The 57,671-nt window shown below is 32.2% G+C and carries 56 protein-coding genes and 1 rRNA gene (1 of these 57 running past the window's edge); 15 read left to right on the forward strand and 42 right to left on the reverse strand.

Going from position 1 to position 57,671, the window contains the following annotated elements; translation table 11 throughout:
• Positions 1–76 (reverse strand): 16S ribosomal RNA (locus LQ622_RS10980); the annotation flags it as partial.
• A 485-nt stretch (positions 77–561) separates the two neighbouring features.
• Between LQ622_RS10980 and LQ622_RS10985 the strand changes: the two genes are divergently transcribed.
• Positions 562–1,002 carry a YgzB family protein gene (locus LQ622_RS10985; RefSeq protein ID WP_037590543.1) on the forward strand — a complete coding sequence of 147 codons (441 nt, stop codon included), beginning with the start codon at positions 562–564 and terminating at the stop codon, positions 1,000–1,002.
• A gap of 25 nt (positions 1,003–1,027) precedes the next feature.
• On the opposite strand, the gene perR is transcribed toward LQ622_RS10985, so the two are convergent.
• From perR to bcp, 3 genes are all read right to left on the reverse strand, one after another.
• Positions 1,028–1,480 (reverse strand): peroxide-responsive transcriptional repressor PerR, encoded by a 453-nt coding sequence (gene perR, locus LQ622_RS10990; protein ID WP_025907200.1) that lies wholly within the window; start codon positions 1,478–1,480, stop codon positions 1,028–1,030.
• Positions 1,481–1,558: 78 nt separating this feature from the next.
• Positions 1,559–2,512 carry a phosphoglycerate dehydrogenase gene (locus LQ622_RS10995; RefSeq protein WP_239762582.1) on the reverse strand — a complete coding sequence of 318 codons (954 nt, stop codon included), beginning with the start codon at positions 2,510–2,512 and terminating at the stop codon, positions 1,559–1,561.
• A gap of 5 nt (positions 2,513–2,517) precedes the next feature.
• Entirely contained in the window at positions 2,518–2,976 is a 459-nt protein-coding gene (gene bcp / locus LQ622_RS11000; protein ID WP_037590541.1) for a thioredoxin-dependent thiol peroxidase, read from the reverse strand.
• 84 nt (positions 2,977–3,060) lie between these two features.
• Here bcp and LQ622_RS11005 point away from each other — a divergent pair, with 84 nt between their 5' ends.
• On the forward strand, positions 3,061–4,347 hold the full coding sequence (locus tag LQ622_RS11005; protein ID WP_037590540.1) for a glutamate-1-semialdehyde 2,1-aminomutase: 1,287 nt from the start codon (positions 3,061–3,063) through the stop codon (positions 4,345–4,347).
• Between the two features lie 95 nt (positions 4,348–4,442).
• Positions 4,443–5,537 (forward strand): FUSC family protein, encoded by a 1,095-nt coding sequence (locus tag LQ622_RS11010; RefSeq protein WP_037590539.1) that lies wholly within the window; start codon positions 4,443–4,445, stop codon positions 5,535–5,537.
• 36 nt (positions 5,538–5,573) lie between these two features.
• On the opposite strand, the gene LQ622_RS11015 is transcribed toward LQ622_RS11010, so the two are convergent.
• From LQ622_RS11015 to mutY, 4 genes are all read right to left on the reverse strand, one after another.
• Complete coding sequence (locus tag LQ622_RS11015) at positions 5,574–7,160, reverse strand: FMN-binding glutamate synthase family protein (RefSeq protein WP_239762580.1); 1,587 nt, start codon at positions 7,158–7,160, stop codon at positions 5,574–5,576.
• Between the two features lie 66 nt (positions 7,161–7,226).
• Positions 7,227–8,966 (reverse strand): ABC transporter ATP-binding protein, encoded by a 1,740-nt coding sequence (locus LQ622_RS11020; protein ID WP_037590537.1) that lies wholly within the window; start codon positions 8,964–8,966, stop codon positions 7,227–7,229.
• A 67-nt stretch (positions 8,967–9,033) separates the two neighbouring features.
• Positions 9,034–9,582: a nucleoside tri-diphosphate phosphatase gene (gene ntdP, locus LQ622_RS11025; RefSeq protein WP_025907189.1), complete on the reverse strand. Its 549-nt coding sequence runs from the start codon at positions 9,580–9,582 to the stop codon at positions 9,034–9,036.
• 79 nt (positions 9,583–9,661) lie between these two features.
• The gene (gene mutY, locus LQ622_RS11030) at positions 9,662–10,693 is read right to left on the reverse strand and encodes an A/G-specific adenine glycosylase (RefSeq protein ID WP_204188924.1); all 1,032 of its coding nucleotides are present in this window, start codon (positions 10,691–10,693) and stop codon (positions 9,662–9,664) included.
• Between the two features lie 93 nt (positions 10,694–10,786).
• Here mutY and LQ622_RS11035 point away from each other — a divergent pair, with 93 nt between their 5' ends.
• Positions 10,787–11,761: a metal-dependent hydrolase gene (locus LQ622_RS11035; RefSeq protein WP_025907185.1), complete on the forward strand. Its 975-nt coding sequence runs from the start codon at positions 10,787–10,789 to the stop codon at positions 11,759–11,761.
• A gap of 48 nt (positions 11,762–11,809) precedes the next feature.
• Here LQ622_RS11035 and LQ622_RS11040 read toward each other — a convergent pair whose 3' ends face one another.
• The 5 genes from LQ622_RS11040 to sgtB all read right to left on the reverse strand — a co-directional run bounded on the left by LQ622_RS11040 (position 11,810) and on the right by sgtB (position 16,161).
• On the reverse strand, positions 11,810–12,580 hold the full coding sequence (locus LQ622_RS11040; RefSeq protein ID WP_058611102.1) for an ABC transporter permease: 771 nt from the start codon (positions 12,578–12,580) through the stop codon (positions 11,810–11,812).
• Between the two features lie 9 nt (positions 12,581–12,589).
• Positions 12,590–14,137 (reverse strand): ABC transporter ATP-binding protein, encoded by a 1,548-nt coding sequence (locus LQ622_RS11045; protein WP_025905624.1) that lies wholly within the window; start codon positions 14,135–14,137, stop codon positions 12,590–12,592.
• A gap of 12 nt (positions 14,138–14,149) precedes the next feature.
• The gene (locus LQ622_RS11050) at positions 14,150–14,467 is read right to left on the reverse strand and encodes a YfhH family protein (protein ID WP_025905625.1); all 318 of its coding nucleotides are present in this window, start codon (positions 14,465–14,467) and stop codon (positions 14,150–14,152) included.
• Entirely contained in the window at positions 14,460–15,263 is an 804-nt protein-coding gene (recX, locus tag LQ622_RS11055) for a recombination regulator RecX (protein WP_159315343.1), read from the reverse strand. The genes LQ622_RS11050 and recX overlap by 8 nt, the downstream gene beginning before the upstream one ends.
• An 82-nt stretch (positions 15,264–15,345) precedes the next feature.
• Positions 15,346–16,161, reverse strand: coding sequence for a monofunctional peptidoglycan glycosyltransferase SgtB (gene sgtB / locus LQ622_RS11060; protein ID WP_025905627.1), 816 nt, complete (start codon positions 16,159–16,161; stop codon positions 15,346–15,348).
• 161 nt (positions 16,162–16,322) lie between these two features.
• On the opposite strand from sgtB, the gene LQ622_RS11065 reads away from it, so the two are divergent.
• Positions 16,323–18,056, forward strand: coding sequence for a pyruvate oxidase (locus LQ622_RS11065; protein WP_239762578.1), 1,734 nt, complete (start codon positions 16,323–16,325; stop codon positions 18,054–18,056).
• A gap of 423 nt (positions 18,057–18,479) precedes the next feature.
• Here the strand turns inward: LQ622_RS11065 and LQ622_RS11070 are convergent, their stop codons facing one another.
• From LQ622_RS11070 to LQ622_RS11085, 4 genes are all read right to left on the reverse strand, one after another.
• Positions 18,480–19,364 (reverse strand): nuclease-related domain-containing protein, encoded by an 885-nt coding sequence (locus LQ622_RS11070; protein WP_204188922.1) that lies wholly within the window; start codon positions 19,362–19,364, stop codon positions 18,480–18,482.
• A gap of 91 nt (positions 19,365–19,455) precedes the next feature.
• Entirely contained in the window at positions 19,456–19,971 is a 516-nt protein-coding gene (locus tag LQ622_RS11075) for a type 1 glutamine amidotransferase domain-containing protein (RefSeq protein WP_025905630.1), read from the reverse strand.
• Between the two features lie 65 nt (positions 19,972–20,036).
• On the reverse strand, positions 20,037–21,398 hold the full coding sequence (gene rlmD / locus LQ622_RS11080) for a 23S rRNA (uracil(1939)-C(5))-methyltransferase RlmD (protein ID WP_159315345.1): 1,362 nt from the start codon (positions 21,396–21,398) through the stop codon (positions 20,037–20,039).
• Between the two features lie 12 nt (positions 21,399–21,410).
• Entirely contained in the window at positions 21,411–21,572 is a 162-nt protein-coding gene (locus tag LQ622_RS11085; RefSeq protein WP_049320382.1) for an SE1561 family protein, read from the reverse strand.
• Positions 21,573–21,708: 136 nt separating this feature from the next.
• Here LQ622_RS11085 and yfkAB point away from each other — a divergent pair, with 136 nt between their 5' ends.
• Positions 21,709–22,836, forward strand: a complete 1,128-nt coding sequence (gene yfkAB, locus LQ622_RS11090; RefSeq protein ID WP_239762576.1) for a radical SAM/CxCxxxxC motif protein YfkAB — start codon at positions 21,709–21,711, stop codon at positions 22,834–22,836.
• A 49-nt stretch (positions 22,837–22,885) separates the two neighbouring features.
• Here the strand turns inward: yfkAB and LQ622_RS11095 are convergent, their stop codons facing one another.
• The 4 genes from LQ622_RS11095 to LQ622_RS11110 form a co-directional block, all read right to left on the reverse strand.
• The gene (locus tag LQ622_RS11095; RefSeq protein ID WP_037590456.1) at positions 22,886–23,398 is read right to left on the reverse strand and encodes an acyl-CoA thioesterase; all 513 of its coding nucleotides are present in this window, start codon (positions 23,396–23,398) and stop codon (positions 22,886–22,888) included.
• A 72-nt stretch (positions 23,399–23,470) separates the two neighbouring features.
• Entirely contained in the window at positions 23,471–23,650 is a 180-nt protein-coding gene (locus LQ622_RS11100; protein ID WP_037590455.1) for a hypothetical protein, read from the reverse strand.
• A 77-nt stretch (positions 23,651–23,727) separates the two neighbouring features.
• The gene (locus tag LQ622_RS11105; RefSeq protein WP_126477098.1) at positions 23,728–24,957 is read right to left on the reverse strand and encodes an aminopeptidase; all 1,230 of its coding nucleotides are present in this window, start codon (positions 24,955–24,957) and stop codon (positions 23,728–23,730) included.
• Positions 24,958–24,975: 18 nt separating this feature from the next.
• Positions 24,976–25,179, reverse strand: a complete 204-nt coding sequence (locus LQ622_RS11110) for a DUF1128 family protein (RefSeq protein WP_025905159.1) — start codon at positions 25,177–25,179, stop codon at positions 24,976–24,978.
• A 137-nt stretch (positions 25,180–25,316) separates the two neighbouring features.
• Here LQ622_RS11110 and LQ622_RS11115 point away from each other — a divergent pair, with 137 nt between their 5' ends.
• The 4 genes from LQ622_RS11115 (at position 25,317) to LQ622_RS11130 (ending at position 27,838) form a co-directional block, all read left to right on the forward strand.
• Positions 25,317–25,682 (forward strand): PH domain-containing protein, encoded by a 366-nt coding sequence (locus LQ622_RS11115; RefSeq protein ID WP_025905158.1) that lies wholly within the window; start codon positions 25,317–25,319, stop codon positions 25,680–25,682.
• A 163-nt stretch (positions 25,683–25,845) separates the two neighbouring features.
• Positions 25,846–26,145, forward strand: coding sequence for a YtxH domain-containing protein (locus LQ622_RS11120; RefSeq protein WP_025905157.1), 300 nt, complete (start codon positions 25,846–25,848; stop codon positions 26,143–26,145).
• Between the two features lie 72 nt (positions 26,146–26,217).
• Complete coding sequence (locus tag LQ622_RS11125; protein ID WP_025905156.1) at positions 26,218–27,285, forward strand: YihY/virulence factor BrkB family protein; 1,068 nt, start codon at positions 26,218–26,220, stop codon at positions 27,283–27,285.
• Positions 27,269–27,838: a beta-class carbonic anhydrase gene (locus LQ622_RS11130; RefSeq protein ID WP_037590452.1), complete on the forward strand. Its 570-nt coding sequence runs from the start codon at positions 27,269–27,271 to the stop codon at positions 27,836–27,838. Before LQ622_RS11125 ends, LQ622_RS11130 begins: the two co-directional genes overlap by 17 nt.
• Positions 27,839–27,877: 39 nt before the next feature.
• Here LQ622_RS11130 and LQ622_RS11135 read toward each other — a convergent pair whose 3' ends face one another.
• From LQ622_RS11135 to map, 5 genes are all read right to left on the reverse strand, one after another.
• Positions 27,878–28,507, reverse strand: coding sequence for a response regulator transcription factor (locus LQ622_RS11135; RefSeq protein WP_025905154.1), 630 nt, complete (start codon positions 28,505–28,507; stop codon positions 27,878–27,880).
• Positions 28,497–29,540, reverse strand: a complete 1,044-nt coding sequence (locus LQ622_RS11140) for a sensor histidine kinase (RefSeq protein ID WP_037590451.1) — start codon at positions 29,538–29,540, stop codon at positions 28,497–28,499. The genes LQ622_RS11135 and LQ622_RS11140 overlap by 11 nt, the downstream gene beginning before the upstream one ends.
• The gene (gene liaF / locus LQ622_RS11145; RefSeq protein ID WP_204188920.1) at positions 29,537–30,247 is read right to left on the reverse strand and encodes a cell wall-active antibiotics response protein LiaF; all 711 of its coding nucleotides are present in this window, start codon (positions 30,245–30,247) and stop codon (positions 29,537–29,539) included. The genes LQ622_RS11140 and liaF overlap by 4 nt, the downstream gene beginning before the upstream one ends.
• Before the next feature lie 15 nt (positions 30,248–30,262).
• On the reverse strand, positions 30,263–30,673 hold the full coding sequence (locus tag LQ622_RS11150; protein ID WP_235906914.1) for a hypothetical protein: 411 nt from the start codon (positions 30,671–30,673) through the stop codon (positions 30,263–30,265).
• 145 nt (positions 30,674–30,818) lie between these two features.
• On the reverse strand, positions 30,819–31,574 hold the full coding sequence (gene map, locus LQ622_RS11155) for a type I methionyl aminopeptidase (RefSeq protein ID WP_025905150.1): 756 nt from the start codon (positions 31,572–31,574) through the stop codon (positions 30,819–30,821).
• 97 nt (positions 31,575–31,671) lie between these two features.
• On the opposite strand from map, the gene LQ622_RS11160 reads away from it, so the two are divergent.
• Entirely contained in the window at positions 31,672–32,667 is a 996-nt protein-coding gene (locus tag LQ622_RS11160) for an FUSC family protein (RefSeq protein WP_191835831.1), read from the forward strand.
• A gap of 58 nt (positions 32,668–32,725) precedes the next feature.
• On the opposite strand, the gene gatD is transcribed toward LQ622_RS11160, so the two are convergent.
• A complete protein-coding gene (gatD, locus tag LQ622_RS11165) occupies positions 32,726–33,448 on the reverse strand; it encodes a lipid II isoglutaminyl synthase subunit GatD (protein WP_037590448.1) in 723 nt (240 codons plus the stop codon).
• Complete coding sequence (gene murT / locus LQ622_RS11170; protein ID WP_204173704.1) at positions 33,448–34,758, reverse strand: lipid II isoglutaminyl synthase subunit MurT; 1,311 nt, start codon at positions 34,756–34,758, stop codon at positions 33,448–33,450. Before murT ends, gatD begins: the two co-directional genes overlap by 1 nt.
• A 146-nt stretch (positions 34,759–34,904) precedes the next feature.
• On the opposite strand from murT, the gene LQ622_RS11175 reads away from it, so the two are divergent.
• Together LQ622_RS11175 and LQ622_RS11180 are read left to right on the forward strand one after the other, a co-directional pair.
• Positions 34,905–35,411, forward strand: a complete 507-nt coding sequence (locus LQ622_RS11175) for a ferritin (RefSeq protein WP_025905146.1) — start codon at positions 34,905–34,907, stop codon at positions 35,409–35,411.
• Between the two features lie 142 nt (positions 35,412–35,553).
• The gene (locus tag LQ622_RS11180; RefSeq protein WP_126477100.1) at positions 35,554–36,108 is read left to right on the forward strand and encodes a 3'-5' exonuclease; all 555 of its coding nucleotides are present in this window, start codon (positions 35,554–35,556) and stop codon (positions 36,106–36,108) included.
• 52 nt (positions 36,109–36,160) lie between these two features.
• Here the strand turns inward: LQ622_RS11180 and LQ622_RS11185 are convergent, their stop codons facing one another.
• The 10 genes from LQ622_RS11185 to gatC form a co-directional block, all read right to left on the reverse strand.
• Positions 36,161–36,376, reverse strand: coding sequence for a hypothetical protein (locus LQ622_RS11185; RefSeq protein ID WP_048540669.1), 216 nt, complete (start codon positions 36,374–36,376; stop codon positions 36,161–36,163).
• Positions 36,377–36,494: 118 nt separating this feature from the next.
• A complete protein-coding gene (dinB, locus tag LQ622_RS11190) occupies positions 36,495–37,562 on the reverse strand; it encodes a DNA polymerase IV (RefSeq protein WP_126477101.1) in 1,068 nt (355 codons plus the stop codon).
• A 69-nt stretch (positions 37,563–37,631) separates the two neighbouring features.
• The gene (locus LQ622_RS11195; RefSeq protein ID WP_058591878.1) at positions 37,632–38,177 is read right to left on the reverse strand and encodes a DUF3267 domain-containing protein; all 546 of its coding nucleotides are present in this window, start codon (positions 38,175–38,177) and stop codon (positions 37,632–37,634) included.
• 95 nt (positions 38,178–38,272) lie between these two features.
• The gene (locus tag LQ622_RS11200) at positions 38,273–39,397 is read right to left on the reverse strand and encodes a PQQ-dependent sugar dehydrogenase (protein WP_239762574.1); all 1,125 of its coding nucleotides are present in this window, start codon (positions 39,395–39,397) and stop codon (positions 38,273–38,275) included.
• Between the two features lie 236 nt (positions 39,398–39,633).
• A complete protein-coding gene (rlmD, locus tag LQ622_RS11205; protein WP_239775126.1) occupies positions 39,634–41,007 on the reverse strand; it encodes a 23S rRNA (uracil(1939)-C(5))-methyltransferase RlmD in 1,374 nt (457 codons plus the stop codon).
• Positions 41,008–41,067: 60 nt separating this feature from the next.
• On the reverse strand, positions 41,068–42,033 hold the full coding sequence (locus tag LQ622_RS11210; RefSeq protein WP_025905139.1) for a diacylglycerol kinase: 966 nt from the start codon (positions 42,031–42,033) through the stop codon (positions 41,068–41,070).
• A gap of 71 nt (positions 42,034–42,104) precedes the next feature.
• On the reverse strand, positions 42,105–43,556 hold the full coding sequence (locus LQ622_RS11215; RefSeq protein ID WP_239775127.1) for a helicase HerA-like domain-containing protein: 1,452 nt from the start codon (positions 43,554–43,556) through the stop codon (positions 42,105–42,107).
• A 668-nt stretch (positions 43,557–44,224) separates the two neighbouring features.
• On the reverse strand, positions 44,225–45,652 hold the full coding sequence (gatB, locus tag LQ622_RS11220; RefSeq protein WP_037590579.1) for an Asp-tRNA(Asn)/Glu-tRNA(Gln) amidotransferase subunit GatB: 1,428 nt from the start codon (positions 45,650–45,652) through the stop codon (positions 44,225–44,227).
• Between the two features lie 6 nt (positions 45,653–45,658).
• Positions 45,659–47,125, reverse strand: a complete 1,467-nt coding sequence (gene gatA / locus LQ622_RS11225; RefSeq protein ID WP_239762570.1) for an Asp-tRNA(Asn)/Glu-tRNA(Gln) amidotransferase subunit GatA — start codon at positions 47,123–47,125, stop codon at positions 45,659–45,661.
• 3 nt (positions 47,126–47,128) lie between these two features.
• Positions 47,129–47,428 (reverse strand): Asp-tRNA(Asn)/Glu-tRNA(Gln) amidotransferase subunit GatC, encoded by a 300-nt coding sequence (gene gatC / locus LQ622_RS11230; RefSeq protein ID WP_025905135.1) that lies wholly within the window; start codon positions 47,426–47,428, stop codon positions 47,129–47,131.
• 165 nt (positions 47,429–47,593) lie between these two features.
• Between gatC and putP (LQ622_RS11235) the strand changes: the two genes are divergently transcribed.
• Together putP (LQ622_RS11235) and putP (LQ622_RS11240) are read left to right on the forward strand one after the other, a co-directional pair.
• Positions 47,594–49,123 carry a sodium/proline symporter PutP gene (gene putP, locus LQ622_RS11235; protein ID WP_204168129.1) on the forward strand — a complete coding sequence of 510 codons (1,530 nt, stop codon included), beginning with the start codon at positions 47,594–47,596 and terminating at the stop codon, positions 49,121–49,123.
• 241 nt (positions 49,124–49,364) lie between these two features.
• Complete coding sequence (gene putP, locus LQ622_RS11240; protein ID WP_275589919.1) at positions 49,365–50,897, forward strand: sodium/proline symporter PutP; 1,533 nt, start codon at positions 49,365–49,367, stop codon at positions 50,895–50,897.
• A gap of 740 nt (positions 50,898–51,637) precedes the next feature.
• On the opposite strand, the gene LQ622_RS11245 is transcribed toward putP (LQ622_RS11240), so the two are convergent.
• The 4 genes in view from LQ622_RS11245 to pcrB are tightly spaced (at most 12 nt apart) and all read right to left on the reverse strand, a layout consistent with a single transcriptional unit that may run on beyond the window.
• Positions 51,638–52,825 (reverse strand): CamS family sex pheromone protein, encoded by a 1,188-nt coding sequence (locus LQ622_RS11245; protein WP_037590584.1) that lies wholly within the window; start codon positions 52,823–52,825, stop codon positions 51,638–51,640.
• Positions 52,826–52,836: 11 nt separating this feature from the next.
• A complete protein-coding gene (ligA, locus tag LQ622_RS11250; protein WP_037590586.1) occupies positions 52,837–54,840 on the reverse strand; it encodes an NAD-dependent DNA ligase LigA in 2,004 nt (667 codons plus the stop codon).
• Positions 54,841–54,843: 3 nt separating this feature from the next.
• Positions 54,844–57,024 (reverse strand): DNA helicase PcrA, encoded by a 2,181-nt coding sequence (gene pcrA / locus LQ622_RS11255; RefSeq protein ID WP_049320401.1) that lies wholly within the window; start codon positions 57,022–57,024, stop codon positions 54,844–54,846.
• A 12-nt stretch (positions 57,025–57,036) separates the two neighbouring features.
• Positions 57,037–57,671: the 3' portion of a heptaprenylglyceryl phosphate synthase gene (pcrB, locus tag LQ622_RS11260; RefSeq protein ID WP_159315351.1), read on the reverse strand. 49 nt of this gene lie beyond the right edge of the window; 635 of the gene's 684 nt are visible here — the last part of the coding sequence; the start codon falls outside the window, past its right edge — the gene reads right to left on this strand; it ends in the stop codon at positions 57,037–57,039.

Below are 57,671 nucleotides of genomic sequence, written 5' to 3' on the forward strand. Positions count from 1 at the left end.
CATCTGTTCGCTCGACTTGCATGTATTAGGCACGCCGCCAGCGTTCATCCTGAGCCAGGATCAAACTCTCCATAAAAGAAGTAAGCTTGATAAGCTCATTTTTAATTGGTTAAACCAATCACTCTGAAGTACTTTCAGTACTCAATTATTGGAATTAACGTTGACATATTGTCATTCAGTTTTCAATGTTCATTTTAATCACTACAAGAAATAATTATACTAGTTATTAAATATCAAGTCAAGTATTATTTTTAAAAAATAATAATTTGTTTTGTCCGGTTTGACTCAGCTTTTCAAGTGGTCGTTTCCGTTTCAATCAACTTGCATAATTTATATTACATTGTTATTTAGTTAATTTCAAGCGTTAAATTTACACTTTATTAACCTTTTTAACAATCGTTTTATTTTGCGATGTCTGTCTGTTTTGACGACTTTTATATAATATCAAGATATATACTATACGTCAACGATTTATATAAACAAAATTGTGTATTATTTCGCTTTATTAGGGACTATATATTTTAATAGAAATTATGCTATACTTTATCAGTATTAATAAGTATGGAGGGAATAGATTTGAAGCTATTTCGCAAAAAACCTACTAGTAAAATAAATAGAATTAGATCTTTTGCATTAGGATTAATCTTCTTAGGTATGATTGTTATGTACATAGGTGTATTCTTCTTTTACTATTTTAAGAGCCAAATTGTATTTAGTATATTCTTAGTATTAGGAATGTTAGCTCTTGGTCTTTCATTTATAGTTTACTTTTGGATTGGCATGTTGAGTTCTCGGACTATACAAGTGCAATGTCCAAACTGTGATCATTATACAAAAATGTTAGGACGAGCAGATATTTGTGCTAATTGTAATCAACCTCTTACATTAGATAAGAATTTAGAGGGTAAAGCCTTTAATCAAGATTATAATAATAAGCGCAAATCTAAGAAACTAGAAGAGCAGCAAACTGAAGAACATACTGAAGAAAAGAAAAAAAGCTAAAGGCATCCGCCTTTAGCTTTTTGTTTTATTTATTCTTGTTTTGACATTCTGGACAAACACCATATATTTCCATTCTGTGGTGCGTTACTGAAAAACTAGTGACATGTTGTGCCAATTGTTCTACTTCATCTAATCGTGGATAATGAAAATCAGATATCTTACCACATTGATCACAGATAATATGATAGTGATTATGTGTTTCAAAATCAAAACGACTTGATGCGTCACCGTATGTTAATTCTTTAACAAGCCCAGTTTCTTTAAAAACTTTTAAGTTATTATAAACTGTAGCAACACTCATATTTGGAAATTGTGGTGAAAGTGACTGATAAATTTCATCAGCAGTAGGATGACTATCTGTTTCGATTAAATATTGAAGTATCGATTGACGTTGTGGTGTAATTCTAACACCAGTACTTCTTAAAGTACCAATTGCATCGTCTAACATATGTTCAACATTCTCAATATTTTGTTGCATCCTTACACCCACCTTCTAATTTATAATGATTATTATTTATAATATATCCCTTTTAGTAGCATTTTGTCAAACAATTAATCAGTATCCCGCTTCTGAGTTAACAATGTTTATTAACTTATCTAGTTCATCATTTTCAATATGTTTAAGATTTTCAATTAGAATATCTGTACTTCTCTTTAAATTGTTAAGATCATTACCTGTAATATGAGCTGTGATAAACACATTATCTAAATCATATAGTCTAGAGTTTTCAGGTAATGGTTCCTCTTCAAATACATCTAAAGATGCATATCTAATTTCTTTATTATCCAAGGCTTCATATAAGACACTTTCTGATACGACAGTACCTCTACCTACATTTATAAAATGTGTATCTTCATTCATAAGTTTAAAGTCTTCTTTCTGTAATAAATGTATCGTATCTTCTGTTTCAGGTAATACATTCACAACAAAGTCAGCTTTATGATATACATGACATCTTTCTTCTATAGAATAAACTTCATCAAACCCAGGAACATCATGTCCAGTTGTATTTATACCAATAACCTTCATATTAAATGATTTAGCAACTTCAGCAGTTCTTTGCGGAATCTTGCCTGTACCTAAAAATAGAATAGTCTTTTCATTTATTGAATCAGGTTTAAGCTTATGATTAAATTCACGTTTCTTTTGAGACTCATATGAAGTACTAAATAGTTTAATATCATTTAGAATATATGCAAAAATAAATTCAGCGATTTGAATGGCATGTACCCCTCTTGCATTAGTCAATTTAATTCCTCTATCTTGAATGTAACCTAGAGGTAATTGATTCACCCCTGTAGCAAACCATGCGATTAGTTTGATATTCTTACATTTATCTAAAAATGAAGGATTCACTTCTCCATGATAACTAACTAATACATCAACATCTTCTAAATCTTCATCACGTGCTTCATTCGGATGTTTATAAAATTTAAAATCTACATTAGGAAATGTTTCTTTTAGTCTCTCTTCTTGTTCTTTTAGCCTCATTAAAGTAACGACTTTCATTTATATCATTCCTTTATAAAGTTTTTTAAGTCTTCAATTTGAGTTTTAACTTTTACTTTGTCAATTTTATGTATGACAGTACCTTCTTCATCTAACACAAAAGTCGTTCTAACGATCCCCATTGATTCTTTACCAAATGATTTCTTCAATTGATATACGCCTACTTCTTCAGAAAGCTTATAATCTTCATCTACTAGTAAATCAAAATTCAAATTATGTTTATTAGAAAAATTAGCATGTTTCTTTTCACTATCTCCACTAATACCATAAACTTTCGTATTTAATTCATTAAAATCTTCTAAATTATCTCTAAAATCACATGCTTCTGTCGTACATGTCGGTGTATTATCTCTAGGGTAAAAATAAACAACGACTTTAGATCCCTTTAAGTCCTCATTACTAATTAATTCACCATTTTGATTTTTCAACTTGAAATCCGGAAATTTTTCACCAATTTGTATCATATTTTACACTCCTTATAAACGATAGATGTTTAATTTTATGATACGATATAAATGAAAATAATTAAATTAAAAGAGGTTGATAATATGGAATTTACAAAAAGTGAGTACTTACAAACACTTTCAAATGAATATATTCTTGGTGGTGTCAATTCACCATCTCGTTCATATAAAGCTGTAGGTGGTGGCGCCCCTGTAGTTATGCAAAAAGGTAAAGGTGCGTATTTTTACGATGTTGATGGCAATAAATATATAGACTATCTACAAGCATATGGACCAATCATAGCTGGACATGCACATCCACATATAACGGAAGCCATTAAAGCTGCAGCTGAAGATGGTGTATTATTCGGTACACCTACTGAATATGAAATTACGTTTGCTAAAAAACTACGTAACGCTATTCCATCATTAGAAAAAATCAGATTTGTAAACTCAGGTACTGAAGCTGTTATGACAACTATTAGAGTTGCACGTGCATATACTAAGCGAGATAAAATCATTAAATTCGCTGGATGTTATCACGGACATTCTGACTTAGTGCTTGTTGCTGCAGGAAGTGGTCCATCTCAACTTGGCACACCTGATTCTGCTGGTGTACCGAAAAGTGTAGCGCAAGAAGTTATTACAGTTCCGTTTAATGATATAGATTCATTTAAAGAAGCTATGGAACATTGGGGCGATCAAGTTGCTGGTGTTTTAGTAGAACCAATCGTTGGAAACTTTGGTATGGTTGAACCTAAAGAAGGCTTTTTAGAAGCTGTAAATGAAGTAACACATCAATACGGTGGTTTAGTGATTTATGATGAAGTTATTACAGCATTTAGATTCCATTACGGAGCTGCACAAGATTTATTAGGCGTTTATCCTGACTTAACTGCATTTGGTAAAGTTATTGGTGGCGGCTTACCAATCGGTGCATACGGCGGACGTCAAGAAATCATGGAACATGTTGCGCCACTTGGTCCAGCATACCAAGCAGGTACAATGGCGGGTAACCCACTTTCTATGAGAGCTGGAATTGCTTTGTTGGAAATATTGGAACAACCTGGTGTTTACGATCAATTGGATCAATTAGGTCAACAATTAGAAGAAGGTTTATTGGAATTAATTAAAAAACATAACGTTAAAGCAACAGTTAATCGAATCAAAGGTGCTTTAACACTTTACTTTACAGACGAAAAAGTTGAAAATTATGTTCAAGCTGAAAATACTGACGGCGAACAGTTCGCAAAATTCTTTAAGTTAATGTTAAATCAAGGTATTAATTTAGCACCTTCTAAATATGAAGCATGGTTCTTAACGACTGAACATACTGAAGAAGACATAAATCAAACATTAAATGCAGTTGATTACGCTTTCTCTCAATTATAAACTTGAAAAGTTAGCCAAAACGTTGTATAACCAATATATACTAGGCTTGTGATATTTGTTACAACCCTGTTTTAAAAACAAAAAGGAATGGTTTTATGAAATTTGGGGCAAGAATATTTAAAACTGGTATCGCGATTGTCCTAGCAATATTTATAGCTAATTTACTGCCAGGACCAGCAATGATAACATCAATAGCTGGTGTTGCTGCAATGGTCGCCATGCAACCAAGTGTCTATCGTTCGTTCAAAACGATTGTAGAACAATTTCAAGGTAATGTGATTGGTGCGATTACAGCTGTTACCATATTCTCTATATTTGGTAACAATGTTGTATTTATCGGTTTAACAGCGATTATCATTATTTCAATACTTTACAAATTTAATCTACAACATGTTTCTAACTTAGCAGTTGTTACAGCTTTAATCATACTTGGACATCATGAAGGAGATTTCTATATCTCTGCATTCTATCGTTTCGTCTTAGTTATGATTGGTGTATTAAGTGCTTTCCTTGTTAACTTTACGTTTTTACCACCGAAATTCGAAACTAAAATGTATTATAACTCACTTAATATTTCTACAGATATCTTTAAATGGTTTAGATTAGTGTTAAATGGTACAACTGAATTTCACTACGTAAAGCAAGATTTAGAAACAATCAGAACACGTATCGTAAAGCTTGAACAATTTTATTTATATTATAAAGAAGAAAGAGCCTACACAAAGAAACAAGCTTTTAGTCAAATGCGTAAGAAGATTCTTTTCAAAGAGATTATTGCATCAACACGTAGAGCATACGAAGTTTTAAGAAAAATGAATCGTTACGAAAACGATATTCATAACTTAAATGATGATCTCAAAGTACAAATGAAGTTTGAACTGGATGAACTGATGGCGCAGCATGAACAAATATTAGTAAGGATATCACAAAAAGCTAAACACGAAATTGATCAAGTTCCAGATTATTTAGTAGAACCTTATAAAGAAGATTTAATGGAAATATTCATTAAAGATATTATGGAAAATCCTGATCAAGAAGATTACTATATTGAGAACGTCATGCAAGTTATTTCAGCTATGTTAGATTATAAAGCGACTATTTTACATTTAGACAAATTATCTTCTAGTTATTTCAAATACCATCCAGAAGATAGCGACATTCAAATTGAAGATGAAGATTTTGATTTATAAAAAAAGACCTGAACAGATAACTGTTCAGGTCTTTTTTTAATTCTCTTTATATATTGATTTTTTATATTGATTAACATTCATGACATTTCCATTAGCACTTCTATATAATAAATGGTTTTCATTTATTTGGTTAGGACTTCTCACACCTACTGCTGCTGCTAAATTAAATAACCCTTCATGTAAACTCACAATATAATTTGAAACTCTGTATTCTTTTTCTGATACAACTAAAGCAGATTCCTTTTTTGGATCTGTAGTAGCTACACCTACTGGGCAATTATTTGTATGACATTGTTGAGCCATAATACAACCTACATTAATCATTAAACTTCTTGCTACATTAACGAGATCTGCACCTAACGCTAAAGCAATAGCAATTTGATCAGGCGTGATAAGTTTTCCAGATGCAAATACTTTCACTTTATCTCTTATTTTAAATTTTTTAAGTTCTACATCTAATATTGGTAATGCAGAAAATAATGGCAAACCAACAGTATCTACAAGTTCTTGATAAGTCGCACCTGTTCCACCTTCTCCACCATCGACAGTAATAAAATCAGGAATAATGTTTGATGATACCATTTCATGTATTAATTTCTTTAAATCATTTATGTTTCCGACAACTATTTTTATGCCAACTGGTTTGTCAGATAGTTCTCTTAACTTCTGAACAAATTGTAACAACTCTTTATTATTATGAAGAAACTCAAATCTATTAGGTGAGTTAACTGTTTCAAAAGGCGTTACATTTCTAATTTCAGCAATTTCTTCTGTTACTTTTGCTCCTTCAATATGTCCACCTCTCGTTTTGGCACCTTGCGCTAACTTTAATTCAAATGCCTTAACTTGTTTCATATTGGCTTTTTCAATAAATTCTTTCTCATCGAAATTACCTTCTTTATCTCGAACACCAAATAAACCTGGTCCTATTTGAAAGATGATATCACATTCTCCACTTAAATGATGATCACTTAATCCTCCTTCTCCTGTATTCATCCATGAACCGCTTCTGCCTAATCCTTTTGACAATGCAGTAATCGCATTTTTACCTAGTGCACCATAACTCATTCCTGATTGTCCAACCAATCTATTAACGATAAATGGATGTTTTAAGTCACCACCTATAATAATTTGGTTGTCTGTTGTTAATTTATATGGATCAACATCTTTTTGTTTTTGTTCTTCTTTACGATCAAAAAGTCCTTCATTAGAAATTTCATAAATGAAAGTAGACATTTGTTCATCTTGGTTAATTTCTAATTCGTCATGGTCTACTGGAAACATTGTATTTTGTAAATAAAATCCTGGCTCTTCAAATTTTCTCAACGACCCAAAGCTTTCGATTCTATTTTTATATTTACCTGGCATGACGATATTTAAATATTGCTTTCTTGAAAATGGTTTTCCAGCATTGTCATTTAATATTAAGTACTGTCTAAGTTCTGGTCCTATACTTTCTAAAAAGTATCTCACTCTACCAAGTACAGGGTAATTTCTTAATACACTATGATGCTTTTGCCTTTTATCTATAACATACAAAGAAATACAGGCAATAATACCACCAATAATGATGACAAAGAATAAAATATTCACAATCAATTGTAGTATGCTTAAAAAAGTCATAAAAATTCCCCCTCAGTCTATCTCTATTAAATTAATAATAGCATAGAATGAGGGGGTGTTGTAATTTTACCCGAACGATTGAATATTATATAAGTTGTAATAACTACCTTGTGCTGCCATTAATTCTTTGTGTGAACCAACTTCTTCAATTTGTCCATTTTGAATAACAACTATTTTATCCGCATGTGTAATCGTTGATAATCTATGTGCAACGATTAAAGTCGTTCTTTCAGTACTTAATATTTCAAGTGCATCTTGAATAATTTTTTCACTTTCTAAATCAAGTGCACTCGTCGCTTCATCAAGTACTAATACAGGAGGGTTATTCAAGAATATTCTTGCAATAGAAACTCTTTGTTTTTGTCCACCTGATAATTTCACACCACGTTCGCCGACCTCTGTATCATAACCATTTGGCAATGACATAATAAAGTCATGTGCATTTGCTTTTTTACTAGCCTCTATAACTTCTTCATCAGATGCATCTGGTTTACCTAATAAAATATTTTCTTTAATAGAATCAGAGAATAAAATATTATCTTGTTCAACCATACCAACTTGATTTCTGAGGCTTTCGGTTGTGAAATCTTTAACGTTATGATTATCAATACTGATGCTACCTTTCGTCACATCATAGAATCTTGGCAGTAAACTAATAAGTGTCGATTTACCGCCACCACTCATACCTACAAATGCGACGGTTTCACCTTTATTAATATCTAAGTTAATATGTTTGAGCACTTCATCTTCATAATCATTATATTTAAATGATACGTCATCAAACGTAATGTGCCCTTCTTTAATGACAATGTCTTGTGCGTCATCTTCATTTTTGACATCATATTTTTCATCAAACAAATGAAATACTCTGTCCATTGAAGCGATACTTTGCGTTAAAGTTGTAGATGATGAAACCAATCTTCTTAAAGGTCCGTATAACTGTTCAAGATATGCTACAAATGCTGCTAATGTCCCAACAGTTAAATTCCCTTGAATAACAAGAAAACCACCGATACCTACTACTAATAATGGACCAATATCTGTAACTGTATTAATAACTGCAAATGATTTGGCATTCCATTTCGTATGATCAGTTGCTTTAGTTAAGAAGTTTTGGTTCCTTTTATCAAATCGTTTTTCTTCATTTTTTTCTATAGCAAAACTTTTTATAACAGACATCCCTGAAACACGTTCATGAAGAAATCCTTGAAGTTCTGCTAAACTTTGCGATCTTCTTCTCGTTAAACTACGTAATTTTCCGAAGAAGTAATAAATACTAAATATAAATACTGGGAAAATCGCAATTGCCGTAAATGTTAATTTAATATCTAGAACAAACATAATACTTAATGCGATGACGATAGTCACTAAATCTAACCAAACGTTCATAAGTCCTGTAAGGATAAAGTCTTTAGTTTGTTCAACGTCATTGATCACTCTCGATATAACTTCCCCTGCTTTATTATTAGCATAAAATCTTGAGCTTAATGCCTGTAAATGTGTGTATAATTTTTTACGAATATCATACAGAATTTTATTAGATGTCCATTGTGCTAAATATTGTCTGAAGTATTCTATAGGTGGTCTTAGTACAACAAATATGAATCCCATAATTAACATTGCATATGTTAATTTTTCTGTTTTTTGTCCAATTGATAGTGCACCATTATTAATGACATCATCGATTACATATTTAATCAGTAATGGAAGTAATAACGGGATACCAAATTTTAAAATTCCAATGATAATCGTACCTACAATATGCCACTTGTATGGTTTTACAAATTGTAAATACCTTTTAATCATTATTGTTCCCCCAATCTTAGTCCAAACGAAACAGCCTAGCTTTAGCTAGGCTGTGATATTTTCATTCTCAAGAATTACGTCTATCAATTGAATGAAATCTTTCTTGCCAAACTTTAATAAAGTCTGGCGCAAATGGTCCTTTCTTGCGTTCAATCCATTGTTGTAGAATATCAACATTTCTTCTAAGTATTACATCAATGTCTTTAGGATAATTCATTTGTTTCATATGTTGTTTATACTCATCTTCATCCAACAAATGATATTTGCCGCTTGGATAAACTTTAATGTCTAAATCATAATCGATATATTTAATCGCTTCTTCATCACAAACAAATGGTGATGATAAATTACAATAATAATAAACACCGTCTTCGCGGAACATACAAATGACGTTAAACCAATATTCTGAATGGAAATAAACAATCGCTGGTTCCCTTGTTACCCAAGTTCTACCATCACTTTCTGTTACGAGTGTACGATTATTCCCACCGATAATAACATGACTCGTACCTTTAAGAATTGTTGTTTCAGACCACACACGATGTATATTACCATCATGTTTATAACTTTGTATTTTAATTACTTGGCCTTCTTTTGGTATGGATTCTTTGACCATGTTCCACACCACCTTTTAAATATTTACCAAGTTATTATATCATATTTAAATAAATAAGCTAAAATTATGTTTCTTATCATTATCCATTGAGTTGATTAAAAATCTTACTCATAGATGTTGAAAATGATAACTGTTCTTTTTCTTCTTTTTTAATCCATTTATATGGGTAATCAAAATCACTTTTTTGAGTATGCGCACGGTATACATTCATATTCCATGTCATATGTGTAAAAACATGCTTAGTTGTATATTCAGGTGTTTGATCAATATCTATAACTGCATCTAAAGTTTCTTCAATGCTGTGTATACTTTCATCAGCCTCAAACATTGGAAACTCCCACATGCCATTTAATAATTTCGTATCTCTTTGGCGTACTAATATTTCTCCAGAACGATTCGTGATATATAATACGTTAAAATCAATTGTCTTTTTCTTTATTTTTTTCTTTTTAACCGGTAATTCATCCACTGTACCATTAGCAAATGCATAACAATATTTTTGAACAGGGCACATAATACACAAAGTCTTTTTAGGTGTACAAATGGTTGCTCCTAATTCCATCATTGCTTGATTAAAATCTCCAGAATGTTCTTCTACAAATGGCTGTAATTCATCTTCATATAATTTTTTCGTCTTCGGTGCAGCTATATCACTGTCATTACCAGTCAATCTACTCCACACTCTTAACACATTGCCATCAACTGCTGGTATCGGATGATTATGCACGATACTCATAACTGCTGCATTTGTATATGGGCCAACACCTTTTAACTTTTTAAAATCATCAGGGTTATCTGGTACTACTCCGTTATAACTGTGGTGAACTTCTTTAACCGCTTCTTGAAAATTTCTAACCCTAGAATAATAACCTAAACCCTCCCAATATTTAAGTACATCTTCTTCGTTTGCTTCACTCAAACTTTCTATAGTTGGAAAACGCTCAATAAATGCTTTGTAATATGGTCGAACAGTATTAACCTGTGTTTGTTGCAACATTACTTCACTTAACCAAATATAATATGGATTTGATGTTTCTCTCCACGGCATTTGTCGTTTATTTTTATGAAACCAATTAAGCAAATCGTCTTTAAATTGTTTCGTTTCTATCATTTATGACACTACTTTCTTGTGAATTGCTTTCAGATTACTATGCATATGCTATATAATATATATCATATAGATTAAAGTAAAGTGGTGATTTTTATGGATACTGGTACACACGTTGTTATGGGTGTTGCGTTAACTGGTCTTGCAACATTAGATCCACATGTTACACCTACATTTGCTGCAGTGGCAACTGGTATAATGGTCGGATCACAAATACCTGATATTGATACAGTATTAAAATTAAAAAATAATGCGATATATGTTAAAAACCATAGAGGTATCACTCATTCTATACCTTTTACATTATTATGGCCTTTAATATTAACGTTTCTAATATTCGTTATCTTTCCAGGAGTAGATGTCTTGCATATTTGGTTATGGACGCAATTTGCCGTATTCTTTCATGTTTTTGTAGATATTTTTAATTCATATGGTACACAGGCGCTTAGACCGATATCTAATAAATGGATTCAATTAAGTATTATTAATACGTTTGACCCCATTATTTTTGTAGCACACTTAGTTGCCATACTGTTCTGGACACTCGGTGTTAATGCTGGCATTGCTTTTGGTACATTATACTTCTTGTTAATATTCTATTATATTGTGCGATTCATATTACAAAAAGCGATAAAAGACCAAGCTTTAAAACAAATACAACAAGAAGATAATCCTGTTAAAATATTTGTTGCACCGACAATACGATTTATGGAATGGCGAATTGCCATTCAAACTGAAACACATGATTATGTTGGACGTAGTTATGGTCGTAACGTAGCATTTAATGATGTATTCAAAAGACAAGCATTCCCGAATGACCATATAATGGCTTATGCTAAATATGATGAGAATTTAAGATCTTTCTTAAGTTTCAGTTCTATTTATCGATGGGAAGTTACAAGAATAGATAAAAAAACAACAGAACTAAGATTTATTGATTTAAGATATTTGAAGAATGGTCATTACCCATTTGTAGCTATACTACATTTAGATGATGATATGAAAGTGACAAACTCATATATCGGTTGGGTATTTACCGAAGAAAAATTAATGAAAAAACTTGAAGCTTAGAAATACAATTAAGGCTGAGACGATTAAATCATCTCAGCCTTAATTTTTTTATTTAAAGTATTCAGTTTTATAAGCTTTATTAATATTGATCCAAGCTAAATAGATAAATGCTACTTCAAAATAGAACAGAATATGATATGGCAAATTCGTAACGGATGCGTTACCTAACACCATTGATTGTTGGAACCCATTAATAATATAGAATAATGGATTGAGTTTTAAGACATTGACCCAAACTGCATACATATTATTAGGTACATACAATATCGGTACGACAAATAATAATACAATCAATAATCCGAAAACGATAAACCTTGCAGAATATACATATTTACCAAACACGCCGATAATAGATGCTACTGGTACAAGTAATATGTATGCCATCACTAAATAATAGAAAAATCCTAAATGATTAATTTCGATTAAATTTGATGTCGAAAATGTTGAAACTATACCAGTAAGTGTTACAACAATCAAGAACATAATCATCGTTAAAAATACTTGTGAAGAAGCACCAACATAGTACGGTACTGATAATCTATTATAAAGTGCTCCTTGCTTTCTGACTGTCTTTTCAGAATTGAAAAGTGATAAAAAGACCCACATGTAAGCGAAAAAGCCAATCAATTTATAATAAGACGTTGATTGTTGTACATCTATCGCATCAGTAATCCATAACTTCAAATATGTGAAGATCAATAATACTAACATGATAGCAAAAGCAGATACATAATATTTATAATGAGTTTTAACTTCATAGAAGCAATATTTAAGCATATGTGGAAAATGTTTAATATGTTGTTCAAATAATTCGTTCATATTGACCTCCTATAATTGAATAAAAATCCATTTGTTTTCTGCTAAGTCTGCTATCATAAAGCCATCTCTTGATTTAACTACCCAAGTGTCACTTGAAATATTATATTTCTTAACTAATTTAGCTTTGTTTTTCATATCAAATGTAAAACCAGTTAGTTGATTATCACTGTCGAAAACCATATGTACTTTTTGGCCTTCCATTTGTTCATTAAATCGGTTTGCTTTATCAGCTGTAATGGTCTCAGAAACTTTCTTATGTGATTTATGCATAAAGCTGTTATAAAAATCTATATAATTTAAATAACTATCATCAACATAATCTTCTAAATCTGACCAATCAACGTCTTCATATAGTCCTGCCGGATTGAAAAAGTACAAGTTATTCTTCTTAGAGATATAAGTCTTGTCATCTACTTCAAGTCTATAATTAGATTGATTTTCACCTGTTACATCTACAAAACTATACTGAGGTAATTTCAACTTTGAGCCTTTGGATGAAGGTGTGAGTTCTGTATCATGTTTCAGCGATAGGACATAAGCTGACTTATCTATGTATTTTGGTTCACTATTTGTTGTGATGACCTGTTTTGATGTAACTTCTTTTTCTGTAGGCGAGCTACCCACACCTATAAACATAAATAGCGCTGCTAATGTAGCACCAAAGATAAATGTTAAGCCATAAAATATCATTTTCTCAATAGATTTCGGCACTCTACCGTATTGATATTTACGCATTCTTTTATAACCTTCGCCGTGCGCTATAGGAAGTTCTTGTTGAGCCATCTTCCATTTAAGATCGTAAAGTTCTTTTTGGTCTTTATCTTGAATTTGGTTATATTTCTTATGATATTCTCGGTAATGACCTAATACTTCTTTAACGGTACCTTCTTTTCTAACTTGACCATAAGTTAGCCAGATAAGATAGTTACTCATTTTCTCAATTGAGTGTATATGGTCATCAATAACAACAGCTGCACGATCGTATTCTTTTTGTTCATTTAAAAATTCATGGAACTTCTTCTGAAATGATTCGTCTAAGTATTGAATGATGTTCGTAAAAATTGCAACGGTAGGTCTCATATATTTGGCTATACTAACTAACAACTGCGCATATTCTGCTTCATTAATATCTTGGCACGTCTTTGAAGCTTTATCCGATAATTTGGCAAAGCTTAATATTTGTCTTTGAATCGTCGTAATGTCTCTAATCTCTACACCGGATAAACTCAAAGTACGAATAATCATTTCATTTAATGTTTGATGATCATCAGCTTTATGTCTAACATCCGCTAAAAATGTTTGTGCATGATTTGTTACTTTACCTAAATTAGGTGCAACTTCTTTAATCATTAATTTACTGATCATTTCTTTACCAGACTGATCATCGCCGATAATGCCCAGCACTTCGCCTCTATAAAGATGCACGGTAACATTTTTAAGTACAATGTCTTTATTAAGGTGCTTTAACTTAAATAATGATTTGAATTTATTCTGTTCTTTACTTATATAATAATATTTAGTTGCGTTAACAACTCTCAGTAATATTTGCTGTGTCATTCTGCACCACCATTATAGTTGTAGAAGACTTACAGGAATGCCTTCTTCAATTTTTGATCCTTTTAATCTAAATCCCCAAGCAAATACACCATTAATGCGTTCTACTTTAAAGTAACTAGGTGTGTCACCTATTAAGCCATATACTTTACCGACTTCTATTTTTGAAGTGTCGACAAGGTAACTTTCTGCTATGAGCGCTTTTCTCTTATATACTTCATATTCATTTAGTATACCCATCATTTCTGATTTTCTCATCTTTTCGCGATATTCAGCAATTGCGTTTTTAAGTTCATATTCTGTCATTTCAACAAATTTTTTATCATTATTCATCTACAATACCACTTTCTACTAATTTGTCATTAATCATTTCAAATGTATACCCTTTTCTTACGAGTGCTTGAATAACATGTGACTTAAGTTCATATCCATTATATTTCTTTTGATATTTATTATATACCTTTTCCAAATCTTTCATCAAAATATTTTCAACATCATCAGATGTCGGTTCAATATTCAAATCTGTTAGATGTTCATTGATTAATGAAAAAGCATAGCCTCTTTGTTGAAGTGTTTGGACAATCGTTTGCTTTAAACGGTTTGGAGGTTGTTTCTTTTTTTGCATAATCTTTTTTGCGATATTCGGAATGCGATCTTCCGCCATTTCCATTTCAAACTTTTCTTTGAATTCGTATACTAAATCTTGTTCTATACCTTTTTCTTTAGCTACTCTTTCAAAATGGTCAGGACCTTTATCCGTTGTTTTTAAAATGGTGTTTTTTAAACTTTCAATATAATCTTTATGGTCTATGTATTTATTAGATTGACAATACTCTATCACTCTATCAATTAAGTCAGTGCCATATTCTTTGTCTGTTAAATATTTTTCCACTTCATATTTCGTACGCTTTTTATGTGATAAATAGACAATCGCTTGATTAAGTGCCTGTCTATATTGATCGTAGTCCTTAATTTCTTGTAACTTACTTTTTGTAATTTCTAAATCTTTTCTTAAATTAAAGTAGATGTATGTTGCTTGATCAATACCCATTTCAAATTCATTATTAATAAATAAATTTAAACGTTCTTTGTTTTTCTTTTGTACTTCAAGTTTAGTTATTTTAAGCATTTTACATCCCTCCACACATATATATAGGATACAATAAAACACACTGAGTTTAAAAGTTTAATCTCTTAACTCAGTGTGTTTATTATTGATTTAATTCATTTATAGCTTCAGTATACTCTGATTCAGTAATATAATTCTGTTGTTTCATTTTTTCAAGCGTTGTTTTGATACGTGTCATATAACTATCACTAATATTATTAATATCAAAATTGGATGGTGCATTTACGACACTAGCTAAAATTGCACTTTGTAATACCGTTACTTGAGGAAGGTTTGGATTATTTTTATCGACTGTCGCACCGAAGTAATAATTTGCCGCTTCTTCAATCGTATAATTATTTTGACCAAAATAGATATTATTGACATAATAACTCAAAATATCATTCTTACTATATTTATCTTCAACACGTTTCGCCACAAACATCTCTTTCACTTTTCTTGTGAGTTGCGTTTCATTCGTATAGAAATAGTTTTTAACGACTTGTTGCGTAATCGTACTTCCACCTTGCGTTAGTTCACCATTTTTCAAACTTACAGCAAGCGCACGTGATACACCTCTTAAGTCAATTCCATCATGATCATAAAATCGTTTATCTTCAACTGCTACAAAAGCATTTTTAGTATAATCAGGCATATCTTCAACTTGAACATAAGATTGTTTATCTTCAATTTTTACTAAATCATCAACATCAGATGTTCTTGACCACATATACATAACTGCTAAATAAAATACAATCGCTAGTATAATAAGTATTGTTACAAGACCAAATAGCTTTGAAATTCTTTTTCTCTTTCTCGGCTGTACAGGTTCTTGATAATAATGTTGATATCTTCTATATTGAACTTCTTCTGAATTAGGTTGTGGTATTTCATTCTTCTTATTCTTAAATAGCCCCATCTGTATTCTCCCTTATTCATATTTCTTACATCATTATAGCTTGTAATAATGAATTTAAACACTTCTTTTTACTGAAAAACAACAAAATCAGTCCTGAGTCTTATTTATAAGTATAACTTTTAGCGTATTTGGGTATAGATAACGATAAGGAGGAATTTTATATGGCAAAAATTAAAGCAAACAAAGCACTCGTACAAGTCTTAAAGAATTGGCAAATTGACCACGTATATGGCATACCTGGTGATTCAATAGATAAAGTCGTAGATGCACTTAAAACAGAAGAAGATAATATTAAATTCTATGATGTAAGACACGAAGAAGTTGCAACTTTAGCTGCTAGTAGTTATGCCAAATTAACAGGCAAGATAGCAGTGGCATTAAGTATTGGTGGTCCGGGCGCAATACATATGTTAAATGGTATGTATGACGCTAAAATGGATAATGTCCCTATGCTCGTTTTAGCAGGTCAAACAGATTCGAAATTATTGGGCACGAAATTCTTCCAAGAAGTTAATTTAACAGCCCTTTTCGAAGATGTAGCTGTTTATAATAAACAATTAGAATCAGCTGAAAATGTACATGAAATTGTAGATGAAGCTATCAAAACTGCATATGCTAAAAAAGGCGTTGCAGTATTAACGATTCCAAGTGATGTTCTAGGTGAGAAAATTGAAGACAATGTCCCTAGAGAAACTTATAAATTTGAAAATGCAGTAACTTACGCTAAAGATGAAGATGTTAAAAAAGCTGTAGAACTTATAAATAAAAGTGAAAAACCAGTCGTCCTAACTGGTGTTGGTGCTAAAGATGCTAAGGAAGAATTACTTAACTTCTTAGATCATATCGATGCACCTGGTTTAATTACATTACCAGCAAAAGGTATCATACCGGATAAACATCCTAATTTCATGGGTAACTTAGGTAAAATTGGTACTAAACCAGCATTTGAAGCGTCTAAAGATGCTGATTTATTAATTTTAGTTGGTACGAATTATCCTTATGTAGATTATTTACCTGATAAAGATATACCATGTATACAAATTGATATTAATCAAACAAATATCGGCAAACGTTTTAATGTTGATGTCGGCTTAATAGGCGATACAAAAAATGTATTAGCTGCTTTAACAGAAGCGTCTGAAAAAGTTACCGGCCGTAAATTCTTAAAAGCATGCCAAGAAAATATGAAAGCATGGAACAGATGGTTAGAAGAAGATAGAAATAATGACAGTAAGCCAATCAGACCAGAATTACTAATGTCTGAAATAGAAAAAATTTCAACAGATGACACAGTATTTTCAGTTGACGTCGGAACTTCAACAGTATGGAGTACAAGATATTTACAACTCGGTCACAACCATAAATTTATCACGTCATCTTGGTTAGGTACGATGGGCTGTGCATTACCAGGAGCGATAGCAAGTAAAGTCGCAAATCCAGATAAGCAAGCAATTGCTATTACAGGTGACGGAGGATTTGCGATGGTTATGCAAGACTTCGTTACAGCAGTACAATATAAACTACCAATTATCGTTGTCGTACTGAATAACCAAGAATTAGCATTCATAAAATATGAACAACAAGCAGCTGGTGAGTTAGAATACGCTATTGATTTAGGCGATATCGACTTTGCTAAATTTGCAGATAGCTGTGGCGGTATAGGCTACAATGTCGTAGATGTAGAAGATATCGCCCCTACACTTGAAAAAGCTAAAAATGCGAATAAACCTGTAGTTGTTAACGTAAAAGTAGATCCAGATGCTGCTCCATTACCAGGTAAAATTATATGGGACGAAGCAAAAGGATATGCAAAATTCGAAATTAGAACAGCATTAGAAGAAAACAGACTCGAAAAAATGCCACCACTCAAAACACTAATAAGAAGATTCTTCTAATAAAAATAAAGAAGCAGTGAAGTTTATGAAGAACTTCACTGCTTTTTCTGTTGGGTTAAATTTAAGTATTTTCAATAAAAATTTTAAAATAGCGCGCTGAGATGTGGAATTTTGTAGATTGTGATGGAGGTTGTTAACGGATGTTAGGGACATTTTTTGAAATTGTATTAATTAGAACTCTGAACTTCCACTATTCTGAATTCTGGTAATTAGAACGCTGTAACTTCCACTATTCTGAATTCTGGTAATTAGAACACTGTAACTTCCATTATTTCGAATTCTAGTAATTAGAATACTCTTACTACCACTATTCGGAATTCTGGTAATTAGAATGCTGTAACTTCCACTATTCTGAATTCTGGTAATTAGAATGCTCTTACTACCATTATTCGGAATTCTGGTAATTAGCTAACTCATCTAATTCTAAATATAGTATTTCTTATACCTTTTACCTATACTTTTAAAGTTTTGTTCACATACTCTTCGAATTGTAGTAATACTATTCCCTCCTAACCACCATACTGCTTCGGTGATAGTGAATGGCTCTTGTTTTAAATAATACAGTTCTTGCAAATTATATTCATAAAGATACTTTTTATCCATGACGGACTCACAATATTGGCATGTACATTTCTGTTTGTCTTGTTCATTTTTTACTGTGAACATGCGATTACATCTAGGGCATTTAATACCTGGATTGATTTGTTCAAACGGTATTGTCACACCTTTACTGTATTGTGCATCAAATGAATTTCTTACTGACAATAGTTTCTGTTTAATTCTTATATTTTCTGATTGATTTTGATTTTTAAAAAGTTGGGTAATGGAGCCTAATTCTGAGGGTAAGATAACTTGATCTTTTAGTAGGTTTCTATTTTTGAAGTTAAAGTAAGGATTGGTAAAGACTAATTTTGAAATGACGGGTTTACCAATTTCTAAATAGTGACATAGTTTATTGAATTCATTTCTAGCTCGTTCCATTTGTATGAACGGTGAGGTAAATGTACTTCCAAAATTATTTTTTAACAACGTGTCTTCTAAATAATAAATGCCTTTATAATTCTTTATCTCGAATAAATATATTGCATAATCATCGATGACGATTGTATCTATTTGAACTTGACTATTGTAAGTAAATTGAAAGTCATTCAAATATACGATATCCGTATCACAATTTAAAATAGCACTAAAATAGTTTTCGCCATCGTTTCCACTTGATTTATTTTGAATTGATTTCAAAATATTTTCGGTTAATTCAGCGCGCCCTATTAATGACTGAAAATACTTTGTATCATACTTACTTTCCATAAACCACGCTCCTTACATATTATAAAAAAATTATATAATAGCCTGCACAAAAAAACCACTCACTATAAAAGTGAGTGGCTCATCAAAGCATCTATTGAAGCAATGCAAGTGATTCACGGTTAAAGTCTTCTAAGTCGTCTGGAGTTCGACTTGTGACGATGCCATTGTCAACGACTACAGATTCGTCAACGACTTTTGCACCTGCATTTTGTAAGTCTTTTCTAACTGACAAGAAACTAGTAACAGTTCTGCCATTTAATAAATCTGTATCAATTAATAATTGAGGTCCGTGGCAAATTGCAAATGAAGGTTTTTCATTTTGTACGAAATGTTTAACAAATTCGCCAAAACGTCCTTGTTCATCTCCACGTAATAAATCTGGTGAAAATCCGCCAGGAATTAAGACTGCATCATAATCTGCAGCATTTGCTTCATCAATACCAACTTCTACTGTAACTTTTTCGCCTTTTTTACCAGTGATTTCTTTACCTTTTTCTTCACCAATAATAACAACTTCATGTCCAGCATCAGTTAATGCTTTTTGTGGACTTGTTAATTCAACGTCCTCGAATAAATCTGTTACAACTGCTGCTACTTTTTTACTCATAATATCAATCTCTTCCTTTCATAGTATGTCTAATATTTATATACCACTTTTGAAAGGTTTTAAACTTATTTTGCAACTAATTTTGCTACGACTTCTACTTGTGCTGTTTGTGGAAACATATCAATAGGTTGCATGCTTACGACTTTGTATTTTTTAGATAAGTGTGCTAAATCTTTAGCTAAAGTTGATGGATTACAACTTGTATACACAAATGTTTTTGGATGAACGGATTTAATAAGTTCAACAGCTTTAATACCTAATCCTGTTCTTGGCGGATCAACTGTTATCACGTCTGGTTTAAAACCTTCTTTAATCCATTTATCCATAACTTTATATGCATCACCAACTTCATAGTGTACATTATGACGATTATTGAGTTCAGCATTTTTCTTGGCGTCATCAATACCTTCTTTAATGATATCCATACCTCTTACTTCTTTCGCATTTTTAGAAAGCCAAATACCAATTGTACCTGTTCCACAAAATGCATCTACAACTGATTCATTACCTGTTAAATTCGCTTGAGCTTCAATTTCACCGTACATTTTTGTAGCTTGTTCCGGATTTAATTGGAAAAATGAATCTGGCGATAAATCATAATAGTATTGACCAAGCGTTTCTGTAATTTGTTGTTTACCACTTACATGAATCGTTTGATTGCCAAGTACTCGTGATGTCTTCTCTTTATTAATATTGATGGATAAACTTTCCACGAAAGACAAATTCATGATTTGATCAATAAGAGACTGATTATACTTCAATTGATCATCCGTACAAACTAACGTAACTTGTATTTGTTGACTATGCTTTGCTACTCTCGTAACAATATATCTTAGCCCTTGTTCTTTATTTGGATTTCTACATACTTTAACTTGTAAATTTGTCAAAATATTTCTCAATTCATTCGTAACTTGAATCGTACGTTTATCTTGAACTGGACATTTTTTAATATCAATTAATTGATGACTGTCTTTTTCATAAAGGCCTGCAATGAGTTGATTTCCTTTCTTCTGAACAGGAAATTGATTTTTATTACGGTATCCCCAAGGATTATCCATACCGATTGTAGGTTTTACAATTTTTGTTGGGATATTTTTCGCATATTTAGTTAACGCATCTTTTACAATTTGTGATTTGAATAAAAGTTGCGCATCATAATTTAAATGTTGCAGTTGGCATCCACCACAAATATCATAAACTTTACATTTAGGTTTAACCCTTTCTTTACTACGTTCACGGATTTTGACTACTTTCGCTTCGATAAAATTTGGTTTCGCTTTTACAACTTGGACAAGTCCAACCTCTCCCGGCAATAAACCTTCTACAAATGTTATCTTCTTCTTATAATAGCCAATACCTTCACCATTAATACCTAATCGTTTGATCGTTAAAGGAAACTTCTGTCCTACTTTTACTGAAACATTCATCTATGATCACCATTAATCATGCATAGCTTGAACTTTTTTCTCAAGTTCATCAAGCAAAGCAATCCATTCATCTACATCAGATACTTCCATATCTTCAGGATTCATTGCTTCCATTTCATCTAAAAAGTCTGATAACCTTTGTTTGATTTCATTAAGTGATGTTTTTTTACTCATTTTAATACTCCTTTATTTTTAATAATATTATTATGAATGATAACAAGTATAAAAACAATCATAAATCAGTATTGGAAAATTTGATAACAAGTGTTACGCTCATAGATAGGAAAAAAATCAGAAAGAAGGATATATCATGATATACGACTTGAAAAGTCCTATTTCAGTAAAAAACGACCCGTGGGAAGCCTATAACGATATAGATGAACATGGTTCATTACAACTGAGTAATATAGAATTTACAACGACTACACTCTGTAACATGCGTTGTGCACATTGTGCAGTAGGTTATACGTTGCAATTACGAGACCCTGACACGTTACCGATGGATTTAATTTTAAAGAGACTTGATGAAGTTCCTCACTTAAAAACTATCTCTATTACTGGCGGAGAACCAATGTTCAGTAAAAAATCAATTCGAGAAACTGTCGTTCCTTTATTAAAATATGCACACAAAAGAGGCATTTACACGCAAATGAATTCTAATTTAACGTTACCACTTGATCGTTATTTAGAAATTGCTGAGTATATAGATGTTATGCATATCTCACACAACTGGGGAACAATCGATGAATTCAGTGAAGTTGGTTTCCATGTGATGGACAAGAAACCACCTTTAAAAGCAAGATATCGTCTATACGAACAAATGGTTCAAAACTCTGCCACACTATCAGAACAAGGTATGTTTGTATCTGCTGAAACGATGTTAAATAAAAGTACGAAACCTTATTTACAAAAAATCCATAATGAAATTGTTCATGATATGAAATGTAGTCGTCATGAAATACATCCTATGTACCCTTCTGACTTTGCGAGTCAGTTAAATATTATGAGTTTAGATGAAATGAAAGATACTATTCATGAAATTTTAGACTTTAGAGATGAAGATACTTGGATGTTATTTGGAACGTTACCTTTTTACCCTTGTTTCATGAATGAATCAGACCAAAACTTATTATCTAGATTAAAATCATCTAAAAATGTAAGTTTAAGAAATGATCCAGATGGAAGAAGCAGATTAAACGTAAATGTATTTTCTGGAGATGTGATTGTTACAGACTTCGGCGATGAAACGGGATCTATCGCAAATATTAAACAAGATAAACTTGAAGATGTATATCAAACATGGATGAATTCATCTTTAGCAAAATCACTTAACTGTCACTGTCCTAAAGTGAGATGTTTAGGTCCAAATCTACTCGTAAAAGATATGTACTATAAAGATGTTGACTTTAAAGCAAACGAATTAAGAATGAATCAATAATATAATAAAGGGCTAGGATAACGATTGTTGTCCTAGCCCTTTATTTAAATTAGATATATAGTTTTGTAGACATGAAGTCTAATGTTTTCTTGCTTTCTTTTCTTCTTTCTTGGCGTAGTTTCACTCTATCTTGCGCACTTTCATAGAACCATTTTTCATCATCTGTTTCAGGATAGATTGCTGGAACTTCTGCTTTGTTCCCTTCTTTATCTAAAGCAACAAATGTTAAAAAGCTATACGCTGCTAAATGTTTCTTTTGATTAATATTGTCTTCACTAATGACTTTTACACAGATCTCCATAGATGATTTACCTGCATAAGTGACAAATGAAACTAACGATATCACTTCACCCGTTCCGATTGGTTGTAAGAAATCTACTGAATCTGTAGATGCTGTTACAACTGAATTCCCACTATGTCTCATCGCTGCGATTGCTGCGATTTCATCAATTTCCGCCATTAATTTACCACCGAACATCGTATTGTGGTGATTTGTGTCCTCTGGAAATATTTGAATGGATTTTACACTTCTTGATTCTTTCATTGGTTTCTTCGTTTTCATATTATAACCCCGTTCGATATTTGCTATTTTTATTGAAAAAAATAGCCAGGTTTCCCTGGCTATACATTGTTATTAATGATAATGTTCCTCATCATCAAAGACTTTCTTCTCTAGTGCTTCTTCAGCAGTATCAATTCGTACAGACTCTCTACTATCGAATGTTTGAACAAGATACATCATTAATGCGCCGCCAAATGCAAAAATTGCGAACACAAATGCGATCATTACACTCCATTCCATTGGTGTACTCATGATATCCCCTCCTTTGAATGGCTATAAAGACTTTATTTATCTTTATTATACATGATGTATTCTTAAATGGCTATCTTTTAAAATGCCCAATTACCATCTCTAAATACTGGTTCTTTCTCACCATTTTCTAAAATGCCATCAATTGATAAATCTTTGCTACCAATCATAAAGTCAACATGTGTTGTTGAATCATTCAAACCATTTTCAGCTAACTGTTCAGCTGACATATCTTTCCCGCCTTCAATACAAAATGCATAAGCTGAACCTAATGCAATGTGACAAGAAGCATTTTCATCAAATAATGTATTATAGAATAACGTGTTCATGTTAGAAATTGGTGAATCAACAGGTACTAATGCTACCTCACCAAGTCGTTTTGAACCTTCATCTGTTTCTAGAATCGATTTCAAAATTTCTTCACCAACACCGGCTTTGTAGTCTACTACTTCACCATCTTTAAATGTTAAAGTAAAGTCATCAATAATATTACCTGAATAGCTTAAAGGTAATGTATTACTTACTGTTCCGTTAACACCATTTTTATGAGGTGCAGTAAATACTTCTTCAGTAGGCATATTCGCTACAAAGCTGTTGCCTTTTGAGTTTACAGAACTTGCACCAGACCAATATTGACCGTTTGGTAATTCAATTGTTAAGTCAGTACCTTCTGATTTGTAATGTAATGCTTTATATTTTTTGTTATTTAAATAATCCGCTTTTTCATGTAATAAGTGATCATGTTCTTCCCAAGCTTTCACTGGGTCTTCTTGATCAACTCGTACTGTTTTTAAAATTGTTTCAAGCAATTTATTGACCGCTTCATCATCACTTAATTCAGGGAACATCATTTTAGCCCAACCAACTGATGGATATGAAGCAACACACCAACTCATGCGATCACTTTGAACGGCAACCATATAGTCTTTAAATGCTTTCCCGTTTGCTGCCATAGATTTGCGGATCTTGTTAGGATCAGCATCTTTTAAACTATCTGGACTAGATGAAACAATTGATAAGAACGCTGCTTTTCTATCTAAATAATCCATTTTTTCATCAATATCATATTGTTTAACATTCTCAAAAAATGATTCAGGTTCATATTGATATTTAAGCTGTGCAATTCTATCATCTTTGTAACTAACTTTTACATCTTCTGCCCCTATTTTGTATGCTTCCTCAACAACTAAATGTACAAATTCACTTGCATCAATTGAAGCTTGAATATATACAGGTTCTTTTTCCTGAACATTCAAACCAACTTTCACTAATAACTCTGCATATTTTTGAAGCTGTTTTTCATAACCCATTTGTTTAACCACCTTTGTTTATTTTCTAAGGTCACCTAAAGCTTGTGTAATAGCTGTCATTTCACTAGCTGAAATGTTTTTTCTAGACATGACCATAGTATGTATTTCTTTCAATTCTTCTTTCTTTTCTTCAGGTATTGCATCTTTATTCAATACACTTGTATTTACTAATCGTAGCTTGCCTTTTAAATCATCTACCATTTGTTCTATTGATTCTGTCATATTTTTTATCATCCTTTCAAAATTTAGTTTAGCAAAAAGTAATTATAATTAAAACTATCAAACTTATATATTCACTTTACAATTTATATGAATATTTTATACAATAAACATGAATTATAAGGTGAGGAGTGATTCTAGTGGCTGTTCAAGATATACTTTCATGGACGCTTTTCGAACAAGTTGCAGTACCAGATAATATTTCGCAATATCTCGTTGATGGCGAAGAAGCTTATAGTGCTTTTAAGACATTCAGAGATACTGCCGTATTTACAAATAAACGAATTATCATTCGTGATATGCAAGGTATCACCGGTAAGAAAATAGAAACTTACTCTATACCTTATAACATTATACTAATGTGGTCTACTGAGAATGCTGGTAAACTACTTGATTTAAACGGTGAAATCACATTATGGACAAGAGCTGGCCATTTTAAAATTAAAATAGGCAGAAATTTAGATATTATGCCTTTTGAAAAGCTATTGTCTAATGCACTATTATAAACTACAATTGTGTTTATATCTCTAAATTTATGGGAATAAACAACATTAGTGATATTTATAACATATATTAACGCCTATATTATCTAATTTGAGATTCATATGTGATATGATATGTAGGTCAATGTTAATTTAAAGTTATATTCTTGAAAGGGGAAAAAACATTATGCAAAACAAATTAGTTCCTGCTATTTTAATAGGTGGTACAATTGGCGCAATTATTGCATTAGCTGATAAAAATACTCGCCAATCGTTATCAAACCAAGTGCAAAACATTAAAGAAGGCAACACTTCAAGAGAACCTTCTAAATTAGATCAAATTAAAGATGAAGTTCTATACTGGAAAGATGTAATCGAAGAAATTCGTCGTAAAAATCCAGAATTAGAGCAATCAATTATGGATGCTAAAGATACATTCATTGAGAAAAAGAATCAAAGACAAATCTCAGGTTCAAACCATTCATAATTTATATTAAAGACTAGGCTTATTCATCTAACCTAGTCTTTTTTAACATCATATTAAATTAGGAGAATTTATATGGGAAATGATAAATCGAGCTCAAAATTTTTAGAACAAGCTAAAAACTTTAAAGACGAACAAAAAAAGTCTATTAAGAAAGAATATTATATTCCACCACAAAAATTTGAATCTAAGACAGCAAAGAAAGATAACCAAATATTTTATGTTTCAAAGATTAATAAGCCAGCTAAATTTACGAAAGACGGTAATATTTTATCAACTTTAATTTACAGAATCGGTAAGGATAATGCTACAGGACTTGCAGCACAGCTTTCATACTATTTCTTACTTGCGTTATTCCCTACTCTAATATTTGTGTTAACGTTGATACCGTTATTCCAAGTCAACCCTGATACAATTACAAATATGATATCAGAAAATGCACCTGGCGATACGGCAAAGTTAATTACTGGGATAATTGATGACGTTATGAATAATGCTAGTGGTGGCTTATTCTCATTCGGTTTAATCGCAGCATTATGGTCTGCATCAAATGGTATGACTGCTTTAATGAACGCATTTAATGTCGCTTATGATGTTGAAGATGGAAGAAATGCTATCATACTTAAAATCATGAGTGTCTTCTTCACAGTTATTATGGTTGTTGTATTTGGTATTGCAATAGCACTACCTATATTTGGTCAACAAATCGGCAATTTATTATTTGGTCCTTTAGGATTAGAATCTGAATTACGTTGGATATTTAGTTTAATAAAAGTCGTACTACCATTAATTGTGACATTTATCGTATTTATCACACTTTATACACTCGCACCAAACATCAAAATTAAATTATTATCAGTTGTTCCTGGTGCAGCTTTTACAACAATTGCATGGTTAGGTTCAAGTGCTTTATTTGGTGTATATGTTAATAATTTCGCTAACTACTCTAAAACATACGGTAGTATCGGAGGTATTATCGTACTCATGATTTGGTTATTCTTAACTGGATTAATTATTATCATCGGTGCAGAAATAAACGCAGTACTACATCAGAAGAAAATGCTTAAAAATGGATCACCAGAAGAACAAGCATTTAATAACTTAACAGAAAACGGTGATATGACTAATGCCTCTATTGAATGATATTTTAGAATATAATGCAGCTTTTATAGAAAACAAGGAATATGAAAATCTTATAACAACAAAGACACCTAACGCTAAAGCAGTATTACTCACGTGTATGGATACGCGATTAACAGAACTTTCTACACGTGCATTAGGCTTTAAAAATGGCGATATCAAAGTTGTTAAAAATGCTGGCGCAACTATTTCTCATCCATATGGTTCTACAATGCGAAGTTTATTAGTAGCGATTTATGCACTTGGCGCTGAAGAAATCATTATCATGGGTCATAAAGACTGTGGTATGGGGAATTTAGATGTTGATTCAGTAATAGATACAATGAAAAGCCGTGGTATCACAGATGATACACTTAACACAATCGAACATTCAGGTATTAATATTCATCAATTCTTAAGAGGATTTGATGATGTAACTGAAAATGTTCAAACAAATATACAAAAAGTATATAACCATCCATTATTTGATCAATCTGTTCCGATACATGGACTCGTAATTGATCCACATAATGGTGATTTAGAAGTGATTCAAAATGGATATGAATATACTAAATAAAAGAAGTTGAGCTCCTTTCTGGAAGCTCAACTTCTTTTATTATGATATTAAATTATGTTGAAAGGCATATATAACAGCCTGTGTTCTATCTTGTACTTCTAATTTACTTAATATATTACTAACGTGTGTTTTAACTGTCTTAATCGTAATATGTGAGGCACTTGCTATTTCTTGGTTTGAATAACCTTTAGCGATTAATAATAATATTTCCATTTCTCGTTCAGTCAACATTTCGAATAATTCAGCTTTCTGGTTCATTCTATTTCTCATTTTAACAAGTACTTCTGGTTCGAAAATAGACTCTTTATTGTACGTCTTTCGTATCGCATTTGCGATATCATCCGCAGAAGTCGTCTTTAATATATAACTATCAACACCTGCATCTAAAGCTTGGTAGACTTCATTATCTTCAATGAAACTTGTTAACATGACGATTTTAACACTTGGTTGATGCTTTTTTATATGTTGTGTTGCTTCTATACCATTCATATCATCCATCACTAAATCCATTAAAATGACATCGGGTTCTAATTCTTCAGCTTTTTCAATACCTTCTCTTCCTGATGCTGCTTCTCCTATGACGGATATATCTTCTTGTGTAGATAAATAACTAGAGATTCCGATTCGAACCATTTCATGATCATCTACAAATAATACTCTAATTGTCATATTGTTCCTCCTTATTATTTGGTACCTTAACTTCAATACGCGTTCCCGATTCAGGCATTGAAATAATATTGAGAGTGGCTCCAATTTCTAATGCACGTTCATTCATTGTATTTAGCCCATAACTCTGTGGATCTCTTTTAGATGTGTCAAAACCTACCCCATCATCTTGTATACGTAATATAACATAATCATTCGTATCTATTAACTCTATTGAAACTTTTGTACCTTTAGAATGACGTAACGTATTAGATATGGCTTCTTGAGTTATACGGAATAGATGGTCTTCCGTACCTTTGGCTATTTCTATATCTTCTATATCATAAACAACTTTCATTGGTATTTTTTGTTTCAAGTCGACTACTAAATCTTTAATACCTTCACCAAGGGATTTATTTTTTAATCCTAAAGGTCTTAAATGTAATAATAAAGCACGCATTTCTAATTGCGAATCTTGTATCATTTTTTCTAATAAGTCTACTTGTTTAGCTAATGGCTCTTTTAATTCTGATGATTTAATTGCAGATAACATCATACTTGCCGCAAATAATTGCTGACTTACAGAGTCATGTAATTCTCTTGCTAATCTTTGTCGTTCATCTTCTATGATTTTTTTAACGACAGAATCTTGCATTTGATACGATTCATTAATTATTTGTTGAGACTTTAATCTCAACGTGTATAGTTCTTCATGCAAAGGAATTAATGTTTGATAAATTTCTAAAGTTTCTTTGTGCAAATCAATTTCATGGTGATTCACACCTAACATTTCTCCTTGAAAAGATCTTTCGATTTGCTCTTTAATCCAATGATGCTGTTGATTAATTTTGTAGGCTACTGCAGTCCCTATTATGATACATAGTAAAATCACTACAATATTGATAAACAGGAATGCTGGTACACCTAATATTTGTGTGTAAAATAAACCTTGAAAATATATAATATTAATAAAAATTCGATCTAAGAAAAATAAAATGCCGACAATTGTATAAACAAGAATAAGCATTGAACCTATAATTCTCGTGTAGTTATTCATCGATAAATCACCTCAACATCTCCCATAAATGTTGAGAAGAATATATTAACTTTAAATGAATTTTTATGACTATTTTCCTCATAATGTACCGTTTCATTTTTTACTCTGTACACTTGATCATTCATATATAATCTGCCATATAAAGCAGTTATATGTACATGTACATGGTAATTATAAGGAACAATAATTTGCGTCTTTCCAATATATTGTCTCACGACAATAACATTATGCTCAGATAAATTAGCAGCTAAAGATAAATCTAATTCAATATCTCCAATTGCTTGTTGAATTTGTATATCTTCCCATTTATAAATATAGTGTGGTGTCTTTTGTGGAGAGAACCATCGCTGTTTTATAAATGATTCGTTAATATTTTCATTGGACGTTTGATCGACATGTTCTACTCTTAATGGTTTCTTACGATATAGAAGATATCTAATAACTAAAAATACTAAGAATAAAAATAAAATGGCAAGCATGTATGGATTAGAAAGTAATGCATAAATCATTAAAATGGCGCCTATCCAAAATATAATTAATCCCCGTAATTTATGAAAATATAAATACCCTACATATATAAATATCGTACCCATTACAACAACGAGTAATAAGCCAATTTTCTCAAAGAAAATATAGTAAATGTTTGATAACAACATCAATACAGATAATACGATCAACAATTCCGTTGATATAAATTTATTCTTCAACATACCACTCCTTTTTTAGAGAAGTGAATTCATCTGAGTAAGCATCGTACGCTCAGCTATCGTTTCAGCAATTTTATCTAAAGTACTTTTCATAGCTTCGTCAATTTTCGCTAATTCACTTTCTAACATATTAATTTGCTTTTGTAACCATTGTAAATCATGATCTTCTAATTTTTTAGCACATTTAATTTTAAAATCTTCAATCTTGTCCATATACTTATTGTCTAATTCTAAAGTATATTTATCAATTAATTTACTTAATTGACAACGTTTTTGTTCAAGATACGTTAAGTACTGCTTCATAGCTTTAATTTTAACATCTAAGCGTTTAGCACATGTATCTAAACTTTCATAATATGAAACAAGAATTAATTGCTTTAGTTGATCTGAAACAACATTAAACATAGAATCACCTACTTCTGTCATATTAGACTCTATTATAAAATGTTATTTAAATTCTAAAAATGGACCTAGGATTGAATTTTCAATAGGACCTTAGTCTTAGAAAAATAAAAAGGAGTAGTATAGAATCTTGTATGTTTAATCAATTCTATCCACTCCTCTTATATTTTTAGTCTTCTAATTTAGTTAATAATAATGGTCCTTCTTTAGTTACAACAATTGTGTGCTCAATTTGAGCGACGAAACTTTTATCTTTCGTTTCAAATGCCCAATCATTTTTACCGTCGCTAACGATTGTTGCATTTGATGAGATAAATGGTTCTACTGCAAGTACCATACCTTCTTTAAGCAATTGTTTTTCTAATGGATCATAATAGTTCATAACATGTTGTGGTGAATCGTGTAATGAACGTCCTACACCATGACCAGTTAAGTTTTTAATAACTTTTAAGCCATTTTTACGTGCTGTTGCATTTACTGCTCTACCAATTTGAGATAATTTAGCACCTGGCTTAACTTTCTTCATTGCTTCTTCAAAAGCCATAGCTGCTACATCTACTACTAATTGTTTTTTCGGATCATCTGCATTACCAACAACAAATGAAATACCTGTATCTGCATAATAGCCATTTTTACGAGCAGAAACGTCTATATTTACAAGATCGCCTTCGTTAATCACACGTTTACCAGGTATACCGTGCGCAACCTCTTCATTTACACTTATACATGTGTAACCAGGAAAATCATACTCTGCAATAGGTGCTGATTCTGCTTCTAACTCTTCAAATCTTTCCTTTGCGATGTTATCTAATTCTTTAGTTGTAATTCCGGGTTTAGTTGCTTCTTTTAACTCATCACGAATTATTGCACAAATTTTACCTATTTCTTTTAGGCCTTCAAGTTCTTCATTGTTTTGAATTATCATTTAAATCCCGTTCTTTCTTTTAAAATTTTTTTGTCGTTTATCATTATATCAGAAAATGCATGTTATACTATAAAAAAATGATTTCGGAGTTTTGAATATGAAAGAAAATTGGTTATCTCGAATTATCGGTGCAAGAATTATTAAAACTGGATTAGCAACTTTTTTAACTGCTTTAATATGTATGTCTTTAAATTTAAATCCTATATTTGCGGTTATCACATCTATTGTGACAATTGAACCTACAGCTAAAGCATCCTTAAAGAAAGCATTTGTTAGGTTCCCCGCTTCAATACTTGGTGCATTTATTGCCGTTATTAGTACATACTTCTTTGGAGAATCACCTTTAAGTTATTCATTAGCAGCAACCGTCACAATTTTAGTTTGTTATAAGCTTAAATTATTTGATGGTATGTTAGTAGCTGCCATTACAGCTGTTGCAATGGTTCCTGTTATCCATGAAGCATTTGTATATAATTTCGTATCACGATTAGCGACGACTACAATTGGACTTGCAACAGCAGGCATCGTCAATTTTATTATTTTGCCACCTAAATATATAAATCAAATAGAAGACATCAATCATAAAATGGATCAAAGTATTTTAGAAATATACATATCTAGACTTAAAGAACTCTTACTAGGTGAATATGAATCTGCCCTATCCATGAAAAAAGTATCAACATTACAACAACAAGCCACTAAAATTGAACAACTTATCAAATACCAAAAAGAAGAATACGATTACCATAGAGCAAAGAAAGAATCTAAATCTCATATTAGAAAAGTCGAAATGAAATATCACATTAACCGACTACTAAACGCACATTTATTAAACCTAGTATATTTACCAGAGAATACGCACATCGTCTTTACCGAAAAAGAACGCACAGCAATCTCAAATTTCATCAAATCCTATGAACACTTAATAAAAGAAAATGAATATAAAAAACAAAAAAATGCAGCATCCACTTTAAAAAATAGTGTTAAAGGGCTGAACGAATTTGATGAAAACCAAATCAAAAGTCACATTATTTATGAAATACTCATGATTAATAAAATTTTAAACGATAGATATTCAAGATTAACAAAATAACTAAGCTAAAATATTAAAAAGCGGCTGAGACATTAATTTATGTCCCAGCCGCTTTTTATTATTTTGCTTTTAACAATCGTTTAATAATAGCTTGTTTTGCCGCTTCTTCAACTGTATTGTCTAGTTGTTCTGGTTCGAATGTTATACCTTTTCGGATACATGCTTGTTTTAATAAGTAATCCGTGATTTCGTGGTTTTTAGGTAATATTGGTCCATGTAAATATGTACCTAATAAATTTTTATAATGGATACCTTCTTTCTTATCTGTATCATTGTTACCATACCCATCAACGACTTTACCTAATGTAGGATATTCGTGATATGTTCTTCCACCATGATTCTCGAAACCGACAATTTGTCCAAATGTTTCTGATTCAATTACAATATCTCCTATTAGACGGTCTTTCTTAGATTCTGTATAAATATCAAGAATGTTTAAACCTTCTAATCTTGTTCCATCAGGTGTTACATACTCAGATCCTAAAAATTGATAGCCTCCACATATTGTTAATGTTGGCATGCCGTCTTCAATTGCGTCTTTAAGTTGTGTTTTAATTTTCTTTAATTGCTCTGTTGCTAAACTTTGTTCTCTATCACTTCCACCGCCAATAAAGAAAATGTCACAATCATCTAAACTTAATTGATCAGTATCTGTTATATCTATTACTTCTACTTCTATATTACGCCATTTTGCACGTTGTTTCAGTGCAATGATATTGCCAATATCTCCGTATAAATTTAATTTATCTGGCATAAAATGAAATATTTTTATTGATGACATTACGCTTCCTCCTTGAAGGCTTTATTCAATGTTCGATGCATTGGTGATAAAGATGTATAGTTTGGAATTGCAACTGTAAACTGATTGTATGTCATTGATAGTTCCGTTGCCTTTTCTATTGAATGTTCTATAATAACTTCCGCTTCAACTTCAGCATATTTCAGTCTTAATGCTAATTCTTCAGCTCTTTGTCCTGTACAGATGATGGTTTTGATATTCTGTCTAGATAATTTTTCAAAGTCTGCATCATAAATCCATGAAATATCTCTTCCATCTGCACCATTATCATTCAAACTGATTAAATAAACTTTTTCTCCATCAATTTGTTCACCAACAGATAAACTTGCATTAAGTCCTGCAGGGTTTTTAGCTAAGTTAATAAGCGCTTCTTTTTTACTATTTCTATAGTATTGCATACGCCCATTATCAGAAGTATATGTTTCAAATCCAGCTTTAATAGATTGATCATTTAAACCTAATTCTCTTAATACTGAATAAGCTGCAATGACATTAAATACATTAAAATCACCAGCAATCTTCATATCAAAATGTGCATCATTTAAGCCGACATGTATAAATGGTTCTTGTTTAAATGCTGTCACTTCATATTGTGGAGTCGCTCTATTGAATCCACATTCACATGTATAATGACCAATTTGGTTGTAATGTATATGACTATAATTTAATAATCTACCACAATTAGGACAATATTTACTTTCAACCATTGTACTTTGTTCAAATTCATGTATCCCTTTTTGCATACCATAATATACGATGTCATCACTTGCTATTTTTAATCGACTAACGAAAGGATCATCTGCATTCAGTAATAGTTTAATTCCTTTATCTTTGATTGAATTGGCAATATTATCTACCATCGTATCGATTTCACCAAATCTATCCATTTGGTCTCTAAAGAAGTTTGTCACTACCATCATAGAAGGTGTCATTTCTTTTAACACTCTTGGTATAGAACCCTCGTCTATTTCTATAACAGCAATTTTAGTATTTTTATTAGATTGAACAATAAAGCTTGAAGTAATCCCAGCTGCCATATTGGCACCTTCAGTATTATGTATAATTTCAATATTGTTCTTCTTTAATGTATAACCTATTAAGTTCGATGTCGTCGTTTTACCGTTCGTACCACTAATCATCACGATTTCATCTACTTCATTTGCTAACTTTCTTAAAATAAGCGGGTCTATTTTTCGAGCTATTTGTCCCGGAAGATCCGTACCTTGTTTACCTACTTTTCTACTAGCATATCGAGCTAGCTTTGCTATATTTTTCGCAACATACTTCTTCATACGTTACCTCCTTGTTCTGTCACATCATTATACCACGTTCAAAAGCTTTAAAAAAAGTGTTTAACTGTATCAAATCGTTGGTTTCATTTTGTTGTTATTGTATAATAAAAATGTAAGTTAAAATTATTATAGAAGGGAAGATTTCTATGTTATCTAAAAATATTTTAGATGCTTTAAACAATCAGTTGAATCATGAATTTTACGCAGCACATGCATATATGGCAATGGCAGCTTATTGTGCAGATAAGAGTTACGATGGATTTGCAAACTTCTATATTCAACAAGCTAAAGAAGAACGTTTCCATGGTATGAAAATATATGACTATATTAACGATCGTGGTGAAAAAGCTATTTTCACAGCTTTAGATGCACCTAAGACTGAATTCAGTTCTTTATTAGAAACATTTAAAGATGGATTAGCTCAAGAACAAGATGTTACACGTCGATTCTACAATTTATCTGAAATTGCTAAAGAAGAAAAAGACTTTGCTACAATTTCATTCTTAAACTGGTTCTTGGATGAACAAGTTGAAGAAGAATCTATGTTTGAAACACATATTGACTACTTAGAAAGAATTCAAGAAGACAATAACGCATTATTTATCTATGAAAAAGATTTAGCTTCTCGTCACTTCGATGAAGATGCTGAATAATTTATAGTCTTACAATACTTAAACAAGACCATCTCCATGAACTATTCATGGCAGATGGTCTTTATTCATTCTATCTACATACCATCATCATTTACATTATTCCAACAAATGTTTATAATAACTTTCTAAAGGAAGTGATGGCATGTCTTCATTTGTAGCACTTGATTTTGAAACAGCAAATGGAAGTCCGGAAAGTATTTGCTCTGTCGGAATGGTCAAAGTAATTGATCATCAAATTACAGAAACTTTTTATACATTAGTGAATCCCGAAGATTATTTTTCAAATATAAATATTAAAATTCATAAAATTAAACCTTCTGATGTGACAAATTCACCTACTTTCGATGTCGTGTTTCCATATATGATGGATTTCATCGGTACACTACCAGTTGTAGCACATAATGCTAAATTTGATATGACTGTATTGTTTAAATCACTCATTAAACACCAAATCGAAATTCCTGAATTAACGTATTTTTGTTCATGTATATTAGCTAGAAAAACAGTCAACAACCATAGATATGGACTTGCGCCAATGATGGATTATTATAATATTGATTTTAAAGGTCACCATCATGCGTTAAATGATGCTAAAGCATGTGCGATTATTACTTATCGATTGTTAAAACATTACCCAGACTTAGATGCTGTATTAGATATTTACGGCAAAACATTAACCGATAAAAAATATGTATAAATAAAAAGCTTCTAGGATAACATGACGCATCCTAGAAGCTTTTATTTTTTATTTACTCTTTGTGTTGGAATTCTTTTTTTATGTCTCTTTTTAAACTCGCTTTATTAACAGGTCTTTCTAATTTTCTATCAACCCAGAATAACAATATTGCTATCGCAATAATACCTAGTAATTTGATAATATCGAATGAACCTGTTTCAATGGAACTTTTAATAAATAAAATGATTAATAATACTGTAATTGCAATAATTGAAAATTTAAATTTCATATCAATCTCTACTTTCTTATTATAAGTATTAATAAATACCCACTTCTCATTTAGTCGAAACGCGCATTCAACAATATTCAGAATACTAAGGATACATGATGATATCAAGTAAATTGGTTTAAATAAAATCATATATTGTTAAATTGCGATACGTCCTCGAAACTAAATTCCCGATTGATACACCTACTAAACGTATAGAAGTCTCGGGGTCTTTTAATGAATTATATAAATCATATGCTATATTATATATTTCAACTTCGTCATAGACTGGTGTATGACTACTTGTTTGTTTAGATAATGTTTCAAAGTTATGTGTCTTAAGTTTAACTGTTATCGTTCGTCCTGCTAGTTCGTGTTTATCAGCTCTATTGGCAACTTCCGTACTCAATTTTCTAATCGTATTAAGTATAAAGTCATCATCATTTTGATCTGTTTCAAAAGTTGTTTCTCGACCGATTGATTTTCTAACACGTGTTGGTTTCACTGGCGAATGATCAATACCGCGTACTTTATTATAAAAGCTTACACCACGTTTACCGAATAATTGAATCAATTCCATTTGGTCATATGCGTATAAATCTTTACCATTATTGATTCCCAATGATTTCATCTTTTCTTCGGTTACTTTTCCAATACCCGCGAAATCTCCTATCGGCAACGACATCAACAAATCATGTACATTTTCATAATCTATTACTGTCCGACCACTCGGTTTATTCATACCGCTAGCGAGCTTTGCTAAAAATTTATTATAAGAAACGCCTGCTGAAGATGTAAGATACGTCTTATCATAAATATCTCGTTGAATGTATTGTGCAATCGTTGACGCAGGTAAGTCTTTTCTCACAAGTTCAGTAACGTCTAAATAAGCTTCATCTAACGATAAAGGTTCTACAATATCTGTATAACTTTTAAATATTGCCATTATATCATTCGACACTTCTCGATAATAATTAATTCTTGGGCGTACATAATAACCATCCGGACAAAGTTGATGTGCTTGAGCCATGGGCATAGCTGAATGAACACCAAATTTACGAGCTTCATAACTAGCTGTCGATACAACCCCTCTACCTGAAGCGCGTCCACCTATAATCACTGGTTTTCCTTTTAATTTTGGATTATCTCTTATTTCAACTTGAGCAAAGAAAGCATCCATATCAATGTGAATGATTCGCCGTTCCATTCTAAACACCTCTACAAAAAAATAGGAAGTTGGTTGCCCAAATTCCTATATATTATATCAAAAATCTTTTTAACTTGTTGATTGAACGTCTTTATTATCCGTAAATAAATTAATGCCTACTTCTGTATCTTCTACATAATTCATCTGTTTATTACTATAAATCACTTGCGCCATGTAAAAATCACCGATACATGCAGCACCATGAAAAGCAAATACATAAATAATAGAAGTGACTTGAAGCCATAATAATACAATTAATAATCCTATACTAATTAAAACAAATGGTGCTAATAATATGATATAAAATTGTTTTCTTGTAAAAATAGCATGTGGCATCGTTGCATAAAACATGCCTTTCATATATCCATATTTAACCTTTCCCTTTGGGTTAAATATTTTAAAACAAATACCGTGTATTAACTCATGGATAAACACTAATATAATTAAACCAACTAACCCGACTATAATATTTCTTACAAAGCCTTCTTCATAAATATATATGATATTCGCAATTAACTTAAAACTAATTAATATTAATGAAAGAAATAAAACAAATTGTAAAAGTGCTAACCTTTTTAATACAGATATATTGTTAACTAAGTCAATTTTAAGCATCCAATACCCCCGTGAAACCATTTCTTAATAACCTTTACATAATGATTATAAAATATAAATTCAATTTATACTAATGATTTTATGCTCGGTTTGAGTTATGAATTTAATTGACTTAGTGAAACTTTATACATCTTATCATCGTTTTTAGATGGATTACCCCTACCATCTGTATTGTTACTTACAAAATATAAATCATTATTTACAATGTAAACATCTCTAATTCTTCCATATTTAGTCGCCACTTTTTTCATTTCATCTTTTTCTACATCAAATCTCATAATACCTTCTCCACGCAATGCAGCAGAATAAATGATCCCATCTTTAAATGCGATGCCTGAAGGTGCCCAAGTATCATCTGATCCTGAAGTAAATATCGGGGTTTCCATATTATTATTTTCTTCATTACCTTCAATCACTGGCCAACCGTAATTATGCCCTTTTTTAATCTCATTTATTTCATCATTAGCCTGATTACCATGTTCACTCGCATACATCTGTCCATCTGGTGTCCATACAAGTCCTTGTGGATTTCTATGACCGTAACTATAAACATATGAATTAGACATCGGATTATCTTTAGGCTTACTACCATCAAGATTAATTCTTAAAATTTTACCACCTAAAGTATCTTTATCTTGTGCATTTTGTTCGTCTGAAGCATCTCCAGTTGTCGCGTATAATTTATCATCCGGTCCAATTTTTAAACGACCACCATGATGATATTGACCACTCGGAATTTTATCAATTAATACCTCTTCTTCTTTCCACGTATCATTTTCTAATTTTAATTTTACAATACGATTAAACTGGCCATTATCTTCATATGTGTAATACGCATATGCTTCTTGAGAATCTTTAAAATCAGGTGCAAGAACAAATCCTAATAAACCCGCTTCAGCAGCAGTAGAAACATCCTTCTCTAAATCCACTTGTTGCTCAGTCTTTTTATTGCCATCAATTTTAATAATTTTACCAGGACGTTCTGATAAATAAAACACATCATCTGATCTCGCAATACTCCAAGGTGTATCTAAACCTTGAGCTACCGTTTCAATCCCTTTAGTTTCTTTACGTTCTTGGTTGTCATCTGACTGACTCTGTTCATGTTCCATTTCATTCTGAGTTTGCTTACCTTTATCTTCAGTTTCATCACGCGAATCATTACCACAAGCAGATAAAATAAAACTAGCCGAAATCGCACTAATCATTAGTCGCTTCATAAACAACCCTCCTTACATTATTTATACAGTTGTAAACACTTTCACACAAACATAACGCTCAAAGGGAGCGGGACAGAAATCTAATTTGTATAAAAAGATTTCGTAGTCCCGTCCCGGCAAGGATGACTAGAGTTGAAAAAAGCTTGCTACAAGCGCATTTTCAATTCAGTCAGCTACTGCCAAGATACTAAAAGAGACTGAGACATTCCATTATGTCCCAATCTCCTTAGTGAATTCTATTCTGTTATTTTTTCGATTAAAGCTACTGTTTCGACGTGAGTTGTATGTGGAAACATGTCCACTGGTGTGATTTCTTTTAGTTGATAACCGCTATTTTTCAACAATTCTACATCTCTCACCTGTGTTGCAGGGTTACATGATATATATACTATTCTTTTTGGTGATAATTCGATTAATGTTTCAATAAATGTTTGATCGCATCCTTTTCTTGGTGGATCGACCATTACAACTTCTGGCTTAATACCTTCTTGTTGCCATTTTAAGATAATCTCTTCTGCTTTTCCTGCTTCCCATGTCGCGTTGTCTATATGGTTGATTTGCGCATTTTCTTTTGCGTTTTCTATAGCTTGTTCTACGACTTCCACGCCATAAACGTGTTTTGCTTTTTGTGACATGTATGAACCGATTGTCCCAATACCACAATATGCATCAATGACAGTTTCTTCTCCATCTAATTGTGCATACTCTAGCGCTTTATGATAAAGTTTTTCTGTTTGTGTTGGATTGATTTGATAGAAAGAAGTGTCGGATATTTTAAATTCATATTCAGAAAGTTTATCTGTAATGGTATCTTTCCCATATAAAGTATGTGACGTATGCCCCATAATAACATTTGATTTTTCTAAATTAATATTATGTTTAATGCTGACCACATTTTCAAATTCTGTTTGTATAAAATCAATTATTTTATTTTTATGGCTAAGTTGTTTACTATTCGTCACAAATATAACCATTGTTTCACCAGTATAATAACCAGTTCTCAAGATGATATGTCTTAATTCACCTTTGTGCTTTTGTTCATTATAAATACTGATGTTTGTTTCATCTATAAGTTGCTTAAGTTTCTTCATAATTAAATCATGCTTTTCATCTTGAATCATGCAATGATCTATATTCACAATATCGTGACTTCTTTGTCTATAGAATCCTAGTTCAATTTCACCAGATTTATTTTTCCCGACTGGTATTTGAGATTTATTACGATAATGCCACGGATTCTCCATACCAACTGTGTCGTGAATGATTGTATCTTCAAAATGTGATTTTCTCTTGAATAGATTAATCACTTGTTCTTTTTTCATTTCTAATTGCGCATTGTAACTTAAATGTTGGAGTTGACATCCACCACAAACTTTATAATATTCACAAGGTGGTTCAATTCTGTCCTTTGATGCTTCTTCAATGGAGATTAATTTACCAATAGCAAATTGCTTTTTCACTTTGATGACTTTAAATGAAATGGTTTCATCTTTAATTGCATTTGGTACGAAAATTGGATAACGATCGAATTTTACAACACCATGCCCTTCATGTGTAAAATCGATAACCTCTCCAGTATATATTTCATTCTTATTTACGACTCCTGCCATATTAACTCCCTCTTTCACGATAAACATAGAAAAAAGGGACAAAATAATGTCCCTATGTATTTATTCTTCTGTTTGTTCTTCGTGTAGTCTTTCTCGTTCTCTTTCTACTGTTTCAATTCCGTGCTCTCTCTTAACCCTCTCAAGTTTAGAAAAGACTTGTATATGTTGTTTTAAGTTTAAGAAATTAGCAGGTAATACGCCACCAAATTCACCATCAACATTTAATTGAATTTGCTCAAATGATGAGACATTAATTGTTTTAGCTTTAGTGTAATGAACTTTCGGATGATTGATATGATCACCTCTAGAAGCCAATGTCATAATATGTCCAAGTTCTGCTATATTCACTTTTTCTAATATAAGCAAAGTAAAATTACCATCATTAATATCAGCATCTGGTACAAGCTTTTCAAAGCCACCTATTGAATTCGTTAAGCCAATTAAAAACATCATCGCTTCGCCTTGGAATACATTACCATCATATTCGATACGTATATCAGTCGCTTTAATTTGTGGTAACATCTCTAAGCCTTTAATGTAATAAGCGAGTGGTCCAACCATTGTTTTCAATTTACTTGGCGCTTCATAAGAAACTTCTGTTATTTTACCGCCACCAGCAATATTAATAAAATAGCGATTGTTCATTTTACCAACATCTACTGGTACAAGATCACCTTTAATGATTGTATCTACAGCTTCCATTATATTGTTTGGAATAAGAAGTGCTCTACCAAAATCGTTAACTGTCCCCATAGGAATTAACCCTAGTTTAGGTCGCTTCTTTGCTTCTGCTATACCATTGATAACTTCATTTAAAGTACCATCTCCACCAGCAGCAATGATTACATCATAATCATATTTTAGAGCTTCCCTAGCAGCATGTGTCGCATCTCCAGCACTTGTTGTAGCATGAGCGCTCGTCTCATAACCAGCCTGTTCTAACTTAATTAATACATCAGGTAATGCTCTTTTAAATAACTCTCTTCCTGATGTTGGGTTGTAAATGATTCTAGCTTTTTTCTTCATTATGATCCCTCTTGTATATTCTTATATCTTTATATTAAAGCATATACTAAATATAAGAAAGCAAAAAATAATTAGCGTCTTTTCGTTCCAAATATATTACGTACGATTTCTCTACCAATTTGTCTTCCAACTGTTGATAAGAACTTAGACGTTTCTTTTTGGAATTGTGAAGGTTTTTCTTTCTTCTTAGATGTTGTTTCTTTCTTAGTTGACTGTGATTTCTTAGTTTTTGGTTCTTCTTCAGGTTGCTTTTCAATTTTATTTTGTAACATTTCATATGCACTTTCACGATCAAATGTTTCTTTATACGTTTCATTTAATGGTGCATTATCAATTAAATCTTTTTTTACAGATTCATCGATTACACCAATTTTACTTTCAGGTGGACGAATAAATGCACGTTCAACAATATTCGGTTGACCTTCATCATTTAAGAATGAAATCAACGCTTCCCCTGTTTTCAATTCTCCGATTACTTGAGCAGTATCGAAACTTTCATTTTGACGGAAAGTTTGTGCAGCACTTTTAATCGCTTTTTGATCTTTAGGTGTGTAACTTCTAAGTGCATGTTGCACTCTATTACCTAGTTGTCCAAGCACTGATTCTGGAATATCAATTGGATTTTGAGTTACAAAATAAATACCTACACCTTTAGAACGGATTAAACGTACTACTTGTTCAACTTTTTCAATTAACTCTTTAGAGCTGTCATTAAATAAAAGGTGGGCTTCATCAAAGAAGAATACAATTTTTGGTTTTTCAGGATCGCCTACTTCTGGAAGACTTTCAAATAGTTCAGATAATAACCATAATAAGAATGTTGCATATAATTTAGGCTTTTGATATAAAACAGATGCATCAAGTACATTAATCATACCTCTGCCTGATTCATCAAATTTAATAAAATCTTCTAATTGTAATGCAGGCTCTCCGAAGAACGTTTCAGCACCTTCAGATTCTAATCGTAATAATGCACGTTGAATTGCACCAATAGACGCAGAAGAAATATTACCGTATTTTTCAGCATACTCTGCTCTATTTTCATTAATTTCTTTTAAAAGCGCTTTAAAATCTTTCATATCAATCAGAAGCAGACCACTTTCATCAGCAACTTTAAATACAATATCTAATACACCTAATTGAGTATTATTTAAATCTAATAATTTACCGATTAATAGCGGACCCATTTCTGTGATCGTTGTACGAACAGGTACGCCCGTTTTTTGAAATACATCAAACAACGTTACAGGAAAAGCATTATTTTTGTAATCATCAATTTTCATCATATCAATACGTTCTTGAATCTTATCATTGATAGCGCCAGCCTCTGCAATACTTGATATGTCCCCTTTAACATCTGACATAAAGACTGGAACACCAGCTTTAGAAAATTGTTCAGCCAATACTTTTAAAGTAATTGTTTTACCAGTACCAGTAGCACCAGCAATCAAACCATGTCTATTAGCTTGACCTAATTCTAAATTGATTTCATTTTCATTTTTAGCTATTTTAATTTGCGTCATATGTAATTACGCCTCCATCGTCATTATGATTTAATACTATTGTACTTCAACACACCAACCATGCAAGTAATTAGATATAGAATTTGCAATTTAATAAGATTAAGAATTAATGGTGGCGTACCATTCATAATTCTGAATTGTGGTAGTTATGTGGGCGCTAACTTCCATTATTTCGAATTCTGGTAGTTAGAACGCTGTTACTTCCATTATTCTGAATTCTGGTAATTAGGTGGGCGCTCTCTTACGGACATTTCTCAGAATTCTGTCCCTAACAGCACCTCTTACGGACATTTCTCGGAATTCTGTCCTTAACACCACCTCTTACGGACATTTCTCAGAATTCTGTCCCTAACAGCACCTCTTACGGACACTTCTCGGAATTCTGTCCCTAACAACGCCTCTTACGGACACTTCTCGGAATTCTGTCCCTAACAACGCCTCTTACGGACATTTCTCGGAATTCTGTCCCTAACAACGCCTCTTACGGACATTTCTCAGAATTCTGTCCTTAACAGACCATCTTACGGACATTTCTCGGAATTCTGTCTCTAACAGCACCTCTTACGGACACTTCTCAGAATTCTGTCCCTAACAGCCGTGCCACCAACTCATTCAAAAAAATCTCGTCACGAGTACTTCACTCTGTGACGAGATTTTCATTATATTTATTATCTTTTTTCTAATTCTGATTTTAGTAATTGGTTGACGATTTGTGGGTTTGCTTGGCCTTTTGAAATTTTCATAATCTGACCTACTAAGAAGCCCATCGCTTTGCCTTTACCATTTTTAAAGTCTTCTACTGATTGTGGATTGTTGTCTAATGCTTCTGTAACAAATCCTAATAGTGTTGCTTCATCAGATATTTGTACAAGACCTTTGTCTTTCATAATTTGATGTGCGTCTCCACCGTTTTCAGCTAATTCAGGGAATACTTTCTTAGCAATTTTACTACTCATTGTACCATCTTCAATAAGTTTAATCATACCTGCTAAGTTTTCTGGAGTTAATGCAGTATCTTGTAATTCGATTTGATTTTTATTTAAGTATTCATTAACGCCACCCATTAACCAGTTAGATGTTAACTTAACGTCTGCACCATGTTCAATTGCTGCTTCAAAGAAATCTGACATTTCTTTAGTTAATGTTAATACATGTGCATCATAAGCTGGTAATCCTAATTCATTAACATAACGTTCTTTACGTACGTCTGGTAAATCTGGGATTGTTTGACGTACACGTTCTTTCCACTCATCATCAACGTATAATGGTACTAAGTCTGGCTCTGGGAAGTAACGATAGTCATCTGAACCTTCTTTAACACGCATTAAAATTGTTTCGCCAGTTGATTCGTTGAAACGACGTGTTTCTTGTAAAATTTCTCCACCAGCTAATAATACTTCTGCTTGGCGTTTTTCTTCATGTTCAAGACCTTTACGGACATAGTTAAATGAGTTTAAGTTTTTAAGCTCTGCTTTTGTACCGAATTCTTCTTGACCATATGGGCGTAATGAAATGTTGGCATCACAACGTAATGAACCTTCTTCCATTTTACAATCTGATACGCCTGTATATTGAATAATTGCACGTAATTTTTCTAAGTATGCATATGCTTCTTTAGGAGAACGAATATCAGGTTCAGAAACGATTTCGATTAAAGGTGTTCCTTGACGGTTTAAATCAACTAAAGAATATCCATCTTTATGAGTTAATTTCCCTGCATCTTCTTCCATGTGTAAACGTGTGATACCAATACGTTTAGTTTCTCCATCTACTTCAATATCAATCCAACCATTTTCACCAATTGGTTGATCGAATTGAGAAATTTGATAAGCTTTTGGATTATCTGGGTAGAAATAGTTTTTTCTATCAAATTTAGATTCTTTCGCAATATCCATATTTAATGCCATTGCTGCACGCATAGCCCAATCAACAGCTGTCTTGTTTACAACTGGTAATACGCCTGGATATGCTAAGTCAATAACGTTTGTATTTGTATTAGGTTCCGCACCGAAATGAGCGGGTGATGGTGAAAACATTTTTGATTCTGTTTTTAATTCGACGTGAACTTCTAAGCCGATAATTGTTTCAAAATGCATTCAGTTTCACACTCCTTGTAAAGTTTTATAGTCATCATGTAAGTTATATTGTGTTTCATATTGATAAGCAACTTTGTATATCGTTTTTTCATCGAATGGTTTACCAACAATTTGTAAACCAATTGGACGACCATTTGATTTACCACAAGGAATAGAGATTGATGGTACACCTGCTAAGTTAACTGGAATCGTTAAAATATCATTAGCGTACATTGTTAATGGATCATCAATTTGTTCACCAATATTGAATGCTGTCGTTGGTGCAGTTGGTCCTACGATAACATCATAATCTTCAAATACTTTTTCGAAGTCTTGTTTGATTAATGTACGAACTTTTTGAGCTTTTTTGTAGTAAGCATCGTAATAACCTGAACTTAATGCGAACGTTCCAAGCATAATACGACGTTTAACTTCATCTCCAAAGCCTTCACCACGAGATTTTTTGTATAGTTCTTCTAGTGTATTTGCTGCTTTTGAATGATAACCATAACGGATACCATCAAATCTTGCTAAGTTAGCTGATGCTTCAGAAGATGCAATGATATAGTAACTTGCTACACCGTATTTAGTATTTGGTAATGATACGCGATCAACTGTAGCACCTAAAGATTCTAAAGTTTTAACCGCTTCATTTACTGAATTCTTAACTTCTTCAGATACACCAGATCCAATGAATTCTTCTGGTACAGCTACTTTTAAGCCTTTAATATCTTTACCAATTTCAGACGTAAAGTCTACATCTTCAATCGGTGCACTTGTTGAATCTTGTGCGTCATGTCCAGAAATCGTTTCTAAGATTAACGCGTTATCTTTAACACTACGTGTAATAGGTCCAATTTGATCTAATGAAGAAGCAAATGCTACTAGACCAAAACGAGATACACGACCATATGTAGGTTTCATACCAACAACACCACAGTATGATGCTGGTTGACGGATTGAACCACCAGTATCTGAACCTAATGCAAATGGTACTAAGCTTGCTGCAACAGCTGCTGCTGAACCACCTGATGAACCACCTGGTACGGCTTTATGGTCAAATGGATTAACAGTTGTCTTGAAATAAGAGTTCTCATTTGAACCACCCATAGCAAATTCATCCATGTTAAGTTTACCAACTAAAATACCATTTTCAGCATTTAATTTATTCATAACTGTTGATTCATATATAGGAATAAAGCCTTCTAACATTTTACTTGCACATGTAGTTTCTACACCTTCAGTAATAATATTGTCTTTGATACCCATTGGAATACCAAATAACTTACCTTCCATTTTACCTTCAGCTTGTAATTTATCTTGTTCTTCAGCTTTTTTAATTGCTTGTTCTTTATCTAAAGCTAAGAATGCTTTAATATTTGCGTCGTCTGCTTCTATCGCATCAAAAATATCTCTAACAATTTCAGATGGCTTAATTTCATTATTTTTAATCATTTCTGATAAACGTTCAATTGTTTCATAACGAATTGTCATGCTTTAGTCCTCCTCGTTCATAATTGCTGGAACTTTAAATTGCCCCGCTTCTTTTTCTTTCGCATTAAGTAATGCTTGTTCTTGAGGAATTCCTGATTCACTCTTATCTTCTCTTAGAACATTTTGTAAGTCTAATACGTGGAATGTTGGTTCAACATTTTCAGTATCAACTTCATCTAATTGTCCTGCAAAATTTAAGATCTTTTCTAAAGATTGTGTGAATTCATTGACTTCGTCTTGTGAAACTTCAAGTCTAGCTAAATTAGCAACATGTTCAACTTGCTCAGATGTTACCTTCGTCATGTGCGACGCCTCCTTAGTTAATCTAACATCATATAATTTTAACAAATTTTCATATAAAAATCTAAAGTTATTAAAAATTAACTACATGAAAGCGCATACATTGTGTATAATAAATTATCAGAATTTTTTCTGAATTTTATGTCAATGAGTGAGAGGTGGTTTTTCATGTTTATACTTGGAAATACTTTTAAGAATGTTAAAGTCGAAACTTCTTGGGAAACATACGTCATGATTGCTATTTATTTTGCCATTTTATTAGCAATTGGATTTTATGCTTACAAACGTTCGACAAGTACGCTTGATGAATATATGTTAGGTGGCAGAGATTTAGGTGCACTTGTTACTGCCCTATCAGCAGGTGCTTCAGACATGAGTGGTTGGATGATTATGGGCTTGCCGGGATCTGTATATAGTATTGGTCTATCAGCAACTTGGATTGCGATTGGTCTTACAATAGGTGCTTGGCTTAATTACATACTCGTTGCATCACGTTTGAGAATTTATACTGAACTGACTGATAACGCTATTACTTTACCTGACTTTTTCGAAAAAAGATTATCAGATCATACAAGAATCGTTAAAGTTATTTCAGGATTAGTTATCGTTGTATTCTTTACGTTATACACACATTCTGGAATGGTAGCTGGTGGCGTACTATTTAATAGTGCATTTGGACTAGATTACCATGTCGGTTTATTTATAGCCGCTAGTATTGTTATTTTGTATACACTTTTCGGCGGTTATTTAGCTGTATCATTAACGGACTTCTTCCAAGGTGTCATTATGATCTTAGCATTGGTATTAGTACCTATCGTTGCGTTGTTAAAGTTAAATGGTCTAGACACGTTTAGTGAAGTTGGTGATTTAAAGCCTACGAATTTAGATTGGTTCAAAGGTACAACAACAGTTGGTATCATCAGTTTACTCGCTTGGGGATTAGGTTACTTCGGTCAACCACATATTATAGTACGTTTTATGTCTATCAAAACGCATAAACTAATGCCTAGAGCGCGTAGAATTGGTATTTCATGGATGGCAATTTCTTTATTAGGTGCTTGTATGACAGGATTAATTGGTATTGCTTTTGTTGAACACACTAATATAGAAGTTAAAAACCCAGAAACAATCTTTATCGTGATGAGTCAAATTTTATTCCATCCACTAATTGCAGGGTTCTTCTTAGCAGCAATTTTAGCTGCGATTATGAGTACAATTTCTTCACAGCTTCTTGTAACATCTAGTGCATTAACGCAAGACTTTTACATGTTATTGCGCAGAAAAACGTTACAAGATAAAAGTCATGAAAAGGAATTCGTTCTTGTAGGACGCTTATCTGTTTTACTAGTATCAATTGTTGCGATGTACATCGCGTGGAATCCAAATGATACAATCTTGAATTTAGTTGGTAATGCTTGGGCTGGATTTGGTGCAGCATTTGGTCCTTTAGTTTTATTATCACTATATTGGAAACGTCTAACTAAATACGGCGCGATTGCAGGAATTTTGACTGGTTCATTAGTCGTTATTTTCTGGATACTCATGAAAGATCATGGTGGCATTTTTGAATTTTACGAAATCATACCTGGATTTATTTCAAGTATAATCGTAACAGTTATTGTGAGCTTAATGACGAAACCACCTGTTGAATATGACCTTAAAAAGTTTGACGACATGGAACAAATTTTAAAAAGCTAAAAATTTTTAAAAAAGTTTACATCGTAATTTTATGAGCAAAATAAGTCATATGCATATCCTTTGTAAACATTTACACCGCAAGGCATAGAGCAATATTAAATATGAACAAATTGTGACATCATTCTATATAAATGATAAACTGAATATACGGATAATTTACTTTTTACCCTTTGATTATTATTTCATTTGTGTATAATGGTCAACGTGCAACTTTAAAATATTTAAATAAAGGAGCGGGAATATGTTTATTTTAGGACAAATTGATGCGAGCACTGGAGTTGCTTCAGGCTGGCAAACTTATTTCATGATTATAGTCTATTTTGTTGTTCTATTAGCAATTGGTTATTATGCTTATAAACAATCAACAAGCAATTTAGATGAGTACATGTTAGGTGGCCGTAGTATAGGTCCTTATGTAACAGCATTATCCGCTGGTGCATCCGATATGAGTGGTTGGATGATTATGGGACTTCCTGGTGAAGTTTACAGTATTGGATTATCAGCAACTTGGCTTGCTATCGGTTTAACAGTAGGTGCATGGTTAAATTACATATTAGTAGCACCGAAATTACGTGTATATACTGAACATACTGGAAATGCTATTACGATTCCAGATTTCTTTGAGAAACGTGTTGCAGATAATACACATGCTTTAAAAATTATTTCAGGTATTATCATTGTAGTATTCTTTACACTATATACTTCAGTTGGTATGGTTTCAGGCGGTACTTTATTCGAAAGTGCATTTGGTATGGATTATCGTCTTGGTATTATCTTAACTGCTGGTATCGTTGTAATATATACATTCTTCGGAGGATATTTAGCTGTTTCTCTAACAGACTTCTTCCAAGGTGTGATCATGTTAATAGCGATGGTTATGGTACCTATCGCGGCATTATTAACTTTAAACGGGTTAGATACTTTCCACACTGTAGCAGAAGTTAAACCAACAAACTTAGATTGGTTTAAAGGAACTTCAGTTGTAAGTATCATAGGATTAATTGCATGGGGACTTGGTTATTTTGGACAACCACATATTATTGTAAGATTTATGTCTATTAAATCACATAAACAATTACCAACAGCAAGAAGATTCGGTATCGGTTGGATGGCAGTTTCATTATTAGGTGCATGTTTAGTTGGTTTAACTGGTATTGCATACATTCATGACACGAGCCAAACAATTGATAACCCAGAAACAATCTTCATCTTAATGAGTCAAGTGTTATTCCACCCATTAGTTGGCGGGTTCTTCTTAGCAGCAATTTTAGCAGCTATTATGAGTACAATTTCATCTCAATTACTCGTTACATCAAGTGCTTTAACACAAGACTTCTATAAAATCATAACTAAAAAACGTGGTTATGAACCAGATAGAGATAAAGAATTTGTTATGGTAGGTAGATTTGCAGTATTAGCTGTAGCAGTTGTGGCAATATTACTTGCTTGGACTCCAAACGACACTATCCTTAACCTTGTAGGTAATGCTTGGGCAGGATTCGGTGCAGCATTTGGACCACTTGTATTAATGTCATTATACTGGAAAGGCTTAACGAAAAACGGTGCAATCGCAGGTATGGTTACGTCTTCAATCGTCGTACTATTCTGGATTATGATGAAAAGTCATGGCGGTATTTTCGAATTATACGAAATTATCCCAGGATTCTTCACAAACATCGTCGTTACAGTTATTGTAAGTTCATTTACTAAAAAGCCAGACAAAGAAGTTATTGATAACTTAGATCGTATGAAACGTATCTTAAAAGAAAATTAATATGGAAGAGACTGGTACATATAATGTGCCAGTCTTTTTTATGGAAAAATAGCTGTAACATTGGGGGCTATGTTGCTTGTTTAGGGAGTCTTGCAATATATGGGCGATCTATGTTGCTTGTTTGGACAGTCTTGCAATATATGGGCGTTCTATGTTGCTTGTTTGGACAGTCTTGCAATATAGAGAGCGTCTATGTTGCTTGTTTGGACAGTCTTGCAATATAGGAGGCTCATATTTATCTTGTTTGGCCTGTCTTGATAAATACAGAGCTCATATTTATCTTGTTTGGTCAATCTTGATAAATACAGAGCTCATATTTATCTTGTTTGGCTAGTCTTGATAAATACAGAGCTCATATTTATCTTGTTTGGCTAGTCTTGATAAATACAAGGCTCATATTTATCTTGTTTGGCTAGTCTTGATAAATACAGAGCTCATATTTATCTTGTTTCGCTAGTCTTGATAAATACGAAGCTCATATTTATCTTGTTTGGGCAGTCTTGATAAATACAGAGCTCATATTTATCTTGTTTGGGCAGTCTTGATAAATACAAGGCTCATATTTATCTTGTTTGGCCAGTCTTGATAAATACAGAGCTCATTTTTATCTTGTTTGGTCAGTCTTGATAAATACGAGGTCCTGAACATTGCTTGTCGCACCCCACTTGCAATGTTCAGACCCATATTTCCGAAAATACGAAAAGAGTCTAGAACATTTCTGTTCCAGACTCTCTTATTAATTATTTATAAATATGAATTTGTGGTTCGTCATCATCTTTAGTCTTTGTAATTAGTGCTTGTGGTTCTTCTCCGTCTACGATAGATATTTCTAAATCATCTATACCTTTAAAGTATTTTTGAGATAGGTCTGCTACGTACTGAGTCACACCAATTACTTCTGCTTTTCCATAATAATCAAGTGGTACTTTTATTTCTAGTTCTGTCAGTTTATCGTCATCAAATTTACCTGTTCCTACTGATTGTGTAAAGTTAGGGAAGTATTTTTGTAAGTCTTGATTGAACTGTTCAAAATTAGAATTTAAATTTTCATCTAAATCTGCTGCATCGTTTGATGGGATTGTGACATATTTTTGATTCATTTTTTCCCAACTTTTAACGTTTCGCTTACCGCCTTCACTAGAAGCATAAGAAACGAATTTACCTGGTTTGATGTCACCTTCTCCAGACTGTATGAATATACCAAAGTTAATTGGAATATTTTTAAGGTCATCTCTTACACGAAGACGTGAAAGGATTTCTTCAGCCATCTCTTTACCTTTTTTCTCTACTTCTTTATTATCAAGTTTCTTCGTATATGTTTCGCCGTATTCTTCTTTTTGGTAAACATATTCACTATTCATGGCTAAACCAATTGTCATACCAGAAATCTTTTGTTTTTTAGCATCACTTTCTGTGAAGTAATCTTGTTCGATGATATGTGATAAATATGTAGGTGAATTCTCAGCTATTTTTTCAGGATCTGTTTCTCCATTATGAGTTGGATTCAAACCTAAGTTTTCTCTAGCATTATTTTGTTCTTTTTCATCATCACTCATATCTTTAATTTCTGCTTTTGTATATTTAGGTGCTAAATATGCCCTCACAGTATCTTTATCTAAGAATTGGCCATCTCTGTATAAGTAATCATCAGGTGAAAATGTTTGTTTACTTATATCTAACAAACCACTTTCAAATGCTTCACTGTTATAACTAGAAATCATATTATCTTGTGTTAAACCTCTAGCAGCACTTACTTTAAAAGGTAGTAAAGTTCGATAATAATCACTGGAAATTTGCATACCTGTAGAAATTTGCTTTGTTTGCTCTTTTTCTTTATCTGATTTATCTTGATTATCTTTTTGGGTAGTATCTGATGAACATGCTGTAAGCAATATTACAGACGCTAAAATAAGAAATCCTTTTTTCATATCTTTAACCTCTATTCATTGATATTACGATATTTGTTTAACCAATCTTCTTCTGACCAAACTTCTATATTTAATTTTTCAGCTTTTTCAAGTTTGGATCCAGCATCTTCACCAGCAATAACAACATCTGTATTTTTAGTGACACTTCCTGTTACCTTTGCACCTAATGATTGGATTACTTTTGTTGCTTCAGGTCTTGTCATCTCTGTCATTTTACCAGTTAAGACGAATGTTTTTCCAGTAAAATCTGGATGACCTTCAATTTCAGATTGCTTAATACCTGTATAAGTCATGTTAACATTTTTTTGTTTAAGTTTATCGATTAATACTTTTATATCATCATTTTCCATATACGTAACAAGTGATTGAGCCATCTTATGCCCCACATCTGGAATTTCAGTTAAATCTTCTATCGTTACTTCGAATAAACGATCAATTGTTTCATATTTTTCAGCTATTACACGACTTGCTTTTGTACCTAAATGTCTCACACCTAAACCAAATAATAAATGTTCAAGTGATTTTTCTTTAGAAGCTTCTATTGCTGTTAATAATTTATGAACTTTCTTCTCGCCCATTCTTTCCAATGGTAGTAAATCATCTTTAGTTAAATAATATAAATCCGCAACGTCTTTAATTTTATCATTTTGATAAAGTTGCTCGATGATTTTATCTCCTAAACCGTCAATATTCATTGCTTGTCGTGATACGAAATGAATCATACCTTCTACTAATTGAGCAGAACATTTAGGGTTAATACATCTTAATGCAACTTCGCCTTCTATTCTAACCAATTCATGCTCACAACTAGGACAGTGTGTTGGCATATGATAAACTTCACTATCTTCGCTTCTTTCTTCAGCAATACTTTTAACGACTTCAGGGATAATGTCACCTGCTTTTTTGATGACAACTTTATCTCCTATACGGATATCTTTTTCATGGATTAAGTCTTCGTTATGTAATGATGCACGAGAAACAGTTGTTCCTGCCACTTTAACAGGCTCTAATATCGCAGTTGGTGTCACAACACCCGTTCTACCTATACTTAATTCAATATCTGTTAATGTAGTTAATACTTCTTCAGCTGGGAACTTATACGCAATTGCCCATCTTGGTGATTTCTGAGTAAATCCAAGTTCTTCTTGCTGACTTAAATCGTCAACTTTAATGACAATACCATCTATATCATATGATAAATTATTGCGTTGTTCAGTCCACTTACTGATAAAAGATAATACACCTTCTATATCATCAAAAGTTTCTCTTTCTTTGTTTGTTTTAAAGCCAAGTTCATCTAAATTATTTAATGCCTCTGATTGACTATCCGCTTCTATTTCAGTTAAGTCATTAACACTATATAAGAAAATATCGAGCTTTCTTTTAGCAGTTAATTTTGAATCAAGCTGTCTTAATGAACCAGCAGCGGCATTTCTAGGGTTTGCAAATAGTTGTTCACCGTTTTGTTCTTTTTGTTCATTCAAAGAAACAAAAGATTTTCTAGGCATGTATGCTTCACCACGAACTTCAATAGAAAGAGGTTCTTTAATTGTTAATGGAATGGCATGTATCGTTTTTAAATTTTCAGTGATATTCTCACCAGTTGTACCGTCTCCACGCGTTAATCCTTGGACAAATCGTCCGTTTACATACTTTAACGATACCGCTAAGCCATCAATTTTTAATTCACAAGTGTAGCGAACATTGTCTACTTTTTCTCTCACTCTTTGATCAAATCTTCTTAAATCTTCTTCATTAAAAGCATTACCTAATGACAACATAGGTGTGTCATGATTAATTTTTTCAAATTGAGATAACGGTGGTCCACCAACTCTAACTGTTGGTGAATCGTCCGTTTTTAGTTCAGGGTGCTTTTCTTCTATAGAAATTAACTCATGCAATAATTGATCATATTCACTGTCAGGAACAGTTGGATTATCTAACACATGATATTCATGGTTATAACGATGTAACAATTGATGAAGTTCTTTAACTCTTGATTTTAAATCTTCCATAGTTTACTCCCCTTTCTTCTCAATAGGTGCAAATTGTGCTAATAGACGTTTTGGCCCTTCTTTTTTGAAAATGATATCTAATTCAACAGAACCATTTTTATCATTTACGGCACTTACCATTCCTTCACCCCATGATTTATGAGTTACTTTATCCCCAACATTCCATGATGTTTCTGGTTTCTGCTTCGTATTCATACGCCCTGCAAAACTACGTTTAGGTGTTGATGTTTGTTTTTGCTTGAATGATGTTTTTGGTTTCACGCCATCCAGTAAATCTTCTGGAATTTCTTTTAAAAATCTTGATTTTAAGTTCGCTTGAGATCTACCAAACAATGTACGAGTTGTCGCATGAGATAAGTGTAACTCTTCTTCGGCTCTCGTAATAGCCACATATGCAATTCGGCGTTCTTCTTCCATTTCATGTTCTTCACCTGATTGAAGACTTCTAAAGTGTGGAAAAATACTTTCCTCCATACCAATGATAAATACAACTTTGAACTCTAGACCTTTCGCTGAGTGCATTGTCATCAATGTTACACCGGCTTCTAAATCTGCATCATCAACATCTGCAACGAGTGATAAATCTGTTAAGAAGTTCATCAATGATTGCTCTTCAACTGGTGTGTTTTTCTCATAGTCTCTTGGTACTGATAAGAACTCATCAATATTCTCAAGTCTACTTTGTGATTCAATCGTTTGTTCGTTCTCTAACATACGTCTATAACCAGATTTTTCTAGTATTTGTTCTACAATTTCAGTTACTGATAAGAACTCTTGTTGTTGCATAAAGTTGTTCATCATCTCATAAAATGCTGCGCCTTCTTCAGTAACTTTTTTAGATAAACCGATAAAATCAACTTCTCCTAAAGCATCAAAGTAACTTAATTGATTCATCGCTGCATATTGAGCAATTTTTTGAACTGATGTCGGTCCAATACCTCTTTTAGGTACGTTAATGATTCTTTCAAAACTAATATCATCATTGCTATTTGAAATTAATCTTAAATAACTCAAAATATCTTTAATTTCTTTTCTGTCATAGAACTTTGTTCCGCCAACCATTGTATAAGGAATATTAGATTTTAAGAACGTTTCTTCAAGTACACGTGATTGCGCATTTGTTCGATATAACACGGCTATATCTTGGTTTTTATAGCCTTCTTGTTTTTTCTTTAATATTTGACGAATAACATATTCTGCTTCATCTCTTTCAGTTGTTGCTTCATAATATTTTATCTTTTCGCCTGAGTTATTATCCGTCCATAATGCTTTAGGTTTACGTTCAGCATTATTACGAATCACTTCATTTGCTGCAGTTAAAATCGTCTTAGTTGATCTATAGTTACGCTCCAAGAAGATTGTTTGTGCATTCGGATAATCTTCTTCAAATGACAAAATATTTTTAATATCTGCACCTCTCCAACCATAAATAGATTGGTCAGAGTCTCCTACGACACATATATTTTCAAATTTACTTGCTAATAAATTAACGAGTGTATATTGTGCTTTGTTAGTATCTTGATATTCGTCAACATGAATATATTGGAATTTATTTTGGTAATATTCCAATACTTCAGGCACTCTATTAAATAATTGAATTGTCATCATGATTAAATCATCAAAGTCTAATGCATGATTTCTAAGTAATTTTTCTTGGTAGCCTTTGTATACACTAGCAACCATATTGGCATGAAAATCACTTGCTTCTTTTTCAGCATCTTCTGCTGTTTTTAATTCATTTTTTAAATTAGAAATCGCACCAATAAATGTTCTTGGGTCATATTTTTTACTATCTATATTTTGCTTTTTCAATATTTCTTTAATCACTGATTTTTGGTCAGTCGGATCTATAATTGTAAAGTTTCTTTCAATTCCAATACGGTCAATGTCTCTTCTTAAGATTCTTACACACATTGAGTGGAATGTAGATATCCAAATACTTTCAGCTTCAGGACCAACTAAATGGCTAATTCTTTCTTTCATCTCTTTAGCTGCTTTATTAGTAAATGTAATTGCCAAAACATTATAAGGAGAAACATCTTTCTCATCTAATAAATACGCAATTCTGTGCGTTAATACTCTCGTTTTACCACTACCTGCACCTGCCATAATCAGTAATGGCCCTTGAGTTGTTTTGACTGCTTGTTTCTGTTCGTCATTCATTCTATCTAACAATGCGTTCATAAAAACCTTCCTTTATTGTTTTACTTTTACTGTTTGTAAAGCTTTTTTCAAATCTTCATAAATGGCATTACCGACTACAATTATGTCAGCATATTCTGCCATTTCTTTCGCTTTTTCTAAATTATCTATACCGCCACCATAAATAAGTCGGGCGTTTTCTAAATGTTCTTTAACAGCTTTAACCTCTTCCACTTTTCCATACTTACCACTGTATTCTAAATAAAAAATAGGTAAATGATAAAGTTTATCTACCATTCTTGCATAACTGATTAAATCTTCTTCATCTAAATCTGTATTCGCGCCTGTCAATTGCGCTACTTTACTGTCTTCATTCATGACAACATAGCCTTCTAAGAAAATTTCATCAAAATCCATCATATAGCCATATTCCTTAACAGCTTTTTGAAGCAGACCATTATGGAAATCAACATTATTACTATTTAAAACACTTGGTACAAAATAAAAATCAAAGCCAGGCACAACACTTTCAATATTAGAAATTTCAAGTGCACAAGGTAGAGGATAACGTCTAATTCTACTCATTAAATTTAGTACATTATCTTCCGTAACATCATCAGTACCGCCAATTATAATAGCATCCGTACCAGATTCACATATTTTCATTAAGTCCTCATCTGATATAGATT

Source organism: Mammaliicoccus sp. N-M50 (assembly GCF_022386995.1).
In the GTDB taxonomy this organism is placed as follows: Bacteria; Bacillota; Bacilli; order Staphylococcales; family Staphylococcaceae; genus Mammaliicoccus; species Mammaliicoccus sciuri_A.

Excerpts from the sequence above, each read along its gene's own strand:
- LQ622_RS10985 (WP_037590543.1), top strand. The coding sequence starts at position 562 with ATGGAGGGAATAGATTTGAAGCTATTTCGCAAAAAACCTACTAGTAAA.
- perR (WP_025907200.1), bottom strand. The coding sequence starts at position 1,480 with ATGCAACAAAATATTGAGAATGTTGAACATATGTTAGACGATGCAATT.
- LQ622_RS10995 (WP_239762582.1), bottom strand. The coding sequence starts at position 2,512 with ATGAAAGTCGTTACTTTAATGAGGCTAAAAGAACAAGAAGAGAGACTA.
- bcp (WP_037590541.1), bottom strand. The coding sequence starts at position 2,976 with ATGATACAAATTGGTGAAAAATTTCCGGATTTCAAGTTGAAAAATCAA.
- LQ622_RS11005 (WP_037590540.1), top strand. The coding sequence starts at position 3,061 with ATGGAATTTACAAAAAGTGAGTACTTACAAACACTTTCAAATGAATAT.
- LQ622_RS11010 (WP_037590539.1), top strand. The coding sequence starts at position 4,443 with ATGAAATTTGGGGCAAGAATATTTAAAACTGGTATCGCGATTGTCCTA.
- LQ622_RS11015 (WP_239762580.1), bottom strand. The coding sequence starts at position 7,160 with ATGACTTTTTTAAGCATACTACAATTGATTGTGAATATTTTATTCTTT.
- LQ622_RS11020 (WP_037590537.1), bottom strand. The coding sequence starts at position 8,966 with ATGATTAAAAGGTATTTACAATTTGTAAAACCATACAAGTGGCATATT.
- ntdP (WP_025907189.1), bottom strand. The coding sequence starts at position 9,582 with ATGGTCAAAGAATCCATACCAAAAGAAGGCCAAGTAATTAAAATACAA.
- mutY (WP_204188924.1), bottom strand. The coding sequence starts at position 10,693 with ATGATAGAAACGAAACAATTTAAAGACGATTTGCTTAATTGGTTTCAT.
- LQ622_RS11035 (WP_025907185.1), top strand. The coding sequence starts at position 10,787 with ATGGATACTGGTACACACGTTGTTATGGGTGTTGCGTTAACTGGTCTT.
- LQ622_RS11040 (WP_058611102.1), bottom strand. The coding sequence starts at position 12,580 with ATGAACGAATTATTTGAACAACATATTAAACATTTTCCACATATGCTT.
- LQ622_RS11045 (WP_025905624.1), bottom strand. The coding sequence starts at position 14,137 with ATGACACAGCAAATATTACTGAGAGTTGTTAACGCAACTAAATATTAT.
- LQ622_RS11050 (WP_025905625.1), bottom strand. The coding sequence starts at position 14,467 with ATGAATAATGATAAAAAATTTGTTGAAATGACAGAATATGAACTTAAA.
- recX (WP_159315343.1), bottom strand. The coding sequence starts at position 15,263 with ATGCTTAAAATAACTAAACTTGAAGTACAAAAGAAAAACAAAGAACGT.
- sgtB (WP_025905627.1), bottom strand. The coding sequence starts at position 16,161 with ATGGGGCTATTTAAGAATAAGAAGAATGAAATACCACAACCTAATTCA.
- LQ622_RS11065 (WP_239762578.1), top strand. The coding sequence starts at position 16,323 with ATGGCAAAAATTAAAGCAAACAAAGCACTCGTACAAGTCTTAAAGAAT.
- LQ622_RS11070 (WP_204188922.1), bottom strand. The coding sequence starts at position 19,364 with ATGGAAAGTAAGTATGATACAAAGTATTTTCAGTCATTAATAGGGCGC.
- LQ622_RS11075 (WP_025905630.1), bottom strand. The coding sequence starts at position 19,971 with ATGAGTAAAAAAGTAGCAGCAGTTGTAACAGATTTATTCGAGGACGTT.
- rlmD (WP_159315345.1), bottom strand. The coding sequence starts at position 21,398 with ATGAATGTTTCAGTAAAAGTAGGACAGAAGTTTCCTTTAACGATCAAA.
- LQ622_RS11085 (WP_049320382.1), bottom strand. The coding sequence starts at position 21,572 with ATGAGTAAAAAAACATCACTTAATGAAATCAAACAAAGGTTATCAGAC.
- yfkAB (WP_239762576.1), top strand. The coding sequence starts at position 21,709 with ATGATATACGACTTGAAAAGTCCTATTTCAGTAAAAAACGACCCGTGG.
- LQ622_RS11095 (WP_037590456.1), bottom strand. The coding sequence starts at position 23,398 with ATGAAAACGAAGAAACCAATGAAAGAATCAAGAAGTGTAAAATCCATT.
- LQ622_RS11100 (WP_037590455.1), bottom strand. The coding sequence starts at position 23,650 with ATGAGTACACCAATGGAATGGAGTGTAATGATCGCATTTGTGTTCGCA.
- LQ622_RS11105 (WP_126477098.1), bottom strand. The coding sequence starts at position 24,957 with ATGGGTTATGAAAAACAGCTTCAAAAATATGCAGAGTTATTAGTGAAA.
- LQ622_RS11110 (WP_025905159.1), bottom strand. The coding sequence starts at position 25,179 with ATGACAGAATCAATAGAACAAATGGTAGATGATTTAAAAGGCAAGCTA.
- LQ622_RS11120 (WP_025905157.1), top strand. The coding sequence starts at position 25,846 with ATGCAAAACAAATTAGTTCCTGCTATTTTAATAGGTGGTACAATTGGC.
- LQ622_RS11125 (WP_025905156.1), top strand. The coding sequence starts at position 26,218 with ATGGGAAATGATAAATCGAGCTCAAAATTTTTAGAACAAGCTAAAAAC.
- LQ622_RS11130 (WP_037590452.1), top strand. The coding sequence starts at position 27,269 with ATGCCTCTATTGAATGATATTTTAGAATATAATGCAGCTTTTATAGAA.
- LQ622_RS11135 (WP_025905154.1), bottom strand. The coding sequence starts at position 28,507 with ATGACAATTAGAGTATTATTTGTAGATGATCATGAAATGGTTCGAATC.
- LQ622_RS11140 (WP_037590451.1), bottom strand. The coding sequence starts at position 29,540 with ATGAATAACTACACGAGAATTATAGGTTCAATGCTTATTCTTGTTTAT.
- LQ622_RS11150 (WP_235906914.1), bottom strand. The coding sequence starts at position 30,673 with ATGACAGAAGTAGGTGATTCTATGTTTAATGTTGTTTCAGATCAACTA.
- map (WP_025905150.1), bottom strand. The coding sequence starts at position 31,574 with ATGATAATTCAAAACAATGAAGAACTTGAAGGCCTAAAAGAAATAGGT.
- LQ622_RS11160 (WP_191835831.1), top strand. The coding sequence starts at position 31,672 with ATGAAAGAAAATTGGTTATCTCGAATTATCGGTGCAAGAATTATTAAA.
- gatD (WP_037590448.1), bottom strand. The coding sequence starts at position 33,448 with ATGTCATCAATAAAAATATTTCATTTTATGCCAGATAAATTAAATTTA.
- murT (WP_204173704.1), bottom strand. The coding sequence starts at position 34,758 with ATGAAGAAGTATGTTGCGAAAAATATAGCAAAGCTAGCTCGATATGCT.
- LQ622_RS11175 (WP_025905146.1), top strand. The coding sequence starts at position 34,905 with ATGTTATCTAAAAATATTTTAGATGCTTTAAACAATCAGTTGAATCAT.
- LQ622_RS11180 (WP_126477100.1), top strand. The coding sequence starts at position 35,554 with ATGTCTTCATTTGTAGCACTTGATTTTGAAACAGCAAATGGAAGTCCG.
- LQ622_RS11185 (WP_048540669.1), bottom strand. The coding sequence starts at position 36,376 with ATGAAATTTAAATTTTCAATTATTGCAATTACAGTATTATTAATCATT.
- dinB (WP_126477101.1), bottom strand. The coding sequence starts at position 37,562 with ATGGAACGGCGAATCATTCACATTGATATGGATGCTTTCTTTGCTCAA.
- LQ622_RS11195 (WP_058591878.1), bottom strand. The coding sequence starts at position 38,177 with ATGCTTAAAATTGACTTAGTTAACAATATATCTGTATTAAAAAGGTTA.
- LQ622_RS11200 (WP_239762574.1), bottom strand. The coding sequence starts at position 39,397 with ATGAAGCGACTAATGATTAGTGCGATTTCGGCTAGTTTTATTTTATCT.
- rlmD (WP_239775126.1), bottom strand. The coding sequence starts at position 41,007 with ATGGCAGGAGTCGTAAATAAGAATGAAATATATACTGGAGAGGTTATC.
- LQ622_RS11210 (WP_025905139.1), bottom strand. The coding sequence starts at position 42,033 with ATGAAGAAAAAAGCTAGAATCATTTACAACCCAACATCAGGAAGAGAG.
- LQ622_RS11215 (WP_239775127.1), bottom strand. The coding sequence starts at position 43,556 with ATGACGCAAATTAAAATAGCTAAAAATGAAAATGAAATCAATTTAGAA.
- gatB (WP_037590579.1), bottom strand. The coding sequence starts at position 45,652 with ATGCATTTTGAAACAATTATCGGCTTAGAAGTTCACGTCGAATTAAAA.
- gatA (WP_239762570.1), bottom strand. The coding sequence starts at position 47,125 with ATGACAATTCGTTATGAAACAATTGAACGTTTATCAGAAATGATTAAA.
- gatC (WP_025905135.1), bottom strand. The coding sequence starts at position 47,428 with ATGACGAAGGTAACATCTGAGCAAGTTGAACATGTTGCTAATTTAGCT.
- putP (WP_204168129.1), top strand. The coding sequence starts at position 47,594 with ATGTTTATACTTGGAAATACTTTTAAGAATGTTAAAGTCGAAACTTCT.
- putP (WP_275589919.1), top strand. The coding sequence starts at position 49,365 with ATGTTTATTTTAGGACAAATTGATGCGAGCACTGGAGTTGCTTCAGGC.
- LQ622_RS11245 (WP_037590584.1), bottom strand. The coding sequence starts at position 52,825 with ATGAAAAAAGGATTTCTTATTTTAGCGTCTGTAATATTGCTTACAGCA.
- ligA (WP_037590586.1), bottom strand. The coding sequence starts at position 54,840 with ATGGAAGATTTAAAATCAAGAGTTAAAGAACTTCATCAATTGTTACAT.
- pcrA (WP_049320401.1), bottom strand. The coding sequence starts at position 57,024 with ATGAACGCATTGTTAGATAGAATGAATGACGAACAGAAACAAGCAGTC.